Origin of the sequence: Gluconobacter sp. P5E10 (assembly GCF_018812145.1) — a bacterium.
Classification (GTDB): domain Bacteria; phylum Pseudomonadota; class Alphaproteobacteria; order Acetobacterales; family Acetobacteraceae; genus Gluconobacter; species Gluconobacter cerinus.
In genome coordinates this window covers 56,373-114,043 of the sequence record NZ_JACRVZ010000006.1, presented here as the reverse complement: position 1 = coordinate 114,043, position 57,671 = coordinate 56,373, and the positions used below count along the sequence as shown (strand labels likewise).

Below are 57,671 nucleotides of genomic sequence, written 5' to 3'. Positions count from 1 at the left end.
TGGAAGCGGACATGTTCTCCGCAAACCATCCACCCAGACGCGCCACTTTCAAGCCACCAACATCAACAGGTGAGTTTTCCGTCCGTACCAATGCCTCAAAACATGCTCTCAAGCCGCCCGCACTGTCCGCAAAAGGCCCAACTGTGTCGAGGCTGGCAACAAACGGATAGCTACCCTCAATTGGAAAACGCCCCTGCGTTCCCCGAAGCCCCCAAACGCCACACAAAGAGGCTGGAACACGGATGGACCCGTTGGTATCGGACCCCAGACCAAGCGAAAACAGGCGCGCCGCCACCCCAGCCGCCGATCCACCAGACGAACCACCCGCTAGATGAGCCGGCGCATGAGGGTTGCGTGTAACGCCATGGTGAGCATTGTCCGTCGCAAACCCGTAAGCGAACTCGTCCATGTTTGTCAGTGCGACAGGGATGGCTCCAGCGTCGATCAGACGTGCCACGAGTGCGGCATCCCGCGTCGCAGGTGGATCATTTGCCAGCACCTTCGAACCCGCTGTCGTAACCTGACCGGCCACATCAAACAGATCCTTGATCCCGAATGGAACACCCGCCAACGCGCCAGGATCACGGCCTTCCGCAACAGCAGAATCAACTGCAGCGGCAGCGGCAAATGCCCGATCCGTGAGGGCGCGCGTGACGCAATTCAATGCTCCATCCCGCTCGGCGATGTCTGCAAAAACAGCTTTGGTTACGTCTGTTGCAGATAACTCGCCGCTTCGAACACGCGCAGCAATGTCCAGCGTGCGAAATTCAAGCCCGCTCATGGTTCGTACTCAAACGCAGGCTCAAGCCTGTCTGACAGTTCCATTCCCTCGATCAGGGTCGCATAGGAACGCAGAAGGTCGAGGTTCATCCGAACCCCCTTATGAAATTCAGCGGGTATCACAAGGCCATTCGCCGTTGAGAGAACCTCGATTTCTTTATCTTCCGAAAGATTCATGCTGCTGCCGTCGCCTCTTCAGAGTCAGTCTTCAGGATATGTCGGCCATCAGGGAAACATGCGCAGCCAGAATCTTCCAGCCATTCTGTGTACGAAACCATGTCTGGCTCTGACGGCCGATTTTGGAGCCGCCCCGGCGTTGAAACTCCAGATCAACCACGGCAGCATCCTGACCAATCACCGTGATGACGCGTTTAAGCACATCCCGTGGCGGAGAGCCTCCTGGACGCTGCTTCCGGAATTCCCTGATTTCTTCGATGCCATAGAGATTTTCACCAACCCCGTATCGGACTGTCTCCGGTCCCGCATAAAAGAGGTCATCCAGGGTCTGGAGATCATTCTCACCCAACGCTTTTTCATAAAGATCAGCCAGGCCTGAAACCTCAGCCAGAATTTTGGGCTCGTTCAGCATCCTATATCTTTCCTTCTGCATGCCCCGCGAGCACGATGTCATGCCCCTCGTCTCGCAGAGACTGAACCTGTCGGGCATCAAGATCTGTGTCTGTAAAAATACAGGAAACCTGATCCAGGAACCCGACACTGTAAGTGGAGTGGCGCGCAAATTTTGTGCTATCCACAAGAAGAAAGCACGTCTCCGTCCGCTTCATCATAAGCGCGTTGAGCCTGGCTTCTTCCTCATCAGGCGTCGAAATCGTCGCATCTGGTTGCACAGCACTGGCGCCGAGAAATACCTGATCGAACCAGAGTTTCTCGAGTGCCTGCTCTGCCAAAAGTCCGACCAGACTGCGATTGGTATGCCTCACTCTGCCACCAAGAAGAATCGTCTCGACACCTTCAACACCGCTCAGCATTTCCGAGACCATAATGTTGTTGGAAAAGACCGTCAGTGGCATGGGCGAAATGCGCAGACGCCGCGCGAGCTGCAGAACGGTTGTCCCGGCATCAAAGAAAACCTTTGATCCTCGCTCGATCCGACAAAAAGCCTGATCTGCAATGGCGCGCTTGTGTTCGAGTGCGTGGTTTTCCCGCGCCTCAAACGCAACCTCTCGATCGATGGTAGCAGTCAGGGAAGCACAGCCGCGTGTCCGGATGACAATGCCCTGCTCTTCAAGCAACTGAAGATCCCGCCGGATCGTCGCAAGAGAGGCATCTACCTGTCTGGCCAGCTCGTGGACACCACTCATTCCGTTCAGGTAAAGGTAATGCCGGATCTGAGCCAGCCGGTCAGAAGCCAAAAGACGCTCTCCCCACTGAGCCATGACACGGTGCGCCGAAGCATACCCATATTTTTCAAAAAGCACGCATAAAATGATCGAAATCGGAACGTTTCGCTCAGAAAGATGACTTGACATGACTGGCCTCTGGCTAGTCAGATCGAGACAGGATCCTACTACCCGCAAGAAAGCCTGGCCGTGACTGAACCCTGTATCGCAGCGATTGATGGCGGGGGCAGCAAGACTCTCCTTGTTGTCCTTCGTCAGGATGGAACAGTCGCCGACAGCCGGCAGACAGGTGGAACGAACCCCTTTGACCAACCCCTCTGGCGCGAGAGACTGACAGGCCTTTTGCAGGCGCTCCCTGTCGAGACCCAGTCTGTCGGACTTGGGCTGGCCGGATATGGCGAAAGTGAAACGCTTTGCGCCCGGCAAAGAAACGCTGTCTCCGAAAACCTCCAAGACATTCCATACTCCCTCACAAATGACGTGGACATGGCCTGTTCAGCCGCATTTGGGGGGCAGCCCGGCATTCTCCTTCTGTCTGGCACAGGCTCCATGGCGTGGGCGTCCGATGCTGCGGGCAAGCATTGCCGGGTCGGCGGCTGGGGTAGCCTGTTTGGCGATGAAGGCAGCGCCTACCAGATCGGCCGAAACGCCCTGGCACTTCTGACGCACATTCTCGATGGTCGAAACACGCAGGATGCCAGCTTCCTGGCCCCTTTCACTGCGGCCATGGGCCTGCCATCCAGACCGGAACTCTGCACGCCTGCTCTTCTGGAGTGGTATGGCACCCTTGAGCATCCTCGCTCTGCCGTTGCAGCTCTCGCCCGCCATGTGTCTGCCCTTGCTGAAGACGGTTGTGTCCCGGCCATGGCTCTTCTGGATCAGGCCGCTTCCGATCTGGCCACGCATATCATTGCGGCGCGTAGAAAAATGCCGGGATTAGACCTTCCCTGGAGCTATGCGGGCGGTACGCTTCAAAGCGCATACCTGCGAGATGCCATCGCAAAACAATGCGGAGCACCTCGCCCGCCTCTTCTCCCTCCCATTGGCGGAGGCCTCATTTCTGCTGCCCGCCAGGCTGGATGGGCCGCAGATACACATTGGATTCAATCCCTCTCCCGTACCCTCGACACCGTAGGCTCAGGGGCCTGAAAGGTTTTCTTATGAACGCTACTGAGCGCGGTATTCGCGAACAGTTTCCCCTCTGGAACCAGGTAGACATGCAGGATGTCCATCCGGACCCGGAGACTTTCACGGTCGTCGTGGGATGTGGAACATCCGTTCATATTGCGGATTCAATCGCGGCAAGCCTGAACGCCAACGGTGTGTTTTCGCGTGCTGTTGCAGGCAATGAGTGGACACGCCGCCCGCAGGATTATGTGCCGCCCTCAATCCGCCCAAACATTCTAGCTCTTTCACGCAGCGGAGAGTCGACTGAGACGGTCGCCGCTGCCATCGAAAGCCGAAAGAACGGACTGCACGTCACAGCTTTCACCTGCGCGGAAGAGACCAGTCTCGAGAAGAACGCTGACGAAACCGTCTTGGCCGAAACCCATGCCGAAGAAGGCATTGTCATGACAGCGTCGGCCAGTCTGATGCTGCTGATGGGCCTGCGTTATGCGGGTATTTCCGTCACGCCGGAAACAACAAAGGCTGCCGAGGAACTCCTTGACGCCGCAGATCCGCAGCTCAAGGCTCTGATCGAAGGCCGTTCCCATTTCGTGTTCCTGGGCGCTGGTGCGCTTTATGGTGTTGCCCGCGAAGGCTCCCTGAAGCTTCAGGAAATGAGCCTGAGCCAGACGGAAGCGCATCATCCTCTGGAATACCGTCACGGTCCGATCAGCCTGATTGATGACAGCTCTCTCGTCGTCTTCCTGTACCACCCGGACACGCTGGAAGAAGAGAGCATTCTTGCCAAGGATCTGATCGGCAAGGGCGCACGCGTTCTCGGCATTGGTGGCCCCGGCACCGTCTCTCTTTCCGTTAAGGAAGGCGCAGATGTACGCCCGTTGGTCGTTCTGCCAGTGCTTCAGCTTTTCGGCGAATATGTCGCGCGCTCGAAGGAATTGGATACTCTGGCCCCGCGTCATCTGACCAAAGTTGTGACGATCGCCTGATTCATGAGCCTTTCTCCGTTCCTGAACCTCGTTCGCCAGACGCACGATCCAGACGTTCCGAAAGCCCAACGTCAAGGACTGACCTCTGTCTGTTCCGCACACCCATTGGTGCTGGAGGCAGCGCTTCAACGGGCTGCCCGGACCAAGCGACATGTTCTGATCGAGGCGACCTGCAATCAGGTCAATCAGGATGGGGGTTATACTGGCATGACCCCGGCAGATTTCCGGGATCTTGTGCTTGGAATTGCCGCTAAGGTCGGCTGCCCGGCGCATCTTGTTCTACTGGGCGGCGACCATCTTGGCCCCAATCCATGGAAATCCTTGCCCCCGCAGGAGGCCATGGACAAGGCCCTGACCATGATCGAAGCCTTTGCGAATGCAGGCTTCGTCAAACTGCATCTTGATGCCAGCATGGGCTGCGCGGGCGAGCCGGTTGCGCTTTCCGATGAAACCGTTGCCGAACGAGCCTGCGCCCTTGCACAGCGCGCCGAAAGCGCGGCTCCCGGTCAGGCCGTCTATATCATTGGAACGGAAGTGCCTGTTCCGGGCGGAGCGGCTGAGGCTCTGGACCATCTGGAGCCAACCTCTCCGAACGCTGCCACTGCAACACTTCAGGTTCACGAAACGCTGTTCCGCCGGGTTCTGGGCGATAACGTCTGGAGCCGTGTGATCGGGCTTGTCGTTCAGCCGGGCGTGGAATTTGGTGTGGAAGATGTCGTGATTTACGACCGGCCGCGCGCGCAATCTCTCTCAGCCACGCTGAACCAGATGCCGGGCCAGATCTTCGAGGCCCATTCGACCGATTATCAGCCCCTCCCCGCCCTGCGCGCGCTTGTGGAAGACGGCTTTCTGCTTCTGAAAGTCGGACCGGGCCTGACCTTTGCCCTGCGTGAAGGCCTGTATGGGCTGGACGGCATCCGCTCCGTCCTTCTGCCACAGCAGGAAAGCCTGCGGGCGCTTATGGAACGGATCATGACCCAGCAGCCTGCGCAGTGGCGTGGCCATTACGAAGGCACAGAGAGCAAGCTCGCCATTCTCCGTCACTATGCTTACAGCGACCGTATCCGCTATTACTGGCCTCAACCTGATGCGGAAGCCGCCGTTGAAACGCTTCTGCGCCAGCTTGAGGAAACAGGGCTGCCAGATCCTCTTCTGAGCCAATTCCTGCCTGTGCAGTACGAAAAAATCCGCGACGGGCTGCTTCCACGGCATCCGCGCGACATCATTCTTTCCGCAATCGACACAGTTCTTGGCCTGTACGATCAGGCCTGTGGAGCCGAAGTGACATGAACCGTTCTCCGGACAGCCTGACTGGCTCATACGGCCTTGGTCCACTTGGTGTTGCCGCCGCCATCTTCTTCATGATGGGTTTTGTGACCTGGCTGAACGGGCCGCTGATCTCGTTTATCCGGGTTGCATTCTCACTGGGGGACGTCAGTGCTTTTCTGGTGCCTCTGGTCTTCTACCTGTCGTATTTCCTGTTCTCCATTCCCGCATCATTTGTCGCCCGTTCACTGGGTCTGCGTCGCGGTCTGTCTGGAGCACTGGTTTTATGTGCGGCAGGCGTGGCCCTCTTCGGGCAATTTGTCTCCATGCGCATTTATGGCGGCGCACTGGCCGGGCTTCTGGTGCTGGGTTCTGGCCTTGCGCTGATGCAGGTCGTCATCAATCCGCTGGTCAGCCTGCTTGGTCCGTCCGAACGGGCCGCCCAGCGTATTGCCATCATGGGTGTCTGCAATAAATTTGCCGGCATTCTGGCGCCTATCGCCCTGGCCACAGTCGTCATGGGCGATATCGGAAATGTCGCGGAGAAAGCGCAGCTCGCTGCAACGCCAGAAGCACGAGCCGCCATTCTAAACAGCTTCGTCCATGCCATTTATGCGCCCTATATGAGCATGGCTGTCGTTCTTCTGGTCGCTGCCGTGGGCGTGATCTTTTTCCCCCTGCCGGAACTTCAGGCTCCGCCACTTCCAAGCGTGAGCGGAAGCAGTGAGAAGATCTTCCGGCCGCATCTCGTCTTCGGCATTGCGGCCATGTTCATCTATGTCGGCATCGAAGTCATGGCAGGCGATGCCATCGGCACGTATGGGCAGGGCTTTGGCCTTCCGCTAAGCGAGACCAAGTTCTTCACCTCCCTGACTCTTGCTGGAATGCTGGCTGGTTATGTCGCCGGGTTCGTCGTTGTTCCCCGCATCATCACGCAGGAGCGCTTTCTTGAGTTCTCCTGCATTGGCGGCTGCATCCTGACCATTGCGGCCTTCCTGACGCATGGTTACGCCTCGGTGCTCTGCGTTGCTCTGCTGGGCGCCACAAACGCCATGATCATGCCGACGATCTTCCCGATTGCCATTCGAGGCGCTGGCCCTTGGACCCCACTGGCTTCGGCCCTGATTGTTATGGCGTATAGCGGCGGTGCGATCATTCCGCAGATCTATGTCCTGCTAAAGCCTTATGTCGGGTTTCAGGCAATGTTCGCCCTCCTCGTCCTGCCATCCTATCTCGCAGTTCTTTTCTACGCTCGCCGCTACGGACAGACGGGCCTTCTCCCACTGGACCAGAAACAATGACGTCTCATCTCGATGGAAATCTCGTACTCCGGGACCGGATCGTCCCCGGTCGCATGACCTTCGGCACCCATATCCACGATCTTGAGCCGCTGAAAAACGCTGGCAACCGCTACATTCTTCCGGGCTTCATTGATGGACATGTTCATGGTGGCGGTGGGGCCGACACCATGGACGGTGTGGAGGCCATTGAAACACTGTCCCGGTTCCACATGTCTCACGGCACGACGACCATTCTCCCGACAACCATTACGGCACCTTGGAATGACGTAATGAATGCCCTGAGAGCTGTCGCGGAAGTCTGTGAACGCGGGGTGGAAAACGGTCCGCGCATTCATGGAGCCCATTTGGAAGGGCCGTTTGTGAGTCCCCACAAGCTGGGTGCGCAGCCTCCCTTTGCCATTCCTCCCTCCCCTAACCGGGTTCAGGAGGCTGTCGAAACCGGGTGTGTCCGCGTCGTCACGCTTGCTCCCGAACTGGACCATGCAGAAAGTGCCATGCGCAGTTTTGCAGCGGCTGGCGTAAGGGTCAGTCTTGGCCATACCACCACAGATTATGAAGGCGCAGAACGCGCCATGTGCCTCGTCTGTGGAGCTGGCGGAACCGTTGGTGCGACCCATCTTTTCAATGCCATGTCTGCAATCGAGGGGCGCAAGCCCGGCCCTGTAACGGCACTCATGTGCAGCGACACCGCGTATGCGGAGATGATCTTCGATACCTACCACGTGCACCCCGCCAGCTTTCGTCTGGCCTCACGCGTTATGGGAGACCGCCTCCTGTTCGTAACAGATGCCATGCGGGGAACAGGTGAACCGGAAGGCCCCAGCAGTCTGGGTGGACAGGACGTCCTGATCCAGGATGGCGTTGTCCGCCTTCCCGGCGGCTCTCTGGCAGGAAGTGTCCTGACCCTTGACCAGGCTGTGCGCAACGCCGTGCAGGCCGGGAAATCACTTCCGGAGGCTGCACGGCTCGTCAGCACCAATGCAGCGACTTATCTTGGCCTTCATGATCGGGGCACAATTACTCCCGACCTCCTGGCCGATTTCACCGTTCTGGATGACACGCTGCAAATCGCGGAGGTCTGGGTTGGTGGGCAAAGAACTTTTTGAGGCTGACTAATTGAGCAGACGTCTCTTCAGATATCCGCGGGTGGTGCCAGCCGATAAACGCCTGCCTGCCAAGGCTTCAGCTCAGGCAGCACGTCCGCTGCCTGAGCAAATGCGCTGTCGATCAGAACCTCAGATATTTTCAGACCATGCGGCAGAATATAGTGTTCTTTTTCCCCACACATATTGATCAGAACAAGAAACTGCTCGTCCTCTAGCGTACGCGTAAACGCAATGACCGAAGGATGGTCTGGATCAACATCTTCAAAGGTACCGTAAATCAGCGCCTGATGCGTAGCGCGAAGCTCAATCAACCGGCGATAATAGTTCAGAATGGACCCGGGGTCAGCTTCCTGCTGGGCCACATTGATGTCCGTATGATTTGGATTGATCCGAAACCACGGCACACCAGTCGTAAACCCGGCACGCGACGTTCCATCCCATTGCATGGGTGTTCGTGCATTATCCCGACTGATCTTTGACAGGCTGGACAACACCTCTTTTGCGGACATTTTTCCAATACCAACAGTATTATCCCAAATACCTCTGGCGTTGATGTCCTCGAAATCCTCGATCCCATCAAACCGGATATTCGTCATGCCAATTTCCTGCCCCTGATAGATATAGGGCGTCCCACGTCGCATCAGGAGCATTGTTGCCAGCGCCTTGGCTGACGGGCCGTGCCCTTTGGGCGACGGATCCCCAAACCATGAGACAGATCGTGGGTTATCATGGTTTTCCAGAAAAGATGTCAGCCAGCCCTCTGGGCCAGAAGATGTATCTTCCCCTCTTAAAACCGCTTTGAGATCCTTGATCGTCCAATCCTGAACCTGCCAGTCATGGCGACCAAGGCGAACAATTTCGAAGTGGAAAACCATCGTCATTTCCCCTCGGCTTTCCTCTACAAAAGCCGGGGTCTCATCGAAGGGCACACCAAAAGCTTCCCCAACTGTCAGAAGGTCCCGGCCTGCAAAAACCTCCCGATGCATGTCCTGTAGATAATCATGCACTTTGGGGCCGGTGACATAGACATGCTCAAGGCTCTCCATCTCAGCCAGCGTCAGGTCTCTGAGATCAGGTAGCTTGGACAGAAAGCAGATCGCATCCAGCCGGAAGCCTGCGACGCCCCGGTCCAGCCAGAAACGCATCATCTCGTACATTTCTTTCCGGACTGCCGGATTTTCCCAGTTCAGATCAGGCTGTTCACAAGCAAAATAGTGCAGATAATACTGCCCTGTTGTCTCATCTTTCTGCCATGCGCTTCCACCAAAAATGGACAGATAATTATTGGGCGGTCCGCCATCCCGGCCATCCCTCCAGATATAGAAATCGCGATAGGGGTTTTCCCTGCTGGCACGGCTTTGGCGAAACCAGACATGTTGATCACTCGTGTGGTTAGCCACGATATCCACAATGAGTTTCATCCCACGGGTATTTAAGCCTTCCACCAGCCGGTCAAAGTCTTCCATGGTGCCCTGAAGGGGATCGACTTTGCGGTAATCCCGGATGTCATACCCGTTATCAACATTCGGGCTGTCATAATGCGGGGCCAGCCAGATCACCTGTACTCCGAGCGATTGCAGATAATCCAACCGGCTGATGAGGCCTGGAAGATCACCAATTCCGTCTCCGTCGCTGTCACAGAATGAACGTGTGTAAACCTGATAGACCACGGCTTCCTTCCACCAGCGCCTCCTGTCAGGCGTATTGGCTTCACTGGCGCGAAGGGCAGTCAGGAAGGGTGCACTCGAATTGCTGGAGGATGGCTGTGACATCGGGTCTATCTCCTCACGGATACAGGCCTGCAACGAGCCACACACAAAAAGCGTTTCAATCTTTAGCGCACAAGTTAGCGAGACTGCTTTATTGGTCAGCGGCTTGACAGATGCGCCCTGAGCCAGTCTGTCTCTGTGTCATGCCGGTGAGCCTCAATAAGCATTACCGCCGCTTTTTATATCGTATTCCAGGAGCTGTTGACCCTGATGTCATCGATCCAGACATCCACCCTGCTGAATGACCTTCCTGCTTCCGAGCGGAATTATATGCAGGACTATCTTAACCAGTCAGCCGAAACGATGGTGGCGTTCTCAAAGGATGACGCCTGTTCCGAGATGATGGCAGGAATTGCTCTGACCATCATGTCAGCTCTGCAGGATGACCGAAAGCTTCTGGTGGCTGGCAATGGTGGAAGCGCCGCCGATGCCCAGCACATTGCCGGTGAATTCACGGCACGCCTGATGTATGACCGCCGACCACTAGCCGCTATTGCGCTGACAACGGATACATCCAGCTTAACCGCCATTGGGAACGACTACGGCTTCGATCACGTCTTTTCCCGGCAGGTTCTGGCTCTGGGGCGCAAGGGGGATGTTTTCCTCGGCATCACAACATCTGGACGTTCGCCGAATATCATAGAGGCGCTCAAGGCTGCGCGCGCACAGGGTGTTATAACCGTCGTCTTTACTGGCCAGACATCCGTGGACATTCCCGAAGCCGACTTCGTGCTCCGCGTTCCTTCCGCATGGACGCCCCTGATCCAGCAGATGCATATCACCGCCGCACATATTGTTTGCGCCTTGGTTGAACGGGCACTGTGCCCACAGTCCGCCAATCAGGGACAGCACTGAGCACAATCCAGCAGCCAGATTTCAGTCTCTGCCTGCTGGCTCAAAATTTTGAACGGTCAGGACCGTACACGCCAACGCCAGTCGTTCAGAACTTCCTCAAGGGTGTTTTTCCAGGAAATCTGAGCTGCCCATCCTAAAATGCGTTGGGCTTCAGAAGGGTTCCCCACCATATTCTGCAATCCTGACGGCGTCGGATGAGTAGAATCCAAACGGACTTCTGGGTGCACTCCCGCCATTTCCAGCAGATCATTTAGCATGGACTGTACGGTTCGGGTCTCACCACTACAGATGTTCAAAATCGTACCATCCGCGGGAGCATCCTCTAACGTCAGGGCATCGATATAGGCGTCACACGCATCCCGGACGTTTGTAATGTCATATCCGACATCCGGATGGTTGATCGTAATACTAGTCTGCTGATGTGCCTCAACCCGAGCGACCTGAGAGGCCAGAAAGGGTAGAATGGCATTCACATCCTGGCCGCTTCCAGCTTGCGTAAACGGCCGCATCCTTACAGCATGCAGGCCTTCTTTCGCCATCATTCCTACAGCCATGTCCGCGGCCGCCTTGCTGGCAGCGTAGGAATTCAACGGCGCTACGGTCGCTGCTTCGTTCAAGGGAACGCCCTCTGCGAAAGAAGCGCCGTAAATTTCAGCTGAGGAGACATGCACAAATCTGATGTGACGGGCGTGTTTTTGAAACGTCTCCGCCAGATTCATTGTGCCATCAAGATTGACCTGCCAGGCGCGCCGGGTGTCTTGACTGGCTTCCAGAACAGATGACACAGCCGCAAGATGAATGCAGGCGTCAGGGCGTGTATCCTGCACAACACGCTCTACGGCCTCACGATCCAGAAGATCCAGTTGCCCTTCAATCAGAACATGATCGGGCATCCGGTCTTTAAGGCGAGTTTTGAGATGGGTACCGACAAACCCAAGACCACCCGTCAGAAGAATTCGCATCGCCTGCACTCACACTGGCCGCCCTGAGGGACCACGGGAATTAGACAACGTCAGAAGCGAATTTTCCGAAACGGGCGGCATTGATCATTCTCCCATGCTGACGGATCTGAGGACCGAACAAAGGTACGGCCGTTCCGCCATCCCTTCGTTCTCGACCACATTCAGTCACGGGGCAAGAGAGCAACTCTTGTGCAGGGGTACCGGATCAGTTCCCGAGAGAACGATCAACAGAGCGGCCAGCGCGTTCAATCGGGCCCTTCGGCGGATCAACGGTGTCACGCACCTTTTCACCGAACGTCCGGTGGTGTTCGCAGGCCGTCAACGTCACGCAGGACACGGAAAGGGCCAGAAGAAGCAGTATCGATTTACGCACGTGGAGTAATCCTCCGAAAAGACGGTGAAGCCATCAGAAACGATCAGCGCCGTTTCCGGTTCCCTGCACGTAACGAATTCAGAAGATTTCGATATGACTCTTGAAGCCCATCATAACGGCATCCCGTAAGTTCACCTGCCCGTTCGGGTTATGGTAATATTGGAGATCAGGCTCAAACGTCATCGCACGGCCGATTGCGAACGTGTAGTTCAGCTCTGCAACTTCCTGATGCGTCTGCAAGCCCGTCGCCCTATAAGGCAGAGACTTGCCGGCAGCCAGAAGAATCCGTTCAGTTCTCTGCACACCTGACGCGATATGAACATACGAGACCGCCAGTCCGATCGAGTCTGACGGTCGGGCAGCCCAGAAGCCTTTCCAGGTTGCTCCCAGATAGATCTGCCGATCCCTGAGTGCCGTTCGAGGCTCGTTCAGTACAACGCCGCCCATAAGCGTGACACCGCCCTGCGGGTTAATTCTGGAGCCTTTGATCCGCTGGTCCACCATCAGCCAGGTGGACCACGAACCGCTATGGCGGGCAGCAGAATATCCGCTATCTGCATACGGGTTTCCCAACGTATCCAGAAAATTCTCAGACCGCCCCATCGTCTCCACGGCTATGCCAAGTTTGTAATGGCCCGGATACGCCAGCTCTCCGGAAGGGCGACGGAAGATGGGCTGCCATCCGATTTCTACGGGAAAGATTTCACCAACAATATTCGAGCCATTCAGCTTGAACCCTGTTCTGTGCTGCGCGACCGAATAAATGCCTTCTTCCGCAAAATAGACACCCGTCTCGACATAAACATCCCGCCGCCAGGGACGCCCTCTCACACGCAACGCCCAGACAGATGCCGGATAAGAGCTGTAATAGGCGCTGTCAGAAGCACCTTTGGGCCGACCGCAGAAGCTGTTGTTCACGAAGGAGCAAAACACAGTACCGGCGGCGAAATCCGAAAGCTGGGACATACGCCCCGCTGCGATTGCCAGTCGGTTCTGGAACAAATGCTGCTCCCCATATGCCATCACAAGATGCACGACGACGTTTCCGCCACCACCGTAGGTCTCCTGACTGTGAGCCAGCCAGTCTCCAAACATGCGGTTAGCCGTTGTGCCGTAGCGTCCTATGAAAATCACATGAGTCGCAAAGCCCTGAAGCTTCGCCAGACGGTTCCAATCCGTCACAATATTCAGAGCATACTGTCCGGCATTAGACGCGCCCTGCTTGTAACCATACCCTTTGGTCGGAGCCGTCACGGCGCCCATCATCTCGTTCATATTGTCGAACTGGGCAATCGTTCCATGGCGCCTCAACCAACCATGAGCATCATTCACAAAAGGAAAAAGCGAAGGCGGAGCAGACAGATTTCCAGCAAGGTCTTCATAAGCCGACGCTTTGGGCAAAAGCTCCGCAGCCCCTGCTGACAAGGGTGCAGCCTCTGTTTCCCCACTGGCCTGATCTGACGCAGTACGTCCTTCGGGCGAAGACGTTTCAGACGCCGGTTCGGCAGCCATTACGCCACCGGCCGAGGACAGCACACATACGGAAACAGCAACACGCATCATACGCCGCACAACGGCCATGCAGCTTTCTTCCGTATCGCTTTTTACGTGATCGCTTATCGAACTATCACCGCTCAAAAATGAATTTTCCTTGATGTCGCTTCAACCCACCCTGTTTATGCACACGACGACATCAGCTTCCATCCTGCAAATGCTGCCCCTTGCACGGCATGAACCCTAGACGTGGGATAATATGGATATTGTAACTTTCACAAACCGGAGAAAAGTGCGCTAAAGGGGCCGTCCAGGGGCAGAGTTAACCCGTTTTTTACGAAATATATGTTTGGCTCGTTTTGTTCATAACAAACGGAATTGCCCCACACATGCTGCTTCCATCTCGTCATGCTGTGCGTTGCCTGGGGCTATTGGGGCTGATTCCCGCCCTCTGCGCCTGTAACTCGCTGGCCCAGCTCTCCGAGGTAGGTCGCCCACCCCGCATGACGTCAATCACCGACCCCACATTGGCAGCCAGCTATCGTCCGGTCACAATGCCAATGCCGCCCCTGCGTCCGCCTCCGCAAGAAGCTTCCAGCCTGTGGCGAAGTGGCAGCCGTGCATTCTTCAAGGACCAGCGCGCCTCTCAGGTCGGAGATCTGGTCACGATCATTGTGGACATCACCGATAACGCTGCTTTCAATAACGGCACGACGGCCAATCGGGCAGCAGACGAAAAATTCGGGATTCCCAATCTGTTTGGCATCAAAGGACGGGTGATCAGCGCGGTCACAGGCGCTGACAGTCTGAACACAGCCAGCAGTAGCGATAGCAGCGCGACAGGAAAGATCATCCGGAATGAAACGGTGACGCTTCGTCTGGCAGGAACCATCACTCAGGTTCTTCCAAACGGCAATTTTGTCGTGATGGGAAAACAGGAAGTCCGGGTTAACAGCGAGCTACGCGAACTCGGGGTCAGTGGCATTGTCAGACCACAGGACATTACGGCCGACAATACTGTTACTCACGACAGAATGGCAGAAGCCCGCATTTCGTACGGTGGCAGAGGGACCATCACCCAGATCCAGACGCCGCGCTACGGGCAGCAGGTCATGGACTCGATCCTGCCTTTTTAAACAAAAAAACGCCGGGAATGACCCCGACGTTTTCCTTGAACTTGTAGCTCTTATCCAGCTCAGTGAGCGGCAGGACGAGACAACAAGAGAGCCCAGAGCTCAGCAACATCCTTTGCAGGACCATTACCGGTAATGGATTCAAAAGTCTTGATGGCATCAGCCTTATGGCCTGCATCCATCTGAGCCATGCCAAATTCGACCTGAGCCAGATCCGGATAGTGCGGATTTTTGCCTAGGCCCGTTTTCATCAGGGCAAGACCCTGATCAGCCTGACCGTTCAGAACGAGATTATAACCCGTTGTCAGAGCAGGACCGGCAGAAGGATCTGTGGCAGCAGAAGCAGTAGCCTGCGCAAGCTGTGCACGATCGGCAGCAGCACGCTGTGCAACAAAAGCATGGAACTTTGCATCGCCAGCGGCCGTCGGACCGTTACCCAGAGACTTGTTTGCGTAGCCCTGATTGAGCAGGTTCAGCGCAAGCTGGGGAAGACCCAACTGCACAGCGCGCTCGCCCATATCCTGATAGTCAGACGGATCCTTCAGGACACCCGTCGCCAGACGCAGACGCTCAACATAGAAAACCAGCGGCGGTGCCAGATTAGGATTTGCGACCAGATCATGGATCAGCATCGCCCAATAATCAGGCTTGGAATAATACTTGGCCAGCAGGACGTAAGCGTGCGTTTTGGCGTCCGCATCCTTCAGGTTCGTATAAGCCGTGGCAAGCATCTGAAGCTGATTTTCGGCAGGGATCTTACCTGCCTTGATCGTCTCGTCCACCTGCTCCTGAGCAGCCGTGGCCGTTCCCTTCCAGTCACCCTGAAGATAGTAGCACTGGATTAGCATGGTCTGCATGCGCGGATCGGGCCCGTGCTCATGCAGATAGCGCTCGGTCGGTGGAATGGCAGCCGCATAGTTTTTGGCGCCATAAGCCATGGTGGCCTGAGCCATCAACATTTGACCCTTGGCAGCCTTCGGCGTGCGAGAGCTGTTGATGAGCACATCATACGCCTTCGTTGCAGCAGCCACGTTACCGGACTGAGCGGCAACCGCTGCACGCATCTGGGCAATGGTATAGGATTCGTAATCCGTCTTGCCCTTGACCGCATCTGCGGCATCAACCGCAGCCATGGCTTTTTCATAGCTCTTCGCGGCAAGAGCACTCTGCGCCTGCTGAAGATCCTTGCCGACAGCTTGGCCCAGCACATCATCAGCATGGGCAGCAGGCCCAGCAACAAGAGCTGCACCAATAGCGCCAGCCAGCAGAAGGGAGCGGGCGCTCAGACGGCGGTTAAGGGACAAAGACACGAATTACTGTCCTTCCATGAACTGATCCAGACCGACGATACCCAGCTTGGTCACGCCGAGACGCTGAGCGTCAGCCATGACGTGGGCAACCGTTTTATAATCGGCAAGACGGTCAGGATGAATGTGGACTTCAGGCTGATCACCTTCAGCAGCAGCGGCCTGGAAATGGGCCTGGAGTGCTGCTTCCGAACTGACCGGCTCGCTGTTCCACGAAATACTGTTGTCGTAGTTGATGCTAACAGTCACCAGCTTGGGCTGTTCGGTAGACGGCGGAGGATTGCCCTGAGGCAGATCGATCGCCACCGAATGTGTCTGCAGCGGGATGGTGATGATCAGCATGATCAGCAGCACCAGCATCACGTCGATCAACGGCGTGGTGTTGATATCGACGATACCTTCGTCTTCGTGCGTGCTGTCCGATCCGACGCTCATGCCCATGACGGCGGTTCTCCAAAAGGGTGACTTGAAAGAGGTTGCCGGACCGTTTTTCTATAACGGCCCGGTAGACCTTCAGTTCGTGTGGGGCTGCTCGGTGATGAAGTCCACGTGAGCGATACCAGCTTCCTGAGCTGTAGCGACCACCTGGCCAACTGCCAGATACTTGGCAGCACCGTCACCACGGATCTGGACCTGTGGCTGAGGCTTCTGCTTGGCCACCTCTACGAGGCGGTTCAGCAGATCCTGATGCGTAGGGACCAGGGTGGTGTTCCAGAAAACCTGGCCATTCGCAGTCACTGCCAGAACAACATTGTTTGGCTTAGTCTGGGTCGGCTGATTTGCATCAACCGGCAGCTTCAGCTTCACAGTATGCGTGGCGACTGGGATGGTGATCAAAAAGATGATCAGCAGCACCAGCATGACGTCGACGAGGGGGGTGGTGTTGATTGCCGACACCACCTCGTCGTCACCGCCGCCTCCTCCGACGTTCATTCCCATAGTATCAGACCCGCTGGCTGGTGGTGATGGTGGTCGGAGCTGACATGCCGCCGTCTTCCGGAGACACGCCGTGACGGAAGCCACCGATCAGGACAGACTGGACGTCTGCAGCGAAGTTGCGAACGCGATCCATAGCGCCCTTGTTACGGCGAACGAGCAGGTTGTAACCCAGAACGGCCGGAACAGCGGTTGCAAGACCAATTGCCGTCATGATGAGGGATTCACCCACCGGACCAGCAACCTTGTCGATGGAGGCTTGACCTGCAATGCCGATGGCGGTCAGAGCGTGGTAAATACCCCAAACCGTACCGAACAGACCGACGAACGGAGAGGTGGAACCCACCGTACCGAGGAACGCAAGGCCGCCCTGAAGACGCGTGTTGATGGTGTCGACGGAGCGCCCGATGGACATTTCCGTCCAGGAGTGCAGGTCGATCGCATCACGCATGGAACCTTCGTGGTGCTCTGCAGCAACGATACCGGTTTCAGCGATGTAACGGAACGGAGAAGAAGCCTTCAGGGACGCAGCGCCAGCCTGAACGGACGGCTTCGTCCAGAATTCACGGGAAGCTTCCTTGGAGGCAGCGAACACACGGCCCTGCTCCAGGAACTTCATGACCATGATGATCCAGGTACCAGCGGACATGATAACCATGATGATCAGAACGCCACGAGCGATCACGTCACCATTGGCCCACAGAGCGCCAAGACCGTACGGGTTGCCCTGCGGAGCCGGAGCTTCAGGAGCGGCCGTTGCGCTTTCACCAGGGGTGGCAGCAGCAGCAGGCGTCTGGTCAGCAGAAGCAGCTGCATCACCGGCGGCAGGTGCCGGAGCGCCAGCATCATTTGGTGCAGAAGCAGCAGGTGCAGCAGACGGGTCCGAGGACGGAGCCGGCGGCACTGCCGACGGGTCGGCCGGAGCGGCAGCCGGAGCACTCTGATCAGCCGGTGCAGGCTGAGCGAAAGCGACGGCCGGTGCGATTGCACCCGAAGCCAGGGCCAGCGTCAGAGCCATGGCGCTGGCCCGGACGGCGCGCGCCTTCGTCGGAACGTCAAGAGCAGGAAGGCGGAACAGTCTGGTCATGAACTCCATATCCTCGTTAGAGATGCCCGTTTTAGGAGCTGTCTGGGGTGCCGGCCATATGGGGACCGGCCCTTTTCCTGAACCTCTCCGAACCACCTGATCCGGAGAGGCAATCTTATTGGACTACTGGCTGACGGACACTTAGTCGCCCATCGTGAAGTCAACGTGCAGAATGTGGTGATGCTCGGTAACCGGAGCGCCGTTAACGACGGCGGGCTGGTACCGGGCTCGACGAAGGAAGTCGAGCGCACTTTCCACAAACTCGTGACCACCGGTGGAGCTGACAATCGCGCAGTTTGCCGTGTGACCGTTCGGAAGAATGTCGCAGGAAGCCGTAACTTTACCTTCACGGTTCTCTTCCTGGGCTTCCTCCGGATACTCCGGCTTGGCGCCGTTGATCGGAGACGCGCCAGCTGTGTGATCAGGCACTGCCGGAGCTGGCGGACCCTGCGGAGGAGCCGGAACAGGCTCAGGTGCAGGCGTCGGGCTCGGCGGAACCGGATGCGGCGGCTTGGCGTGTGTGACCCGCTGGATCGCCTTGGGTGGCGGCGGAACACTGATCTTCGGCGGCGGAATATACGGCGGCGGCGGCTGTTCCATCTGCGGCGGCGGCGGAGGTGGTGGTGGCGGAGGCGGCTTAGGCTGCTCCTTGATCACTTCCGTCTTGATGGGCGGCTTTTCGTGGACGAGTTTGCCCACAGCACCGCTCATGAGCGCATAGATTACCGCGCCCATAGCCAGCACGGCCACGACGATCGCGACAATATAGTCCGTCGGCTTGCGCTGCTGTGCGGCGTAGCTCTTCATGTCGAAACCTTCTTACCCCTCACTGACACCGACAATGGATCCACACCTGTACGGTGCGAGATCTCGACCTTGTGTTTGCATCGAGTTCCCTCACCTCACGGACGTGTGATTCGTCTCATGTCGTGAGAACATACCCGATATGCTGATTGGGCAGCCTTCGGGCCATGGTGTCAAGCTGATTATTGCCTGTCCCGAAACGAAAAATTCTCATCTTTCGATCGTCTGGCGCCAATATTCGCAGGAGAGCGGGCGAAAAAGTACACTTTTCCGCTTTTTTTCTGCCTTCAGAAAATCAAATTTCCAAAAACTGTAACAGAATTATAACAAGAAGGCCGGGACAGCGTATTAATTACGCCGCCCCGGCCTTCCGGTTTCGTTTTAATGCGCCAGAGTACTCTTACTGAGCAGAAGCGCTGGCTTCCGATCGTGTTGCCCCGACGCGCTGAGCAAGAGAAGCCGACATGAAGTCGTCCAGGGCGCCGTCCAGAACAGCGTCCGGATTTCCCTTTTCCACGCCTGTCCGCAGATCCTTGACCAACTGATAGGGTGCCAGGACGTAAGAGCGGATCTGGTGGCCCCATCCGATATCCGTCTTGGCGGCTTCCGTCTGGGCGGCCGCAGCTTCACGCTTCTGCAGTTCCGCTTCGTACATCCGAGCCTTCAGCATTTCCATCGCCTTGGCACGGTTGCGGTGCTGTGAGCGGTCCGTCTGGCAGGCGACAACGATGCCTGTCGGGATATGGGTAATACGAATGGCCGAATCGGTCTTGTTAACGTGCTGACCGCCTGCGCCTGAAGCACGGAAGGTATCCACACGCAGATCCGAATCGTTGATCTCCACTTCAATAGAATCATCGACCACCGGATACACCCAGACAGACGCGAAGGACGTTTGACGACGGGCAGCTGCATCGAAGGGCGAGATGCGGACGAGACGATGCACGCCAGCTTCCGTTTTCATCCAGCCATAAGCGTTGAGGCCACTGATCTGGATGGTGGCAGACTTGATGCCCGCCTGCTCACCTTCACTGCTTTCAATGAAGGTCACCTTGTAGCCGTGCTGTTCTGCCCAACGGGTGTACATGCGCAGGATCATCTCAGCCCAATCCTGGGCTTCCGTTCCACCTGCACCGGCATTCACTTCGACGTAGCAGTCATTGCTGTCTGCTTCGCCGGACAACAGGCTTTCGATTTCGCGCTTGTGCACGTCGGCTGCCAGCCCACGCAACGTCGCGATGGCTTCTTGCACCAGGTCCGTGTCGTTCTCCATTTCTGCGAGCTCGACAAGTTCCAGCGTGCCTTCAACGTCTTGTTCGATCTGTTCAACGCCCTCGATCTGATTGGCGAGCATGGTTCGCTCGCGCATCAGCTTCTGGGCAGCGTCAGAATCATTCCAAAGGTCTGGGTCTTCCGCGCGGTGGTTCAGTTCCGCGAGGCGTGTTGTGGCGACATCCCAGTTAAAGATGCCTCCTCAGCAGTGCCACCGACTGCTTGATCTGTTCGGAGAGGGCTTCGGTCTCAGCCGACATTATAAATACTCCACTTATATATAAGGTGGTTTGGCTGCCCTCAGTACAGGCCGCCTACACCAATGTCACCATCCGATGCAGCAGGTTTCTGGGCCTGAGGCTTGGCATTCGAGGAAGACCCAACACTCGGCGCGCTGGTGTCTGTCATATCGCTCTCGGAATCCGAAATAACGGCATCCGCCCCGGTATCTGCCGCTGTCAGGGCCTCCGTACCAGCACCGAAGCCATGCAGAGCCACCGACGCACCCGGAACCTGATCAGCCTTGAAGCCGTCAGTCGCAGTGATACGGCCGGTGTTGTAGGACGCCAGCGTGATATCGGCCGGAACACGGAAATCCAGCTTTGGCCGGTTGGCGAGCGCCACCTTCATGATCTTGTTCCAGATCGGGCCGGCAATGCGGGCACCATCAGCGTTCCGCCCGAGCGTTTGTGGCGTATCGAATCCGACCCAGACGATCGTGACGATATCCGGCGAAAAGCCAGCAAACCAGGCATCATGGAAATCCTGACTGGTGCCGGTCTTCCCCGCGATGGGACGGTCGATCCCAGCCCCCGCCATGCGACCTGTGCCGTTCGCAATGACGTCTTTCAGCATGGCCACGATCTGATAGGAGCTGGCTTCGCTGGCGAGCACGGGACGGCTGTCTGTAATGGAGGGAACCGAGATGCTTCCTGCAACCGGAGCCGCTGGCGGCGTGGGCGTTGCACCAACTTCAGGCGTAACCGGAGCAATCGTGGGGGATGAAGGATCGGCCGCCGGTGGAGCTGGGGGAGCCTGCAACGTTGTTCCCAACGCCAGACCTGGCGCACGCCAGATGATATTGCCCAGACGATCCTGAACGTCATCCACCAGAGTCGGCGACACTACATGACCACCGTTTGCAATGGTTGCGTAGGCTGCTGTTTCCTTGAGAACCGTTGTCTCGACGGCACCAAGAGCCGCGGGCAACACATGCGGCATTTCATCCACAAGCCCCGCCTTGATGGCAGTATCTGCAACAGCCTTCATGCCCAGATGGGCGGCCACCCGGATCGTCACGAGGTTCCGGCTTTCACGCAGGGCATCGTGCAGAGTGGTCGGGCCCCAATTGTCGTGTTCGTAGTTCTTGGGATGCCAGTCGCCATATGAGACAGGGGAGTCATCAAACTTCTCGGACGGAGAAATACCCTGTTCCATGGCCGCCAGATACACAAACGGCTTGAAGGAAGAACCTGGCTGACGCAGAGCCTGCGTTGCGCGGTTGAACTGACTTTCGTGGAACGACCATCCACCAACCATCGCCAGAACACGGCCTGTATGGACGTCCATCGTCACGACAGCGCCTTCAACCTGCGGAATCTGACGCAGGGCAACGGAGCCACTTTCCTGCGGTTCAATCATGATGACATCCCCGGCACGAAGCGGGTGCATCCGACGTGCCCATGCGATGTCTGTTGCCAGAAGAGGACCAGTCTTCGCTTGGCCTTCCTCATTCCAGCCCACGTGAGTTCCGCCAGGAAGAATGACGCCCAGACGCCACTCCCTTAGCATTCCGGCTGGACCGGAGACCTTATCGAGATTTTCTTCCCAGCCTTCTGCGTCAATGCCATCAAGATGGATGACCGGACCACGCCAACCGCCGCGGCTTCGATCGTAATCCATCAGACCTTCATGCAGCAGCTTCGTCGCTGATACCTGAAGGGGCTGATCCAGACTGGTATGAACTTCAAGGCCACCTTGAAGAGCGCGATCCTGACCATAGAGGCTGATGAGCTGACGACGGACCTCGGCCCCAAACCATTCTGAATCCGGCAAAGGTCCAAACCGCTGCTTCTTCTGCGGGACCAGTGGCTCCTTCTTGTCTTCCTGAGCCTGCTCGCGGGAAATGACACCGTTATCGGCCATCAGATCCAGAACAAGATTCCGGCGCATCAAGGCTGCGTCAGGATGAAGGAACGGATTGTAGTGTGTCGGTGACTTCGGAAGGGCCGCCAGTGACGCGGCTTCTGCATCATTCAGCTGGTCGAGAGGCTTGTTGAAATAGGTCTGGGCTGCGGCGGCGACACCGAAAGAGCCATTCCCCAGATCCGCCCAGTTCAGATAGATCTCAAGAATCTTGTCCTTGGACAGCACCTGCTCCATTTTGACGGCAAGCAGGGCTTCCTTGATCTTACGATCAAGTGTGCGGGCATTGCTGTTAAGCAGCATCCCACGCGCAACCTGCTGCGTAATGGTGGACGCACCGACAGCACGGCGCCCATGACGGGCAAAAACATCTGTTACGCCTGCACGGGCAATGGCCATCACATCCACACCACCATGGGTGTAGAAATTGTGATCTTCCGTTGCGAGGAAGGCGCGCTTTACCCGATCCGGAATCGCTTCCAGCGGAACGAAAATACGTCGCTCATTGGCAAGCTGAGCCATCAGGCGATCATCAGACGCATAGATGCGGCTAACGGTCGGGGGCTGATAGGCCCTCAGGCTGTCCACACTTGGCAGATCAGCCACGAGTTTGGCGTAGGTGGTCCAACCCAAGATACCCGCACCCGCAACACCGACCAGCCCGACACCGGCGACGATGGCAAGAGACTGACGGAAACGGCGGAAACGGGGCCCGCGGGGCACACTGGCCCTGGGGTCCTGCGGATTACGGGAGCGAATGGAACGGCGCGTCATACAAACTGCATAGCACTGAAACGAGCCGTTCGTCGCCCCCACTGAAAAGGGTCATTTTGTGACAGTTTACGGCGGCTCGTGATCGTTATGATCCGGCGGCGGATTTCTTCCACACCTCTTCACCCTGCCGATTCAGAGTAGCAAACTCTTCATCGTTGAGATTCAGGGATGCTGCCCGAACATTAGAGGCCAGATGGGCTCTGCTTCCGGTCCCCGGAATGGGCAACATGACCGGCGATCTTTTCAGGAGCCACGCCAGAGCAATCTGCCCTGCATCTGCATGATGCCGATGCGCGATCTTGTCCATGTCCGTACCGGGCTTGGCCAGTTCTCCGGCAGCCAGAGGCGCCCAGGGAATGAAACCGATGTTTTCCTTTGTACAGAAGTCCAGAACATCTTCAGACTTGCGGTCCACAAGATTGAATCGGTTCTGAACCGTCGAGACCGGGAAGTATTTCTGCGCGAGCTTGATGTCCTTCACGCTCACTTCCGACAGACCTACGTGTCGGATCAGACCTTCTTCGCGGAACTTCGCAATTGCCTCGAACTGCTTCTCTGCCGGGCAGTCTGGTCCAATCCGATGCAGCTGCCAGAGATCAATGTGCTCCACGCCCAGCCGTCGCATGGACATCAACACGCACTGCCTCAGATAGTCCGGGTTTCCAACTGGCTTCCAGATGTCTGGACCATGCCGTGTCAGGCCGCCCTTCGTCGCAATGACCATCTTTTTGTAAGGATAAAGCACTTCACGGATCAGGTTTTCCGAGACGAACGGACCGTAGGAATCCGCTGTATCAATAAAATCCACCCCGAACTTTGGGAGGCTTTCAAGGGTTTGGACCACTTCTTCGTGGTCTGGAGGTTCATCCCAGATGCCCTTGCCGGTAATGCGCATCGCCCCAAACCCGAGGCGGTGGACCTTGAGATCACCACCAATGAGGAATGTACCGGATTTCTTTGCGTCAATCGTAGCCATGGACTCTTTCCTTTCCGATGGACGCAGGATTCAACAGCGCAAAGGCGGAAGGGTTGCAGTCACTATCCCAGCAGGCGTCCGACCATCCGGGCCGTGTAATCCACGACGGGTACAATTCGCCCGTAATTCAGGCGCGTTGGCCCGATGACGCCAATGGCCCCCACGATTTTCTGGGCTTCATTACGGGCTGGCGCGACGATCATGGACACCCCCGACATTCCAAACATTCCGCTCTCACTGCCGATATAGATTCGCACACCTTCCGAAGCGTCTGCCAGTTGCAGGAGCTGAAGCATGGTCTCCTGCGTTTCGAGGTGATCGAACAGCATACGGATCGTTGTGAGTCGTTCGATCTCGGTGATATCCGCCAGCAGCTTGCCCTGCCCCCGAACGAACAGCGTTCCACCATCAGCGTCCCACGTGGCCAGACCACTTTCGATGACGCTGGCCGTCAGAGCGTCAAGTTCATGGCGGTTGACGTCCATTTCCTTGCTGACACGCTCTTTCAGAGTGCCAAGTGTCAGATCCCCTAGGTGGGCGTTAAGATAGTTGCCAGCCTCGACAAGGGCAGAATGCGGCAGTCCTGCCGGGGTTTCGATGATGCGATTTTCCACCTGGCCGTCTGAACTGACGAGCACCACAAGAACACGTCCCGGACCGAGCGCAACAAACTCAATATGTTTGAGCGTCGCGTCAGATTTGGGGGCCAGCACCAGACCTGCTGCGGATGACAGACCCGACAGCATGGACGATGCTTCCGCCAGGGTCTCCTGATAGGACCGGCCATGAATTTCCAGCCTACTGTCGATACTGGCTCGGTCTTCGTCAGTCAGGGCACCGAATTGAAGAAGACCTTCCACGAAGAGTTTAACGCCTTTCTCGGTCGGCAGACGCCCGGCAGACACATGAGGGCTGAACAGCAGCCCGGCCCGGCCAAGATCTGCCATGACGTTGCGGATCGTCGCGGGAGACAGAGACAGATTCAAGCGCTGCGCCAGAGTGCGACTGCCGATTGGCTCCCCTGTTTCAACGTATTCTTCAACGATTTCCCGCAGGATCGCAGCTTCCCGCTCTCCCAATCCGGAAGCAAAGGAGTTCGGCATACGGAAGAAGGAAGGGTCAGGTCTGATCATGGTAAAACTGTATGTCGGGGCTGGAAGGCTTCTCGTCAAACGCGGTAGAGGCAGGGCTCGGTTCTGAGAGAGGATTTTTTCGCATGACAAAGCGCCCATCCGGACGCGCCTGTGACGAAGGTCGCGCCATTTCCATTGAAACAGGCTTTGCCCGACATGCGGAAGGTTCAGCGCTTATCCGGGTGGGTGGAACGGAAGTTCTGTGCACGGCGTCTCTCGAAAATCGTGTCCCGCCATTTTTGCGCAACAAGGGTCAGGGCTGGATTACGGCCGAGTATGGCATGCTTCCACGCGCAACCCATCAGCGTAGCAACCGTGAAGCATCCAAGGGCAAGCAGTCTGGCCGGACGCAGGAAATCCAGCGCCTGATTGCAAGATCCCTGCGGGCCTGTGTGAATTTGAAGAAGCTGGGAGAACGGACCATTACGCTGGACTGTGATGTCCTGAACGCTGATGGCGGGACACGCTGCGCTTCCATTACCGGCGCCTGGGTTGCTCTCTCCATGGCTCTGAAAAAAGCCAATCTGTCCTCAGTCATGACCGCACAAATTGCGGCAGTCTCCTGCGGCCTGACCTCTGCTGGCGCCGTGCTGGACCTGGATTACGTTGAGGACAGTGCTGCTCAGGCTGACACGAACTTTGTTCTTACCGCAGAGGGTGGCATCGTCGAAATTCAGGGGACGGCGGAAACGTCCCCCTTTCAGGAAACCGAGTTTTTTGAACTGCTGCGTCTGGCCAAGCTGGGCACAGCCCCCCTCTTTAAAGCTCAGACTTCCGCACTGGAGACATTGTAATGCGCCGCCTGTCCCGTGGGTCAAAAATTGTTCTGGCAAGCCACAATGCCGGGAAACTGCGTGAATTCTCCAGCCTGCTTGCAGAAAGCGGCATCACTGTTGTGTCTGCAGGGGAGCTGAATCTGCCAGAACCGGATGAAACGGCAGACACATTTACGGGCAATGCTGAAATCAAGGCTTTGGCGGCGGCCCGTGCATCTGGTTTACCAGCCCTAGCGGATGATTCCGGCTTTTGCGTCTCGGCACTTGGTGGCCAGCCCGGCGTTTATTCGGCGCGATGGGGCGGCCCTGCAAAAGACATGACCGTTGCCATGGAGCGTGTGCATCGCGAAATGGGTGAAACGTCAGACCACGCAGCATCGTTTGTGGCGGCGCTCTGCCTGGCATGGCCAGACGGCGAAACACATTGCGTGGTTGGGGAATGCCATGGCCAGACAGTCTGGCCTCCGCGTGGGGATCATGGTCACGGCTATGACCCGATGTTTGCACCCGAAGGCGAAAGCCGGACCTTCGCAGAAATGGGCGAGCACGAGAAAAACGCGATCAGTCACCGTGGCCGCGCGCTCACCCTTTTCCTTACTGAATGTGTGGAAGGCTGAACTCTACGTTGGGCGAACAGGAGAGCTGCGGACTCTCCTGTTCCAAGTGATAAGGCCCTTTTGAACACACCTCCACGGACAGCATGCCCGTTTCCTTGCCCAGAACATTTTCGAGTTCCAGGTGAGCACGCCCCTCTGTCCAGCGGGCATCATCGCCTTCGCTCGACGCCCATCCCATACTTTCAGGAAATGTAAGATGTGATGTGAGGCGGTGAGCCCCTCTGACGGCGTAAAGAGTGATGTCCCGGATCAGGACCCCACGCTCTTCGCTGGGGCAAGACTGACTGTGCCTGCGAGAGAGCAGCCAGAGTGATTTTATCGGGGTGGAAAGAATAAATAGGGCATGGCTTCCCTGCCAGCGGGCTGGATGGATGAGATATCCATCATCACAAGCAAGGTGGAGGCCGGGATCATTTGTAAGGTAGTCAAAAGAGGACATGCGTTTTCCTGCCGTATGCAGTGATTTTATTGTCCACCGTCGAGCACGCACTTTCCCGACTATGGACAGCTCCATGAAGCAGACTGCAGTCTCTCATCCACACTACATTCCCGCCCGCTTCATGGAAATATTATGTCATAAACAGATCTGGTAACAGTATAAAATCAGGTCTCTGTAGAGAAAAACGGTTCGATAGATACTCTGTCGAAATGATAAATGTCAGGATGCACTCCCGTCAGAGCCCCTGATGCCTAACAACAGGCCCGTGACTGACGAGAATACCCCGCTGCCACACCTGATCTACCTGATCGATATCCGCGATGCTTTGGTCTGGGGCGCCACGAACGATCAGAAGATCTGCCCGCTTCCCTGTTTTCAGAACACCGCGATCTTCAAGCTCAAGCAGTTCAGCGGCATTTCCAGTCGCCAGATGAATGGCTTCAAGCGGTGTCAGGCCAGCTTCCACGGTCAAGGCAAGTTCGCGATGTTCCGCAAACCCCGGCAAACGCGTCGGAGCAGCGCCTGAGTCTGTTCCAAAACCCACTTTCACACCTGCCCGATAAAGCGTCAGAAGGTTCTTCTGATTAATCGCAAGCGCGGTGTGCGAAGCCGCGACAAGCGGCTTGGAAAGTGTCTGTTTACGCCAGTCTGCATCTGAGAGCTGAGCCATCAGGGCAGGATCGATGGCCGCCGCAACGAAAGGAACATTCAGAAGCTCCGGATGCTCTGCAAAAAGGTAATTCGCCTCGTCCAAACCCAGAGTAGCGATATACCAAACACCATGGGCCTTCACGGCGTCGATCAAAGCCTGATCAACCGGCTGATCCCGCACACCATGCGCGAGGATATTGGCCCCTGCATCCACGACAGCTTTGGCAATATCCAGATCATGAATATGGACCGCCACGCGCGTATTGTGCTGATGGGCTTCGTCTATGACCGCCCGGTAAATGTCAGGAGACATCTTCGGAAGCGTCTTGCCATTCGGCACACCGTTCCGGAAATCATCCACCCAGAGTTTCACGAGATCCGTGTGTTCCGCAACCATACGGTCTACGTCCTGACGCGCCTCCTGCGGCGTGGTCGGACGATAAACTTGATCCGGGCCTAACCCTTTGACCATGGCCGATGGCGGTGCACCATTGGGAGCACCAATGCCCTGATCGACGCCAAACAGATCCGCGCCTGGATTTTTACCCGCATGCTGCTCCCGCCGCAGATCATCAAAGAGCGGCGATCGGTTCAGGCCCAGCGCTGTTACGGTGAGGACGCCGTAATCACTGTACTGTTTCAGAGCCGCCAGAATATTGGCTCGGGTATAGTTCTCGTTGCTGCCAGACGTTCCCTTGATGATACCGACATGGCTGTGGTCGCTGATCAGAGCGGGCAACAGAGTTTTGCCACTGAGATCGACATGTTCGGCTCCTGATGGGGCCGAATCACCGATAGAGACAATTCGTCCATCGTTAATAACGACTGTGACGTTTTCACGAACCGGGTCCCCTGTTCCGTCGATCAGACGGGCATGATCGAATGCTACAGGTTCTGCCTGCGCGGTGCAGGCCATCAACGTCGCCGGAGCGGCCAGCAAAAGCCCAGCGAAAGCAGAACGAAGTGTCATGATGGAATTTCCCCTCAGCAGCATTCAGGCTGAGGGGAAACGTTCTGTCATGCAGAAAAGACCAATACAGTCTCGCGATTGTGAAAAGACCCTTGGAACTTTTAGCCTTCGAGAGACTGAAGCTCAAACAGGCGGCGGTAAATACCGCCCTCCTGAGCCACCAGCTCGGCATGAGTGCCATCTTCCTTCAACTCACCCCGACTGAAGACAAGAATCCGATCCAGCTCCATCACCGTGGAAAGGCGATGGGCCACCACGATGACGGTGCGGTTCTGCATCAGGCGGCGCATTGCCTCCTGCACCAGGGCTTCAGATTCTGAATCCAGACTGGATGTTGCTTCATCGAAAATAAGGATGGGGGCATCTGCAAGGAACGCCCGGGCAATCGCGACACGCTGACGCTCACCGCCCGAGAGCTTGACCCCACGTTCACCGACCATCGTGTTGTAGCCTTCCGGCAGACGCTCAATAAAGGCTGCTGCGTTGGCCTGACGCGCTGCTTCCTTGATGTCTTCGATGGATGCCGAAGGCCGGGCATAGGCGATATTCTCAGCCAGCGTCCGGTGAAACAGCACGGGTTCCTGTGGAACAATGGCAATATGCGACCGCAGGGAATCCTGCGTGACATGCGCGATGTCCTGCCCATCAACCGTGATGCGTCCACTGTTCACATCATACAGGCGTTGCAGAAGCTTCGTGAGGGTCGTCTTTCCAGATCCACTCGGCCCCACGAGGGCCACACGTGATCCCGGCGCAATATCGATTGTGAGGTCCTGATAGAGAGGTTTGTCCTGGCCCGGGTACTGGAACGTCACGTGATCGAAGTGGACTTCGCCCTTCGTAAAGCGTGCAGGCTGGGCGTCTGGTGCATCCTGAATAGCCGAATCCCGGCGGAAGATGGCGATCAGCTCTTCCATCTCATTGACGGAACGCTGCACCTGACTGACCTGCTGGCCCAGGTCTCGAAGATATCCCTGCACAAGAAACATCATTGTTAGAACGTATGCGACGTCACCCGGACCGGCCTTGCCCTGCCACCACAGCAGGACGGCAAGCCCAATCATGAGCATCCGCATCACGAGAGAGGCCAGCGCCTGAATATTTGCGCTATTGGTGCCGCGCAGCCATGTCCTCAGGGTACGTCCGCGCCAGCCTTCGACGATGGTGTCCAGCCGCTGCTCTTCCCGCTTTTCAGAGCCGAACGCTTTGACAACCGGATTGCAGGTAACGGAATCCGCGATGGCTGCACCCATTTTCGTGTCCCATTCATTGGACGAACGGGCACTGGGCGCAACGTAACGAAGCGTCAGGATAATTGAGAGCCAGGCAAACAGCACCACCGAAACCGCAAGGACCGATCCCATAAGGGGAGAACGGAACATGAGGACGGCCGTAGTGCCACCGAGCACCAGAACCTCTGGCCCAATCATCAGCAGCAGGGTGTCGTCCAGTGTGTCGATAGCCCACATACCTCGGGTCAGGCGGCGAACCGTCGACCCGGCAAAGGTATTGGCATGCCAGTCCGTTGAGAATCGCTGCACGCGGGCAAAGGCCTGATTGAGGACCTTGTGCATGATTGCCAGCGTCAGATGTGAAATCCCGACAAAAGAGGACCGACGACCGAACAGCCCAATCAAACCAAGCGCAATCAATCCTCCCACCATGAGGAATGCATCGTTACGCAGGCTCAGAAGCTCATCGGTTTTCGGGATGGTTGGTCCGGCAGCATGTTTGGAAATATCCGAGACGAGGCGACCAGCCAGAATCGGTGTGACGACGTCTGCCAGTGTGGCGAGCGCTACACCAGAGAGTGTCCAGGCCAGCAGCGCTGGATGTGCCAGCCAGCGGCGGCAGACAAAGGACAGGACTTCTGTAAAGGAAACGTCGATTTTCCGGCCTTCCTGTTTCTGGCCGGTGAGTTGCGTAGAAGTATCGGACACGAAGAGCTCCGCCGTCTTGTCCCTCAAGGACAACGGCCTGATGGCATGAAATTTTCAGATGTTTCGCGTATCTTGCCGGACAGTCCGGATCAGACGCAACAGCCCGCGCGGAGTTTCAGCCATGACAGACGCCCCCAGACCCATGAGCAAGGCCGCGGCCAAGGCTTTCATTACCGCTCTGGCCGAAGCCAACCCGGATGCGGAAAGCGAGCTGATCTTCCGCAATACGTTCGAGCTTCTGGTAAGCGTGGTTCTGTCGGCTCAGGCCACGGACAAGTCCGTCAACAAAGCCACCAAGGGGCTGTTTGAACACGCGCCCGATCCGAAAAGCATGGCGAAACTCGGAGAGGCCGGGATCGCACAGTACATCAAGACGATCGGCTTATGGCGCGCGAAGGCGCATAACGTGGCCCTGCTGTGCGAGCAGCTTTTGGAGCGACATGGTGGGGAAGTCCCCGCTGACCGCAAGTCTCTTGAGGCGCTGGCGGGCGTCGGACGGAAGACGGCCAATGTGGTGATGAATGTTGCGTTTGGGGCCGATACCATGGCGGTTGATACGCATATTTTTCGCATCGGGAACCGGACCGGGCTAGCTCCGGGGAAAACAACCCGGCAGGTTGAGGATGGTCTGGTGGCGCGCATTCCCAAGGATATGCTGCGGCCAGCGCATCACTGGCTGATCCTGCATGGGCGTTATGTCTGTAAAGCCCGGGCGCCTGAATGCTGGCGCTGCCCGGCGACACAATGGTGTCTGTATCCGGACAAGCGTCTCACCCCGCCCGGCACGAAAGAAGCTGCCTGATCGAAGCTACTCTGCCTCAGCCAAGGGCAGATTGGGCATTCCGTGTGAGCCTATGGCAGGAACCCAGGGACGGCTCCCACGCCAGCTCCGATCCGAGACAAGCTCTGGACCGCCTCGATGGAGAAAGACCGCATAGGCGCCATTTCTCCAGACCGAAAAGCGATCAATAAACGGAACTCCGGGGCAGGCATTACGGGCCGGAGATGCACTCACAAACAGGCTAATTCCCTGACAGTTCTGCTCAGACGGCAAACGAACACCATCCAGACTATCTTTGGCCCGCAGCAGCACCGTCTGGCCTTTGAGTGAGACACGGCAGAGACCGGTCATGCAGTCAGGTGGCAGGGAGCCTGTTGGCAGAGCCAGCGCCCGTTCCCAGTCCTGAAGCGCCAGGTTTTCGAGACTGCCATGAGGACCAACCATCAGAACGCCGTCGCCCCTCAAGGCAAGCAACCCTGCATCAGCGGAAACCAGAAGGTCCGGATGAGGCGCCAGCCAGATGGAGAGAATTCCCACACCAATAGGCCCTAATCCAACGAGACGAGGCCAGCCCTTCCAGAGGCACAACCAGCACAGCCCAAGAAGCAAGGCAGCAAGTCCCCAGCCTGGCGTGGCTGGAACAGGTTCGTAAGCAAACGGGAACATCGCAACTGTGTGCGCGATGATCTGAATAATCCGGATGCCCCACCCCATGACGATGAGCGGAAGACCCGCGGCATGCAGTGGCATCAGGAGCAGGGACAAGAGACCTGCGGGCATGATCCAGACGGCGGCCAAAGGAACGGCCAGCATGTTGGCGAGCACAAACCATGGCTGGAAGACGCCAAAATGCGCCATGCTGACCGGCAGGGTCGCTATCCCGGCCAGAAGGCTGGTGAGGGACAAGGCAGCCAGATGGGACAGGACGACGCGCCCTGCCCCCCCTTCGCCTCGAAGTCGTGCAAGCGGTTCACGCAGAACTTCATACCCGGCGATCAGCCCCATCACGGCGGCAAAAGACATCTGAAAAGAAACGTCCAGAACGGAAACCGGAGAAACAAGCAGGATAACGAGCGCAATCAGGGCAAGTGAGCGTATGGACAGTGCGCGCCGTCCTGTAACAAGAGCCAGCGTGACCAGTGTCGCCATACCGAGTGCACGGACGCTGGGCAGATGAGCACCGGTCAACAGGACATATCCGATACCAGCAAAAAATCCTGAAACTGCTGCGATTTCTCGACAGGGCCAATACAGTGCCAGACGCTCGAAGGCGGTCAGCAACGCGCGAACAGAAACCGTGACGACAGCCATGACCAACCCAAGATGCAGTCCGGCGACCGCCAGAAGATGCGCCAGCCCGGAGGCAGCGAATTCCTGACGGGTAGAGGCATCAATCCCGCCCGCCTCTCCTGCGAGCAGCGTCGCGGCGATGGCGCCGGTCTGGCCGGGGAGCACGCTTTCGATGCGCGCTTCTATGGCTTCTCTCAGTCCCTCCAGGCCTGCCGTCGCGTTTGCATTATCCACGTGCTGGAGTGTGCCCAAAGCATACCCATTCCCTGCTGAGCCAGAGAACCAGGCTTCCCGCTGCAGATCGCGGCCGCCCGGCCATGACGGAGCCGAAGGAGACCGCAACATTGCCCTGATCTGGACGGTACTGCCCGGTAATGGGGATGCGGAATCATCATCCCGGAGTTTCAAACGCAACGTACGTTTGAGAGGCGCCATTCCTGCGTCGACAGGCGTATCGAACGTCGCGTGCGCCAGAACAATCCGTCTCCCGCCTTCATCGCTACCTGGCCTGGGAGGCAGTGTCTCTAGCGCGATAACCTGCCCTGTGATGACAGAGGCTCGCGTTGGCAGAGATGGCATGGGCGGTTGTCGGCGTGTCTGCCATGAGGCGTCCAGAAAGCCGATCAAAAACCCTGAAAGTACCATGAATAGAGACAGTAAGGTTGGACGCTTTCGCCAGAACCAGACGGCCACCGCTACGCAGCCCGAAATACCGGATGCAGGCCAAAGAGGAGGTTCGGAGCGGAGTGTCAGATACGTGAGGGCCCCCAACGCAACCGCGACAGGGAGCCAGCAGAACAGCCGCCGCCCCTGCTCTGCCAAGATCCTCTCAATCAGCGACGGACGGAAGCCACCACTGGCTGGCGCGTCCAGAGAAGTGTCAAACTCATCAAGCAACAGAGTATCGGCAGGAGATATCGGACGGGTCACGGGCAGAGCGTAACGGATTTTAGTCCATCACGCTCTGCCGTAATTTCGGTGCCCGTCAGTTATGAAGGTGCAGCGCGCTTCTGAGACCCGCAGCGTCCCGTTCCAGCTCAAAACCCGCGCTTCCTGGCTGGAAGAGCCGAGCACTGGCGAGCCCTCCCGTCACGACAGGGTCGAAACCCGCGGCCTCAACCAGATCCTTGACCTTGAGCACCGCCGCCGTGTCATCGCCCGCGATTGGTACGGCGAGACGTGGGTCTGGCCGATGTGCTTCGGCACGCAGGCTGGTCATGTCGATGGAATTGAAAACCCGTACGACATGCGCAGAGGGAAAATATCGCTGCGTGGTGATGCCTGCGCCATCTCTGAGAGCAACATCAGCAATCCATCCGTCGCGGCCCACATAGGGATTGGCAGGATCAATTATGACCTTGTCGGTCAATGTCCGGTTCAGATCGCGCCCGAGAGCAGGTATCGCGCCATACGGCACGGCAAGCACCACGACTTTGCCGAAAGCCGCTGCCTGAAGGGGCGTGCCGGCAGATGCCAGTGGCCCGAGCGTCTGCGCCAGAGCTTGGGCGTCCGCTATATTACGGGCGGAAAGCATGACACAGTAACCTGCCTGTACCCACAGGGCTGCCAACGTTCTGCCAACCTGCCCGGAACCAATAATACCGATTCTTGGGAGTTCACGCTTTGATTCGGCCATTGCTGCGCTGCCAACGGCAGCCAGCCCGGCAACAGCGGCAAGGAAAGGGCGTCTGCGGAGAGGAAAATTCTTCATGAAGGGTGCCATTCTCGGGACAGAGAACCGCCCTTACCCTGGACGGGGTCGATCGAAGGGAAAGTCAGCGCGTTGATCCGAGCCAGTTGCTCCGCAGATGGCGCGCTCCGCAGAATGTCGAAAGACTGGCTCGGCGGATAAGCACCGATGACTGTGAAATCATCTGTAGAGCCCACGTTACAGTGACCGGTTCCTGCCGGGAGCAGTGCAACATCGCCACCGCGAACTTCGACTTCCCGCCCTTCAGGGCCACCAAGAATCAATCGGGCAGAACCGTTAGAGAACCCCAGAACCTCATGGCCCATACTGTGATAGTGATGGAAGGAATAAACCCCGTTCCGCCACCGCGCAGGCCACCCGTTCTGACCGAACAGGTGTTCATAGACATCTTCACGGCCCACACCGCTCTCGAGCACATTCCGATAGAGAATGACGGGTAGATGCTGGTTGTTGGGCACCCATCCATTGGAGCGGAGCATGAAGGTCTCAACCCGTGCGGAAGACGCAGCGGCCTTCCGGATGCGGCCACTCCCCAGAGTCAGTCCGACCCCCGTCAGCATGGCGTTGAAATCTCGCCTGTCCATGATCACCCCCAGTGGAAATACTGAAGACAGGATAGGGAACGCATCGTTGGTGCAGGAAATCACACACGCTTGAAAAACCGGGTTTTTCTTCATGTAACGGCCTTGTGACACTTAAAGGCAACACATTGCAAAAGAGTGACACAATTTATGGTCGAACGATGCGGATGGCCCGTGCCGCATGACCATGATATGAGAGCCGCATGACCATCCGTACGCGCTTTGCACCCTCCCCTACGGGCCTGCTGCATGTTGGTAATGCCAGGGCTGCTCTGTTCAATTTCCTCTTCGCACGCCATCACGGTGGCGAATTCCTGTTGCGGATTGAGGACACTGACAAGGAACGTTCCACGCAACGTGCCGTGGACGTCATCTTTGACGGCCTTGCCTGGATGGGAATTACGGCCGATGCCGAACCCGTTTTCCAGTCAGCCCGTCAGGACCGCCATACGGAAGTCGCTCTTGAGCTTCTGGCCAAAGGCGAAGCCTACAAGTGCTATTGCACGTCAGAAGAACTGACGGCCATGCGCGAGAAGGCCATGGCCGAGAAGCGTCCGCCCCGTTACGACGGCACCTGGCGTGACCGTGATCCGTCCGAAGCGCCGGAAGGTGCGCCTTATGTGATCCGCCTGAAGGCACCACGTGAGGGCGAGACCGTCATCAAGGATCTGGTGCAGGGCGAAGTCCGCGTTGCGAACGTGGAAATGGATGATCTGATCATCCTGCGTTCCGACGGTACGCCGACCTACCTGCACGCCGTGGTCTGTGATGACCATGACATGGAGATCACCCATGTCATGCGCGGTGATGACCATCTGACGAACACCTTCCGTCAAGCCATGATCTATCGCGCAATGGGCTGGGATCTCCCGCACTTCGCCCATCTGCCGCTCATTCACGGTCCGGATGGCGCCAAGCTGTCCAAGCGTCACGGCGCGCAGTCCGTCGTAGATTTCCGCGAGGAAGGGTATCTGCCGGAAGCCCTGTGCAACTACCTGCTCCGTCTGGGCTGGGGTCATGGTGATGCTGAGGTTCTGTCCCGTGAAGAGCAGATCAAGCTGTTCGATCTGGATGGCGTCGGTCGTTCCCCGTCCCGTATGGATTATGTGAAGCTGGCACACCTCAATGGTGTCTGGATGCGTCAGGCTGACGATGAGCGTCTCACAAACGATGTTCTGGAGCGTCTGCAAGGTCGTGAAGGCGTTGTTGCTGATGACCGCACGCGTGCCCGTGTTCTGGCCATGATGTCCGGCCTTAAGGAACGCGCCAAGACGCTGGTCGAACTGACGGAGAACGCAGCCTTCGCAGGCTTCACACTTCCGCTGACCTTTACGCCCAAGGCTGAGAAGCTGCTGGACGAGAACGGTCGCAAGGTTCTTGAAGGCGTCGGGCATGATCTGGCAGCTCTGCCGGATTTCACAGCGGAAGCCATCGATGGTGCCCTTCGCGCTTATGCCGAGAAGAACGAGTTGAAGCTTGGGTCCGTAGCTCAGCCGCTCCGGGCAGCAATGACAGGATCCACCACCTCCCCAGGCATTGACCTGACGCTGGCGGCTCTTGGCCGTGACGAGGTTCTGGCCCGCATTGCGAGTGTGCTCAGTGCCTGAGCGGCCATCCGTCCCCCGGCATCTGCTGGGAATCGAGGGGCTAACAGCGGGGCAAATTGCTCCGTTCCTCGATCTGGCGGAGAGCTATGCACTCCTGAGCCGTTCCCGTTCCGCACCACGGGATGCGTTACGGGGCCGGACAGTCATCAATCTGTTCTTCGAAGACAGCACCCGGACCCGCACCAGTTTCGAACTGGCAGGCAAACGCCTTGGCGCAGACGTCATCAACATGACGGTCGCGACCAGCTCGGTGAACAAGGGCGAGACGCTGCTAGATACGGCATCCACGCTGAATGCCATGCGCTGCGATCTTCTGGTCGTGCGTCATGGCCAGTCCGGTGCACCGGCCTTGCTGTCCCAGAAGGTCGAAGCCAGCGTAGTAAATGCTGGGGATGGCACGCATGAACATCCAACTCAGGCTTTATTGGATGCTCTGACCATTCGTCGTCATTTCGGGCGACTGGAAGGTCTGACCATTGCGATCTGCGGAGATGTGGGTCACAGCCGGGTCGCGCGATCCAATATCCATCTCCTGACCGCAATGGGAAATACGATCCGCCTGGTTGGGCCGCCAACGCTTTTACCGTCCGCCATGGCAGAGCTTGGGAACGTCACGCTGTATTCGGACATGGACGAGGCCCTGAAGGGCGCAGACGTCGTCATGTCCCTACGGCTTCAGAAAGAACGCATGGGCGCTGGTCTTGTACCAAGTTCGCGCGAATATTTCCGCTTTTTCGGTCTGGATAGCCGCCGTCTGGCACTGGCTAACCCGGGCGCGCTGGTCATGCATCCCGGCCCCATGAACCGAGGTATCGAGATTGCCTCAGATGTAGCAGATTCGGACCAGAGCGTGATTGCCGAACAGGTAGAAATGGGTGTGGCGGTGCGTATGGCCGTTCTTGATCGCCTGTCACGCGCACGGATGCCCTCATGACGATTACTGTTTTTGAAAATGTCCGTCTGGTCGATCCAGCCTCTGGCCGAGATGGCATCGGACGCCTGACGGTTGAAGACGGCCGCATCGCCGCTATTGACAGCCCCGAGACGCCAGAAGGCGCGCGCGTGATTGATGGTCAGGGTGCAGTTCTGTGCCCTGGGCTTGTGGATATGCGTGTTGCCTTGGGTGAACCGGGCTTTGAGTATCGTGAAAGCGTCAAGTCAGGTGCGCGGGCTGCCGTGGCGGGTGGGATTACCACCATGGCCGTTCTGCCCAACACGTCTCCAGCAATCGACAATCCGGCTCTGGTGCATCTTCTGAAGGTGCGCGGCGAAGAGACGGGCATGGTCTCTATTCACCCTTATGGCGCGCTGACGCGTGGCTGCGAGGGCGGAGACATGGCGGAGCTGGGTCTGTTGCAGGACGCAGGCGCCGTGGCGTTCACGGATGGCACGCGTGCCATCACAGACGCCAAGCAGATGCGAAATCTGCTGTCCTATTCCCGCTTCCTTGACGCGCTGGTTGTGCAGCACCCGGAAGAACCTTCGCTGGCAAAAGGCGCCTGCGCTACCGCCAGTGCACTGGCGGTCCGTTTGGGTCTACCGCAGGTTCCGGCCGCGGCTGAGGCGATCATGATTGCCCGCGATCTTCGTTTGGCCGAGATGACTGGAGCGAGACTGCATTTCGCGCACGTCTCTACGGCCGAAGGGCTGGATCTGATCCGAACAGCCAAAACACGTGGCATTAAAGTAACATGTGACACAGCGCCCCCTTATTTCGCCATGACGGAAGAAGACATTGGGGACTTCCGTACCTACGCGAAATTCTCCCCACCGCTCCGTGCAGAGTCGGACCGGGCAGCTGTATGTGCTGCCCTTGCTGATGGCACGATTGATGCCGTGGCATCTGATCACGCCCCGGCAGATGCGGACGACAAACGTCTTCCGTTCGCACAGGCGCGTGCAGGTGGGACAGGTCTTGTCACGCTCCTGGGTGTGACACTGGGCGCAGGGCTGCCTCTGATGGATGCCCTGCGTCTTGTCACCTGTGCTCCTGCCGCTCTTCTGGGGATTTCGGCTGGAACACTGGCAATTGGTCAGGATGCCGATCTCTGCCTGTTCGACCCTGATGCCGTTTGGGAAGTAACGGCTGGCGAACTGCCGGGCCGGGCCCAAAATACGCCATTTGATGGTCAGAAGCTGACAGGACGGGTCCTGCGGACCTTCCGACGAGGCCGCGAGGTCTTCACGGCTGAGGGCTTGGCATGACGCTGTCACATCCCAACCTGCTGCTTGTCGCCACAGTCGCGTATGTTATCGGGAGCATCCCGTTCGGGCTGATTTTAACGGCTCTCGGCGGCGGCGGAGACATTCGCCAGATTGGTTCCGGTAATATCGGCGCCACCAATGTCCTGCGGACTGGTCGCAAGGGCTTGGCCGCGGCCACCCTTCTTCTGGATGCTCTCAAAGGGGCGCTGGCAGTCTTTCTGGCGCTTCGGTTCGGTGGTGGCCCGCCGTCACTCGCCATGGCCGTAGCGGCAGTCTCGGTGGTGGTCGGACACTGTTTCCCTGTCTGGCTTGGATTCAGGGGCGGAAAGGGCGTTGCCACGGGACTCGGGACAATCTGGGTTTTGTGTTGGCCTGTTGGTGTGGCGTGCTGCGTGGTCTGGCTCGCCGTAGCGCGGATAAGCCGGATCTCGTCAGCTGGAGCGCTTTCAGCATTTCTTGTTGCGCCGATTTTGATGGTTGTCGTGCTGGGCCGGGGGGCCAGTTCTCCCATTCCTGTCGCGACTTTTCTCATCGCCCTCCTGATTTGGGTGCGACACTATAGCAATATAGTCCGTCTGCTGACGGGCAACGAACCTCGGGTGAACGCCAAGACAAAATCATCCTGATTTTAAGCAACCGTTAATGAAATTCGGATAGGAGCGAAAACATGACGACGTTTTCTGCTCCACCGTTCCGGTTGTCTGATCAAGAGCGACTCGACGCGATGCGTCTTGCTCGCACGCCGGGCGTGGGTCCGATCAATTTTTCAAGGCTGCTCTGCCAATATGGCAGCCCGACTGCGGCTCTTTCCGCACTTCCGGAACGGATGCGTCAGGCTGGCCGTCTGGATCTTCCGGTTATTCCATCGGCTAACCAGATGGCCGATGAAGTTGAAACCCTCCGGAAAATGGGTGGAAACGTTTTGATCCGGGGAGACGCCAATTATCCCCTGATGCTGTCCTTCATCAAAGACGCTCCACCTGTGCTCTTTGTTCAGGGAGATCCAGCTAAACTCTCTCTGCGCTCTGTCGGCATTGTGGGAGCACGCAATGCTTCAGCTGCGGGCATTCGCATGGCCGAAAGCCTCTCTGCCGAGCTGGCAGACTCGAAAATCTGTGTTGTTTCAGGTCTGGCTCGTGGGATCGATTCGGCTGCTCATGAGGCAGCCCTTTATCCCGGCCTGACGGCGGCGGCTGTCGCTGGAGGACTGGATCATGTGTACCCACCAGAAAATGCAAAGTTGCAGGCCAGTATTGCCGAACGCGGGTGCCTAGTGACAGAGGCGCCATTGGGTACCGTTCCCCAGGCGCGACACTTTCCTCGCCGCAATCGGCTGATTGCCGGGATCTCTCTGGGATGCGTTGTTGTGGAAGCCGCACTGCATTCCGGAACGCTGATTACGGCCAGTCTGGCGATCTCATACGACAGAGAAGTCTATGCCGTTCCCGGCTCGCCACTCGATCCCCGGTCTCGCGGCGGCAATGAGCTTTTAAGGCGAGGAGCGACGCTCACGGAAAATGTGCAGGATATTCTTTCTTGCCTCCCTTTTGAGCTCCCGGTTCCCCTTTCACCTCCATGGGTAAAGCAGCCGCACCAACCTGGTATTTTGCAAGGCTTTTCAGAACCTTACACAGCATGGAATGTGAGTACGGAGAATCACTGGGAAGACCCCGATCTTGTACTGTCTGAGGTGCTTCCGCTTCTCTCCATGACACCGGTAACAGTTGACGAGGTGATGCGCCGCTGCCAGTTCTCCGTTTCGGCAGTACTGTCGACACTGACCGAGCTTGAGCTTGGGGGTGTCGTGGAGTTCGTGCCCGGCGGGCGCGTGGCGTTACAGCCGAACAGGAAGTGACGCGGAAGACCGGAGTGGCAATGACAGACGTTGTGGTAGTCGAGAGCCCATCAAAGGCCAAGACGATCAACAAGTATCTGGGAAGCGGGTTTACCGTTCTTGCTTCCTTCGGCCATGTGCGGGATCTGCCGCCCAAGGACGGGAGCGTACGCCCGGACGAGAACTTTGCCATGAGCTGGCAGACGGACGACCGGGGCGCCAAACAGATTGCGGCCATTGCCAAGGCTCTCAAGGGAGCAAAGAACCTCTATCTGGCCACTGACCCGGATCGCGAAGGTGAAGCAATCTCGTGGCATGTGCGCAGTGTCCTTGAAGAAAAGAAGCTCCTGAAGGGAATCGACGTTCATCGCGTCACCTTCAACGAAATTACGAAATCTGCTGTCACTGCCGCGATGGCTGGCCCACGTGAGCTGGATCAGCCCCTGATTGACGCTTATCTGGCCCGTCGTGCGCTGGACTATCTGGTGGGCTTTACGCTGTCGCCCGTGCTTTGGCGTAAGCTGCCGGGCAGCAAGAGTGCCGGCCGCGTGCAGTCCGTAGCGCTCCGCCTCATTTGTGAGCGTGAAGCCGAGATCGAGGTTTTCAAGCCGAAGGAATACTGGACCGTTACTGGTGGGTTCAATACTCCGGCGAAAGCAGCTTTTCAGGCGCGCCTCACCCATCTGCGTGGTGACAAACTCGACCAGTTCGATCTCAATAACGAGCAGCTGGCCTTTGAAGCTCGTGACATCGTACAGGCCGGTCAGTTCACCGTTCGCTCTGTCGAGCGCAAACGGACGAAGCGCAACCCACCACCGCCATTCACGACCTCTACGCTTCAGCAGGAAGCCTCCCGCAAGCTTGGCATGAGCGCGCAGACAACGATGCGCACGGCCCAGCAGCTTTATGAGGGCGTGGATCTTGGTGGTGAGACGATCGGTCTGATCACCTACATGCGAACCGATGGCGTCACGATGGCCAAAGAAGCAATCGGTGCGATTCGCGGGCATATCGGCAAGGCGTTTGGGGACGAGTACGTGCCGGATTATCCGCGTGCCTATTCGACAAAAGCCAAGAACGCGCAGGAAGCGCATGAAGCCGTGCGCCCCACGGATGTGTTCCGCACACCTCAACAGGTCGCTCATGCGCTGTCTCCTGAACAGCGGCGGCTATATGAACTGGTCTGGAAGCGCGCGGTTGCGTCACAGATGCAGTCTGCCGAACTGGATCAGGTTGCAGTCACCTTGGCTGATGCCAGCGGGCAAACACTGCTTCGGGCGACAGGTTCGACGATTGCGTTCGACGGCTTCCTGAAGCTTTACATCGAAGGCAAAGACGATTCGAAGGCGGAAGACGACGACGGCAAACTGCTTCCTGCCATGAAGGAAGGGGACCGCGTCGCGACGACGGCTGTTGACGCTGAGCAGCACTTCACCCAGCCGCCGCCGCGCTATTCCGAAGCGTCTCTGGTCAAGAAAATGGAAGAGATCGGCATCGGTCGTCCTTCCACCTATGCCTCTGTTCTGGGCGTTCTGCGGGACCGTAACTACGTTCGACTGGAAGCCAAGCGCTTCCTGCCGGAGGACCGCGGACGACTGGTCACAGCGTTCCTGACGTCCTTTTTCGAACGTTATGTCGATACCGGCTTCACGGCGTCTCTCGAAGAACAGTTGGATGACATTTCCGGTGGCCGGGCTGACTGGCACGATGTCATGGCAGCCTTCTGGCATGACTTCTCGGCAGCCGTGGATCAGACAAAAGATCTGAAAATCTCGGACGTCATTGACGCTCTGGATGAAGATCTGGGCGACCACTTTTTCCCGCCCAAGGACGACGGTACTGATCCTCGGGTCTGCACATCCTGCGGAACAGGCCGTCTGGGGCTGCGTCTTGGCAAGTTTGGCGCCTTCATCGGCTGCTCCAACTATCCGACCTGCCAATTTACGCGACGTCTGGTCGCTGATGACGGTGCGGATGAGGGCCTCAAGGACGGCATCAAGGTTCTGGGCCAGCATCCGGACACCAGTGAGGATATCACCATTCGTCGTGGGCCCTATGGACTATACGTCCAGCAGGGGGAACCCAACCCGGAAGACAAGAAGGCCAAGCCCAAGCGTACAACCATCCCCAAGGGTCTGGACGGCAATACCATGACCATGGAACAGGCTCTGGGACTTCTGTCCCTACCCCGCCTGGTTGGGATGCATCCGGAAACTGGGGAAAAGATCGAAGCCGGCCTTGGACGGTTTGGGCCCTATGTGAAGATGGGTGCGATCTACGGCACGCTGGACAAGGACGATGACGTCCTGACGGTTGGGCTGAACCGGGCAGTCGACAGCCTGGCGAAGAAGCTTGCCTCCATCCGTAACCTGGGAGCACATCCCAAGGACGGTGAGCCGGTCATGATCCGCAAGGGTCGTTTTGGTCCGTATGCGCAGCATGGCCAGTTGATTGCCAATCTGCCCAAAGATCAGGACATGAACGACATCACGCTCGATGCTGCGGTGGCGCTCCTGGCTGAGAAGGGCAAACCTCTGAAGGGTGCAGCCAAGAAGACCCCTGCGAAGAAGGCCCCAGCCAAAACGGCAAAAAGCAAAAAAACTTCGGATGTGGATGCAACTTCTGGCGAAGAAGCTCCAAAGAAAAAGACGACCCGCGCCACAACAAAAACTTCGACGGCGCGGAAAACAGCCGGATCCGCAACGAAAAAGCGGAAAACGGCAGCAGACTCTTCCTCGGAAGCCTGAAGCGTTACTCTGGAGGGGGTGTGACCTGGTTGCACTCCTTCCAACAATGTCATTGGTGTGTCTTTACCGGGGCCGAAGTTTGTGGCGTGGTCCAAAGATGGATGGGGTAACCACTTCCTTCTTTCCGCCTCTCCTCAAGGACCCCTCTTTGCGCCATGCCGCACGTCCCATGATCCTGTTTCTGTCGCATATTCGCGAGACGGCGTGCCGCCCGGTTCTTATCCTCAGCCTTCTCACACTGGCGCTGGGAGGGGGTATCCAGCCTGCTCTTGCCCAGACGCAGGCCACGCCATCAAGCAGCACACCTACAGCACCTGAAGCCGCTCCGGCCTTTGCTGGTGGCATGACCAGGGACGTTCTTGTCGCCGCCCTTGGGTTTCTGGCGCCACGAACCCTTGATGCCCATTCCGCGAGGGAATTCTGTATCTGGGGACTGGATGGGCTAACGGCGATTGATCCCACGATTATCGTGACAACGAACCCTGCTGAGGATCGTGACGGTCAGCATATTCCTGAAACCGTGACAATCACGCGGGGGCAGAAGGCTTTCTTCAAGCATCCCCTCCCCGCTGATACCAGCCGAACCGGATGGGCCGATCTTGTAACTGCCGCCATGGACGCTGCCTGGTCCCACTCATCCACGATCCGGGATGCGGGTGATGATGCCCTGCTTCAAGGGTTCTTTGATGAACTGTTCAACCACATGGACCCGTATTCACGGTATCTGGGACCGACCCCGGCGGTTGCGGACCGAACACGCCGTACCGGCCAGAGCGGCACTGTAGGCCTGACACTGGGACAAAAAGGTCATTCGATTGTTGTGACGGCTGTTAATGCCAATGGACCGGCCTGGGAGGCTGGGGTGGATATGGGACAGCGTCTGGTCTCGGTAAATGGAAAATCTACGCACGGACAGTCTCCTGATACCGTCCAGAGCTGGCTGGACGGAGATGAGCGCACAGCCGTATCTCTGGCCCTGGCTTCCAAGGGCAAACGTCCGGCGACCTTGAAGCTGATGAGAGCGCAGGTCCCGCCCGAGACTGTTTTTGCATCTACGATGGATGCCTACACGCTTCTGAGGATCACTTCCTTTTCGACCCAGACGGCTGAGGAAATCAGCCAGTATCTCGATCAGGTGGTGGAAGATGACACACCTGATGGCTCTGGTGCCACGCAGGCAGCAGGCAAAGCAAAGCGCCCTGCCGGGATCATTATTGATCTGCGCGGGGACCGTGGCGGCGTTCTTCAACAGGCTGTTACGGCTGCCGCCTTGTTCCTCGATCATGGCGTAGCAGTCACGACGCATGGCCGCGATCCTCAAGCCAACCACATCTGGGCCGTTCAAGGCGGCGACATGACAAGTGGAGCGCCAATTGTCATTCTCGTGGATGGTCGCACAGCAAGTGCAGCAGAAATTCTTGCCGCAGCCTTGGCCGATCATCGCCGCGCCGTCGTCATTGGCAGCGAGACCTTGGGCAAGGGTCTTGTGCAGGTGATTGGCCAGATGCCCAATGGCGGCGAACTGTTCGTGACATGGAGCCGCAATCAGGCCCCGCTGGGCTGGCCCATTCAAGGTCTGGGCGTCATGCCTCAGGTTTGCACCTCCCGGGGGAGCGATGACCTGCATGCGCAGCTTGACGCTCTGAAAAACGGAAACGCCCCGCAGGCAGGCGCCGTTCAGATGGCTCGGGCAGCGCGCTACCCTGTTCCTGTCGCCCGAATTCTGGACATCCGACGTCATTGCCCGGCAGCGATCGGGACAGACGCAGACATGGACACGGCAAGATTCATGCTGTCTTCTGCTTCGGCCTACAAGGCAGCGCTTGAAGCTGTCCCTGACGAAAATACCGCACCTCTGCACTAACTTTTCAGGATATGGACGGAACTTTCATGGGTGCACGTTTAAAAACAGGTCTCTGGGTGCGCGCCGTGATGCGACGGATTTCTTCCGACGGCACGTCCGCCATGGTTCTGAAAAAGGGTGATGAGGATGCTGGAGCCGTTCTGATCGTTCTCAGGGACCGCGACGACAATGTTGCCCTTCTTCGTGAAAATGGTTCGGACTGGATTCGGGCAGACGTTGAAGGCGCTGCAGGACTGGAAGACTATCTGGAACGCCAGCGTCGTTATGATCCGGACCTCTGGGTCATTGAACTGGAAGTTCGGAATGTGGCCACGCCGCTGGAACGAACACTCGGTTCGCGTCGCGCAGATCTGGACGTGATGCACTGAACTGTGGGAGGGAGGACACACTGGGCGACGAACATGCCCATTGTGAAACTTTCGCATCACCCATTAAAGGGTTCGGCGCGTTGCCATCGCCTGTAGTTTCGGCAAGAAGACTTTCAAATTGGGTTGGTTGGAGAGAAATGACATGATGCAGCGATCCGTTTTCAGGACCTGGCTTGCCCGGGCCGGGCTCACTGCAGGCGTTTCGATGCTGGTCATGGGGGCCGCAGAGGCGCAGCCGGTCAGGGGACTGTACGTTTCCGGGTCTGGCGGCGCGAGCTTCAACCAGGATCAGACAGTCCGTCTTTCTCCTGTCTTCCCGAGCGGCCGTGACCATTATCAGGCAGGCGTCACGGGACTCGGCAGCGTTGGCTGGGGCCTCGGAAACGGGTTCCGGGTCGAGGTTGAGGGAAATTACCGCAACAATCGTCTCCAGCAGTTCAAGAGCAGCCTATTCCCGTCGTCTGTTGGTGGTCGCCAGGAGAGCTACGGCGTGATGGCAAATGCCCTGTTCGACATGGATATCGGCCAGTCCTGGGTTTATCCGTATTTCGGCGCAGGCGTAGGCTACGGCTGGCAGTCCATGAACACCTATGTTCATGCGCCTAGCGGTGCATTCGACCAGCACGTCACGGGTACGGCAGGAAACTTCGCCTATCAGGGCATCTTCGGTCTGTCCTTCCCTGTTCCCTGGGTGGTTGGTCTCTCTGCCACGACAGAATACCGTTTCTACTCCCTGCTTGGGCCTAACGGTCATCACGCTACGGCGACAGGCGTTTACGGCGGCTGGGATCAGAAGCAGGCTTATGGCTCTTCCACGGGCAACCGCGATACCCGCACGAACTTCAATCACTCGCTGCTCCTAGGCCTGCGTTACGAGTTCAACCCGGCTCCGCCGCCTGCACCACCGGCTCCAGCAGTGATTGCTGCGCCCGCACCAGCCCCGACACGCACGTATCTGGTTTTCTTTGACTGGGATTCGGCTGCTCTAAGCGAACGTGCGAAGTCTGTGGTGGCTGAAGCTGCCAAGAACTCCACTTCGACCCAGGTCACGCATATTGAAGTCAGCGGATATACGGACACGTCCGCTGCCCAGCCAGGGGCACGCGGTCAGGCTTACAATCTTGGCCTCTCCAACCGTCGCGCCGAAAGTGTGAAGGCTGAGCTGATCCGTGACGGTGTGGCAGCTGGCCTCATTTCAACACAGGGCTTTGGCGAGGCTCACCCCCTCGTCCCGACAGGCCCGAATGCTCGTGAGCCTCAGAACCGCCGCGTTGAAATCGATTTCAAGTAAGGTTTAGCCTTACGTTTTAAACGGCCTTGAAAGCCGGCGCCCTGAACTGGGTGCCGGCTTTTTTTCATGTCTGATCTGGTAAAAACGATACAAAAAAAGCGGGGATAAACCCCGCCTTTTTCGTCACGAAGCTAAAGAGCTTCAGTGCTTGCGACGTGTCGTCTGACGCGTAGCTGTCTTCTTTTTCGTGGTGGTTGTAGCAGCCTTCGGCGTCGGTGCCGTAACAGCAGGCTTGGCAACAACAACGCCGGTCGCGTCCACAGTGATGTGTACAACGAGGTGTTCGCGCTTCTTGCCACCACCTGGGATCAGCTCCGCCGTGAACGTGTCTGCGCCAGCATAGGCCGTTGCAGGGGTATAGTTCACGTAGGTGTGGCCATCGTAGTTGTAGAGGAAAGCCTTGCCGTGTGACGGCGCAGGATTCACACCGAAGGAGGAATAGCTGCTGCCGAAGGATTTCTGCACGGAGATCGCGCAGAGGCCATCGTCACTGCGAACGGTCATGTCCACGTTCATCGTGCCATCAGCGGCGGTTGTGACCGGCGAGACGTGGCAGACTGCAGAAACCTTCTGGTAGCCGAAGGGGTTCGGCGTCACAGAGCGTTGAACGATCGCCTGCTGTGCGCAGCCGGAAAGAAGCAGGGAAAAGGCAAAGGCCGATCCCAGGGTAATGACGGAACCTCGCAGGCGCACGGTCAACTCCAACGCTCGTGACAGACTTAATGCCGCGCTTCCCGCGACAAGATAGACGTTCGCATGTAGAACAGGACGCGGCGGGGTGAAAGCCTGTCCGTCTCCCTTAAGCGCACTTTCAGGGCTTTTTCTGCGGTCGGCGCGATAAATTACAATTGAGAACGCGAACGCCCATTTTCCGCCACGAAATTATGTTGCAGGTAAAGAGCTTGCCGCACGTTTCTCACATGCGGATTCATCTTTCCGCGGGCCGCAAGCCCGGATTATGCTGTCTGTCTGTTTACCGGCCATCAGTCCCGGCCTTGTGGAGTTTGTCGATGCCTTCGTTTTTCCGTCGTTCCTTCGTCCGTCTGGCTGGTGCTGGCCTGGCGTGCACAACACTGTTTGCCGCTCATGCTACGCCAGCTTTCGCAGCTGAGTGCGGCAACTCCCCGGCTCATGAAGCTTTTGACGTCGCGGGCCTGAAGTCCGAACTGATGGTAACGGCTCTCTCCTGCAAGTCGCAGGATCGCTACAACGCGTTCGTTGCCAAGTTCCGCCCGTCCCTTCTGGACGCGGAAAAGCGCCTTGATGGCTATTTCCGCACCACATACGGCCGCCGCGCTCAGGCGGCTCACGATGATTACATCACGCAGCTGGCTGATGTGCAGTCCCTTGGCGGTCTGAAGTCCGGCACGGTCTTCTGTGAACAGCGCACAGCCATGTTCGATGAGATCGATGCCCTGGAAACAGGATCTGATCTGGCTCACTACGCCGAAGCCAAAGATGTCGCCCAGCCTGCGTCCTATGAGAGCTGTGCAGCACCTGCCACGGTTGACCGTCGCCCGCGCCATGGCACAACCAAAAGCACCACGACGCGTCGCACGCACCGCGCCTGATTTGCTGCCAAAAGTCCGTCGTTCTGTTCCATCCGGAAGCGTTCTCTTGACGTTCCGGACTGGGACGGCGACAACGCAGACATGAGCGATCTGTTCGAGTCAGGCAAAGCAGGAAATACCAAGGCGACTGGCGGCCGCAAAGGCGCCGTCAACACGGATTATGGCGCACAGGATATCGAGGTCCTTGAAGGACTGGAGCCTGTTCGTCGTCGCCCTGGAATGTATATCGGTGGCACGGATGATAACGCCTATCATCACCTTGCCTCCGAAATTCTCGATAACGCCATGGATGAAGCCGTAGCCGGCCATGCCAGTAGCATCGAAATGCGACTGGAAGGCCCGCGGACCCTCATGGTGCGCGATAACGGTCGCGGCATTCCAACGGACCCTCATCCCAAATTCCCGGATAAATCCGCGATGGAAGTGATCTTCACGACGCTTCATGCGGGCGGAAAATTCTCTGGCAAGGCGTATGATACGTCTGGCGGCCTGCATGGCGTCGGCAGTTCGGTTGTCAACGCGCTCTCCGACAAGCTTGAAGTGGAAGTCGCCCGGGACCGGGTACTTTATCGGCAGGATTTCTCCCGTGGTGTGCCGCTTGGTCCTTTGGCCGAAGTCGGCAAGGCTCCCAATCGCCGAGGCACCACGGTTCGATTTTCGCCTGATCCGGAAATCTTCGGGAATCTTCATTTCTCCGCATCCCGCCTGTACCGGCTCTGCTGCTCCAAGGCCGCTCTGTTCCGTGGCGTCATCATTCAGTGGAAATGTGATCCGGAGCTGATCAAGGCTGGCGACGAAACACCAGTCGAAGCCACGATCCAGTTTCCGAACGGCCTCGAAGATGCCTTGACGGCAGAACTCGGTGCCAACCCTGATCTGTTGACGCCACTTTGGGCTGGAGAAGCCGAGCTTCCTCTGGCAGCCGACGGCCGGACAGGTGGCAAGGTAGAGTGGGCTGTCGCGTTTCTGGAAGCTGGCACATCCACACTCACCTCCTACTGCAACACGATTCCCACGCCGCAGGGCGGCACGCATGAAGCGGGCTTCCGGGCTGCTCTGGTCAAGGGTTTCCGTTCCTGGGGGGACCAGCGCAAGGTCAAACGAGCAGCAGCGATTACGGCTGAAGATGTTCTTGGCGCCGTTGCCGCCAAGCTTTCTGTTTTTATTCGTGACCCGCAGTTTCAGGGCCAGACCAAGGACAAACTGACCAATCAGGAAGCCTCGCGTCTTGTAGAAGGCGCCCTGCGTGACCGAATCGATCATTGGCTCGGCGGGAACCCGCAGCAGGCCGATAATCTTCTGGCGTTCATGGTGGAGCGCGCTGAAGAGCGTTTGCGCCGCCGTGAAGTCAAGGAAACAGCGCGAAAAAGCGCGACCCGCAAACTGCGCCTTCCCGGCAAGCTGACAGACTGCACCCGCGAGAACGCCTCCGAGACCGAACTGTTTCTGGTCGAGGGCGAATCGGCCGGTGGCTCTGCGCGCCAGGCACGTGACCGGGAAACGCAGGCGGTTCTGCCACTGCGTGGCAAGATTCTGAACGTCGCCTCCGCCACCGCCGACAAGCTCCGCGGAAATCAGGAACTCCGTGACCTAACAGAAGCTCTTGGCTGCGGTCTGGGGTCGTCTTTCGACATCAGCCGCCTTCGCTACGGCCGCGTCATCATTATGACAGACGCAGACGTCGACGGGGCGCATATCGCCTCCCTTCTGATGACGTTCTTCTATCGCGAAATGCCGGAACTGATCCGTCATGGTCATCTGCATCTGGCTCAGCCGCCGCTGTATCGCCTGACGCATGGGGCAAAGACGGTCTATGCGATGAACGATCAGGACCGTGACAAGCGCATCAAGGCGGACTTCAAGTCCAATGCGAAGGTTGAGGTGTCCCGATTCAAGGGTCTGGGCGAGATGCCTGTGAAGGACCTCAAGCAGACGACGATGGACCCTGCACGCCGGACGCTTCTGCGGGTTGTTGCTCTTCCTGAAGATCGCGCGCTGACAAGCGAACGCGTGGAAAGCCTCATGGGGCGCAAGCCGGAACTCCGCTTCCGCTTCATTCAGGAGCATGCCCGTTCCGTCGAAGATCTTGACGTCTGAACGTGACCACTGGTGTGCAGCCTGTTGAAAAATACGGACAACTTAAGGCGGTAGGGCTACTGATCGGGGGGATATCCTCCTTCCAGATCGGCGCCACTCTGGCGAAGGGGCTTTTTCCGCTCTTTGGTCCAACCGGGATGGTGGGGCTGCGTGTCTGCATGGCCGCACTCATTCTGCTGGCCATCTGGCGCCCGACTCGCATGACCCTGACACCAGCAGCCCTGAAGCTGCTGCTGCCTTATGGCGCGTCTGTCGCGGTCATGAACTTCTGCTTCTATGTGGCGCTGGTTCGCCTGCCACTGGGAATCGTGGTTGCACTTGAATTCACAGGCCCGCTAACGCTCGCACTTGCTGGATCACGTCGCTGGCTCGACCTGTGCTGGGTACTCTTTGTGATTTCCGGACTGTATCTGCTGCTACGCCCAGAGACGGCAGCCGTGGCCGGATCTGCCCATGCCCTGGATATATTCGGAGTCTGTGCAGCACTCCTGAGTGGCTGCGGGTGGATCGTGTACATCCTCACAGGCACACGCATGGGGAAGATCCTGGATGCGGGGCAAGCGACAACACTGGGTATGGCCACGGCGGGGATTTTTCTTCTCCCCTGCCTGATTCCCACAATTCCCACCGTCATCACGCATCCCTGGCAAGGTGGAGCGGCCCTCAGCGTAGCCGTTCTCTCCTCGGCCGTGCCTTATATCCTCGACATGATGGCCATGCGTCGCCTTCGGCCGAAAGATCTTGGAATTCTGCTGAGCATGGAGCCCATGCTCGGCGCCGTTTCAGGCTGGATCTTTCTGGGCGAAGCGCTGTCGATCACGCGATGGGCAGGCGTTCTGTGCATCGTTGTTGCGTCTCTCGGCAACGTTCTCACAGCCCGGAAAGCCACTCTGCACTGACTTTCCGGGCAAAGGATAATCAGACGCTTTCAGCAACCCAGTTCCGGCGTTTGGTGGCTTTACCAATACCCGGATTGAAGCAGTTGCATGGGTCCAGACTGCGATAGTGTTCGATCATCTCTTCCGGCGCATCGTAAAGATGACCAACGTTATGCTCGGCAGGATAACGGGCGCCCCGGGCTTCCAAACCTGGCAGCATGGAGTGCTCCACGGCCATGGCGTTGTAGCCCTTTTTCACCACGTAATCCTGATGCATCACGTGGCAGAAGAAGTGGCCGTAGTAGAGTTTGACGATCAGCTTATCTTCAATCTCTTTCGGCAGGGTTTCAAACCACTCCCGGTCATTGCGGCGCAGCGCCACATCAAGAGCAACAATGTCTTCTGCCGTCTTTGAATGAACGGCACGGTAACGGATGGCCGCTCCGGCGGCGGCAAAGCGATGGAGGAAGGCCAGCTTGCCTTCTTCCGAGGTGCAGGCAAAGAAATCGCCAGACGTTTTTGAGTGCCATTCTTCAAGATACGCTTTGACGGGCGCTGCGAGCTCCGCCGATACCTTGAGCATGAGATGATGCTCGAAACGATCCCGGAAATCACACATGCGTGCCGGGAGTTGCTTGGGAATGATCTTGCTGAACGCCTGAAGCAACAGGTCACTCAGGTGGCCTGAAATGCCGGGGATGCGCTGTACGGCAATATCGAACCGGGATTTCAGACCGAAGAACGTGGGCAGGAACCGTGTGCCCATGTAGCGAATGATGGCCGTCGTGTCCTTGCCATACACCTCGGCAATATTGAACGCGTCGCGGTGGATATATTCCCCGGCGATTGGCAGCTCGTCGAAGCTTGTCAGGATATGACGACGCAGGTCTTCCAGATCCTGCGTGCTGTTGGTCCCGATGTAGAACACCGCTGGATTCTTATTGGCCTTGAAGGTGTCGAGGCGAACGGCAAACACAACCAGCTTCCCCGCGCATCCAGCGGCTTCGTGCCAGCGGTTGGGGTCCGCATTAAAGCGTGCAGGCGTTTCAGCATCCACGTCCCGCACATGCTGGGCGTAACCAGCGTCATGGCCGCGGCCTGCGTTCCAGTCGATAGCGCTATCCGGAAGCTGCCCAGCCTGAACGGCAGAAAGAATCTGCTCCGGATCACCTGCAAGGCGGATACCCAGATGGTTGACGAGATGCAGTTTCCCATCTGCCCCCATCTGACCGAAGAGGGCCATTTCCGTGAAAGCAGGGCCGCGCTGCACCAGAGCGCCGCCGGAATTGTTACTCACACCACCCAGAACGGAGGCACCGATACAGGATGAGCCAATAACCGAGTGGGGCTCGCGGCCAATCTTGGCGAGCTTTTCTTCCAGATCATGCAGGGTCGAGCCAGGAAGACAAACAACCTGACGCCCCTCACCGATCAGGTGGATGCCATCAAGCCGGTTCGTGCTGATGATGACGATCTCGCGGTCATAATCGTTGCCGTCCGGTGTAGAGCCACCGGTCAAGCCGGTGTTAGCAGCCTGCATGATGATAATCTTGCCGCTTTCAGCACAGAGCTTGGCAGCTTTCCACAGTTCAACAAGGTTTCCCGGCTGCAGAACGGCCAGCACATCGCCGAGCCCAAACCGATATCCTTTACGGAAGCGATAAGTCGCGTTGGGCTTGGTCAGAACATGACGGCGGCCAACGACCGAACGAAGGGCATCAAGGAAAACCGTGTTCCCGCTGGAGCTGGCCGGCATGTCTGTATTCTTCCTTCAACGTTTCTGGCGTTGCTACCTTCAAAGCGCAGCCAGCGGACTCCATGGTTCCAAAATTTACGCCTGTTCAGCGACAGGCTTACAGACACACCCGCAAGAGCGCGCCGTCCATGCCTCAGATCAAGCAATAGGATCACAATTGGGCGACTATTTAATACGCCCGAAAAGACGCTCGATCTCGCTACGCGTCAGTTTTAACCAGGTTGGACGGCCGTGCGAACAGGTATTGGCGCGCGGAGTACGCTCCATTTCCCGCAAAAGGGCATCCATTTCTTCCGGTTTCAGGCGTCGGCCCGCGCGAATGCTTCCATGACAGGCCATCCGGGCCAGAATGGCATCCAGACGATTGGAAAAACTATCCGTATTGCCAGCATCAAGATCCGGATCATTGGCGAGTTCATCCGCCACATCCCGCAGAAGGCCCTGAACGTCCTTTGTGCCGAGAAGGGCGGGGACTGATCGGAGCAGCACGCTCCCTGCACCAAAGGATTCGAGGTCTATCCCCAGCCTGGACAGATCTTCAGACCGTGCCAGCAGAGCCTCAGCGTCCCGTCGGGGAAGGTCCACGACTTCAGGCAGAAGGAGAGCCTGAGACCGTAGAGTCCCGCTGGCATATTGCTCTCTTAGACGTTCATGGGTCAGACGCTCATGAGCCGCATGCTGATCCACGAGAACCAGATCCCCATCAGGGGCAACGGCAATAATGTATGTGTCAAAGACCTGAGCCACCGAAGCGCCGAGCGGAAAAGAGGCGTCAAGATGCTCTGGGACAGGTTGGGGCGCACGCGCAGCCGGCGCAAAACCGGCCTCCTGCTCAGCAAAACCCGATCGATCGGGAGCGAATGGCGCTGCCTTTGGCACACTTAAGGGCAACGATGCTGCTGGCTCTGTGCGGAACTCCTTGAAAGAAGGCAGTTCAACAGGAACGTCTGGCCGCGACGGGTAGGAAATTGAGGGACGCGCTGGACGTGACCCGAAGCTGGCGTGGATTCCGCCTCCGCCACTGGACCCATGGCCGAGTGCCCGACCCAAACCGCCAATGACGAGTGCCCGGACTTCAGCTTCATCGGCAAAGCGCAGTTCTGTCTTGGCAGGATGTACGTTCACATCCAGTCGCTCCAGAGGCACCTTGAGATGAAGAGCCATCACCGGAAAACGCCCACGTTCAATGACGGGACGATACGCCACACGGATGGCGGTCCGCAGCATGGGATCTGTAACCGGGCGGTGATTGACCATGATGAACTGGCCCGAACCGGTAGCCTTGGTTTTGGCAGGGCCACATGCAAAGCCGGACAGGCGTATATGGCCGCGCTGTTCATCAAGCGGGATCAGCGTGTCGGGTGTTGTCTCCAGAACCGTTGCCGTCCGGGCGATGGGGCTCTGTTCGGGCAGGTCAAACAGGACCTTGTCGTCCAGTGTGACGCGCATGGAGCAATGCGGCGTGCTCAGAGCCAGCCGCCGCATGACCGATTCGGCATGACTGTTTTCCACACGCGGGCTTTTAAGAAATTTGCGTCGCGCAGGGGTGGCGAAGAACAGATCCGTAACCACAATCCGCGTGCCCACCGGACCTGAGGATGGGTGCGGCGGCGTAATGACGCCTCCATCGACACGAATGCACCAGGCCGTGTCAGATTCGGCTGTTCGGGATGTAATGGAAAGGCGTGCGCTTGCCCCAATGGATGGCAGGGCTTCCCCACGGAAACCAAGCGTGCGGATCTGAACGAGACGTTCGTCCTGCAATTTGGATGTGCAATGGCGCTGGACAGCCATGTCCAGCTCTTCCGGCGTCATGCCGCAACCATTGTCCGTGACATCAATACGATCTGTGCCGCCAGCGCGAAGGGCGACCACAAGACGCGTGGCGCCAGCATCAATCGCGTTCTCGACAAGCTCTTTCAGAGCCGCAGCCGGGCGCTCAATCMCCTCACCCGCCGCAATCAGATCAACAACATGACCTGAAAGCCGACGGATGACCGGGCGTACAAGGGAAGTTTTCTCAGACAGGATGGTGACTCACAATCCTGAAGGTAGGAAGAGTGCTGTTTACAGCACGCCCAGAAAGTGACCGCTCTTTTTCTTGACGGTCGGGGTCGCGCCTGTTGCAGGGTTACGCCCCAGAGCCGAGTTCTCACGAATACGGCGGTTTTCAGCGTCCCCGTCGACCACGGAGCCAGCCTGGCCGCCCTTCCAGAACATCAGGTTGTCAACAAAGCCCGCATCGGCAGCACCGAGTTCGGCATTGTTGGGAGCACCCGAAGCCTTGTCCACCTGGCCAACTAGCGCGGACTGGCCGCTGCTGTTTTCGCCGTTGAACGGGTGAAGGGCTGCATCCGGAGACAGCGTTTCAAGAGCCTGCATCCGCGGGCTCTCGTCCGGACGGTGCGCGTCGGCAGCGCCAGGAAGCTGCATCTTCTCTGTAGGCGGCATAGACAGCGGAGCACGCGTCGTGACGGTGTATTCGTCTGGCATGTAGCGTTCCATGCCAAAGGCCCGCTCCAGATCGCTGCCTGAGCAACCAGACAGCATCAGGCCGAATGAAGCAATTGCACCCATCTGTACGCTGAGACGGGCAACTGGAAGACGGTTACGGCGCATTGAGGGACCCTGGGACGCGATCATGATGGGATAGTCCTACAGTCCACGCAGCGTGGGGGCAAGCTCCCCTTGCTCACTGCGGCTGGCTGTTACGTTCAGCAAGAAGAGAGTCGATCAGCCAGACGGCCACTCCGCACACAATACCGGCATCGGCAATGTTGAAGACATACCATGACCAGCCGAAGGCATGAGCATGAAGAAAGTCTACAACAGCGCCGTATCGCAGGCGGTCAATGACGTTACCGATGGCTCCGCCTGCGATGGCCCCGCAGGCGCCGGCAACCAGTGTTCGGCGCGTCTTTGTCATGGTCCAGACCAGCAGGCAGACAGCCAACAGCGAGACCGTGCAGAAAACCAGAGGCCCTTTGCTGCCCAGACCACCAAACATTCCAAACGTCACGGCATGGTTCCAGACCATAGTGAAGTTCAGGAATGGGAGGATCTGGACGGACCCTTTCTCCGGCAGATTATAACCGTAGAGAATCCAGTCCTTGCTGGCCTGATCCAGAACGAGGACCAGAACCAGCAGGGCAAGCCCGAGAACCAGCCGCCCCATACGGCTCATACCTTCCTGCCAAAGGGACATCAGGCACTCACCACACTGACGCAGCGACGGCACAGAGCCGGATGCTCGGCGTTTTCACCCACATCCGGAAGCACCTTCCAGCAACGGGCACATTTATGACCCGGCGCACGCTCGACTTCCGGGCCACCGTGAACTGTTTCGCCCGGAAGAAGTTCGATCTCCGCGTGGGACGTGATGAGCAGCTCTGCCCAGTCAATTCCGGTAAGAGACACTGCCTCTTCCTGTGAGATCGGAAGCGTCACACTGGCTTCCAGAGAGGCGCCGATGACGCCATCACGGCGGGCTGTTTCCAGCTCGGTCGTGACAAGGCGGCGGTAGGCGCGGATCTCGTCCCAGTTGGCGCCCAGTTCCGGGTTGTTCCACTCGGCATCAGGCTCAAAGAACTGCTCCAGATGGATGCTGCTCTCTTCACCGAAACGGGCGCTCCAAGCTTCTTCTGCTGTGAAGACCAGAACGGGTGCCAGCCAGGTGCAGAGCGCACGGTGCAGTGCATCCAGAACCGTGCGGGAGGCACGGCGCATCAGATCAGAAGGAGCGTCGCAGTAGATCGCGTCCTTACGGATGTCGAAATAGAATGCAGACAGATCCGTCGTGCAGAAACCATGCAGGGCCGGATAGACACCCACCCACTGGTGCGTCTCGACGGCCGTGCTGATTAGGCCACGCAGTTCCGAGAGACGGTGCAGGATATACTGCTCCAGCGGGGGCATTTCAGCGTAGGGGACAGCCTCTTCTTCCGTGAAGCCGTCCAGCGCGCCCAGCAGCCAGCGCAGGGTGTTGCGCAGGCGACGGTACAGTTCGCCCTGCTGCTTCAGGATCTCGTTGCCGATGCGCAGATCTTCATTCGTGTCGGAGTTCAGCACCCACAGGCGCAGAATGTCGGCGCCCAGTGAGTCCGTGACGTCTGCCGGGGCAATGACGTTCCCGAGCGACTTGGACATCTTGCGGCCCTGCTCGTCCAGCACGAAGCCGTTCGTCACAAGGGCTTTGTAGGGGGCAACGCCGCGTGTGCCAACGCTTTCCAGCAGGGACGACTGGAACCAGCCGCGATGCTGATCAGAGCCTTCCAGATAGACGTCTGCCGGGAAGTTCAGGCCTTCCTGCCCCAGAACAAACTGATGCGTGGAGCCCGATTCAAACCACACGTCCACAATATCGAAGACCTGTTCGTAATCCGCCGGGTCACGGTTTGGACCAAGGAAAACAGCCGGGTCTGTGTCGTACCAGACGTCCGCACCCTTTTCGTGGAAAGCCTTGACGATCCGGTCCATGACGTCTGCGTCACGCAGAACTTCACCGCTTCGCTTCTCGACGAAGACGGCAATCGGCACGCCCCAGGCGCGCTGACGGGAGATGCACCAGTCCGGACGCTGCTCGACCATGGACGTCAGGCGGCGACGGGCAGCCTCAGGCACGAAGGTGACAGGATCAAGCGCCTTGAGAGCCTTCTCACGCAGCTTCGTTTCCCCATCCATCGCGATGAACCATTGAGGTGTGGCGCGGAAGATGATCGGGGCTTTGGAACGCCAGGAATGCGGATACGA

General features: G+C 57.8%; 51 protein-coding genes (2 of these 51 cut by a window edge). 22 read left to right on the top strand and 29 right to left on the bottom strand.

Going from position 1 to position 57,671, the window contains the following annotated elements:
• The 4 genes in view from KP707_RS13480 to KP707_RS13465 are tightly spaced (at most 31 nt apart) and all read right to left on the bottom strand, a layout consistent with a single transcriptional unit that may run on beyond the window.
• Positions 1 to 781, bottom strand: the 5' portion of a protein-coding gene (locus KP707_RS13480; RefSeq protein WP_211503428.1) for an AtzE family amidohydrolase. Its footprint begins 554 nt before the window's first position; 781 of the gene's 1,335 nt are visible here — the first part of the coding sequence; its start codon is at positions 779 to 781; its stop codon lies off the left edge, out of view.
• On the bottom strand, positions 778 to 957 hold the full coding sequence (locus tag KP707_RS13475) for a DUF4089 domain-containing protein (RefSeq protein WP_211503427.1): 180 nt from the start codon (positions 955 to 957) through the stop codon (positions 778 to 780). The genes KP707_RS13480 and KP707_RS13475 overlap by 4 nt, the downstream gene beginning before the upstream one ends.
• A 31-nt stretch (positions 958 to 988) precedes the next feature.
• Positions 989 to 1,369 (bottom strand): oxalurate catabolism protein HpxZ, encoded by a 381-nt coding sequence (gene hpxZ, locus KP707_RS13470; RefSeq protein WP_064274221.1) that lies wholly within the window; start codon positions 1,367 to 1,369, stop codon positions 989 to 991.
• Position 1,370: 1 nt separating this feature from the next.
• Positions 1,371 to 2,270 carry a DeoR/GlpR family DNA-binding transcription regulator gene (locus KP707_RS13465; protein ID WP_249203014.1) on the bottom strand — a complete coding sequence of 300 codons (900 nt, stop codon included), beginning with the start codon at positions 2,268 to 2,270 and terminating at the stop codon, positions 1,371 to 1,373.
• 60 nt (positions 2,271 to 2,330) lie between these two features.
• Here KP707_RS13465 and KP707_RS13460 point away from each other — a divergent pair, with 60 nt between their 5' ends.
• The 5 genes from KP707_RS13460 to nagA are packed head-to-tail and all read left to right on the top strand — an operon-like array spanning position 2,331 to position 7,928.
• Positions 2,331 to 3,290 (top strand): BadF/BadG/BcrA/BcrD ATPase family protein, encoded by a 960-nt coding sequence (locus KP707_RS13460; protein ID WP_338085338.1) that lies wholly within the window; start codon positions 2,331 to 2,333, stop codon positions 3,288 to 3,290.
• Positions 3,291 to 3,301: 11 nt separating this feature from the next.
• The gene (locus KP707_RS13455) at positions 3,302 to 4,255 is read left to right on the top strand and encodes an SIS domain-containing protein (RefSeq protein WP_211503426.1); all 954 of its coding nucleotides are present in this window, start codon (positions 3,302 to 3,304) and stop codon (positions 4,253 to 4,255) included.
• 3 nt (positions 4,256 to 4,258) lie between these two features.
• Complete coding sequence (locus KP707_RS13450; protein WP_211503425.1) at positions 4,259 to 5,545, top strand: D-tagatose-bisphosphate aldolase, class II, non-catalytic subunit; 1,287 nt, start codon at positions 4,259 to 4,261, stop codon at positions 5,543 to 5,545.
• On the top strand, positions 5,542 to 6,822 hold the full coding sequence (gene gluP, locus KP707_RS13445; protein WP_215751862.1) for a glucose/galactose MFS transporter: 1,281 nt from the start codon (positions 5,542 to 5,544) through the stop codon (positions 6,820 to 6,822). The genes KP707_RS13450 and gluP overlap by 4 nt, the downstream gene beginning before the upstream one ends.
• Positions 6,819 to 7,928: an N-acetylglucosamine-6-phosphate deacetylase gene (gene nagA, locus KP707_RS13440; protein ID WP_211503423.1), complete on the top strand. Its 1,110-nt coding sequence runs from the start codon at positions 6,819 to 6,821 to the stop codon at positions 7,926 to 7,928. Before gluP ends, nagA begins: the two co-directional genes overlap by 4 nt.
• A gap of 26 nt (positions 7,929 to 7,954) precedes the next feature.
• Here the strand turns inward: nagA and KP707_RS13435 are convergent, their stop codons facing one another.
• Complete coding sequence (locus KP707_RS13435; protein ID WP_211503422.1) at positions 7,955 to 9,700, bottom strand: alpha-glucosidase; 1,746 nt, start codon at positions 9,698 to 9,700, stop codon at positions 7,955 to 7,957.
• A 207-nt stretch (positions 9,701 to 9,907) separates the two neighbouring features.
• Here KP707_RS13435 and KP707_RS13430 point away from each other — a divergent pair, with 207 nt between their 5' ends.
• Positions 9,908 to 10,552: a D-sedoheptulose 7-phosphate isomerase gene (locus KP707_RS13430; RefSeq protein WP_211503421.1), complete on the top strand. Its 645-nt coding sequence runs from the start codon at positions 9,908 to 9,910 to the stop codon at positions 10,550 to 10,552.
• A 56-nt stretch (positions 10,553 to 10,608) separates the two neighbouring features.
• Here the strand turns inward: KP707_RS13430 and KP707_RS13425 are convergent, their stop codons facing one another.
• The 3 genes from KP707_RS13425 to KP707_RS13415 all read right to left on the bottom strand — a co-directional run bounded on the left by KP707_RS13425 (position 10,609) and on the right by KP707_RS13415 (position 13,525).
• A complete protein-coding gene (locus KP707_RS13425; protein WP_211503420.1) occupies positions 10,609 to 11,514 on the bottom strand; it encodes an NAD(P)-dependent oxidoreductase in 906 nt (301 codons plus the stop codon).
• A 205-nt stretch (positions 11,515 to 11,719) separates the two neighbouring features.
• A complete protein-coding gene (locus KP707_RS13420) occupies positions 11,720 to 11,887 on the bottom strand; it encodes a hypothetical protein (protein ID WP_167386170.1) in 168 nt (55 codons plus the stop codon).
• A gap of 78 nt (positions 11,888 to 11,965) precedes the next feature.
• Positions 11,966 to 13,525 carry a carbohydrate porin gene (locus KP707_RS13415; protein ID WP_249210303.1) on the bottom strand — a complete coding sequence of 520 codons (1,560 nt, stop codon included), beginning with the start codon at positions 13,523 to 13,525 and terminating at the stop codon, positions 11,966 to 11,968.
• Positions 13,526 to 13,770: 245 nt separating this feature from the next.
• On the opposite strand from KP707_RS13415, the gene flgH reads away from it, so the two are divergent.
• Positions 13,771 to 14,517, top strand: a complete 747-nt coding sequence (flgH, locus tag KP707_RS13410; RefSeq protein WP_211503419.1) for a flagellar basal body L-ring protein FlgH — start codon at positions 13,771 to 13,773, stop codon at positions 14,515 to 14,517.
• A gap of 59 nt (positions 14,518 to 14,576) precedes the next feature.
• Here flgH and KP707_RS13405 read toward each other — a convergent pair whose 3' ends face one another.
• From KP707_RS13405 to hrcA, 9 genes are all read right to left on the bottom strand, one after another.
• Positions 14,577 to 15,824 (bottom strand): hypothetical protein, encoded by a 1,248-nt coding sequence (locus KP707_RS13405; RefSeq protein ID WP_211503418.1) that lies wholly within the window; start codon positions 15,822 to 15,824, stop codon positions 14,577 to 14,579.
• Positions 15,825 to 15,827: 3 nt separating this feature from the next.
• Positions 15,828 to 16,262 carry a biopolymer transporter ExbD gene (locus tag KP707_RS13400; RefSeq protein ID WP_046900240.1) on the bottom strand — a complete coding sequence of 145 codons (435 nt, stop codon included), beginning with the start codon at positions 16,260 to 16,262 and terminating at the stop codon, positions 15,828 to 15,830.
• 72 nt (positions 16,263 to 16,334) lie between these two features.
• Entirely contained in the window at positions 16,335 to 16,760 is a 426-nt protein-coding gene (locus KP707_RS13395; protein ID WP_086633118.1) for a biopolymer transporter ExbD, read from the bottom strand.
• Between the two features lie 4 nt (positions 16,761 to 16,764).
• On the bottom strand, positions 16,765 to 17,844 hold the full coding sequence (locus KP707_RS13390) for a MotA/TolQ/ExbB proton channel family protein (protein ID WP_211503417.1): 1,080 nt from the start codon (positions 17,842 to 17,844) through the stop codon (positions 16,765 to 16,767).
• Between the two features lie 141 nt (positions 17,845 to 17,985).
• Complete coding sequence (locus KP707_RS13385) at positions 17,986 to 18,651, bottom strand: energy transducer TonB (RefSeq protein ID WP_046900242.1); 666 nt, start codon at positions 18,649 to 18,651, stop codon at positions 17,986 to 17,988.
• A 397-nt stretch (positions 18,652 to 19,048) separates the two neighbouring features.
• Positions 19,049 to 20,180 (bottom strand): peptide chain release factor 2 gene (prfB, locus tag KP707_RS13380; RefSeq protein ID WP_099213300.1). Its coding sequence is split into 2 segments (ribosomal slippage): positions 19,049 to 20,110 and positions 20,112 to 20,180, totalling 1,131 coding nucleotides; the frame shifts between segments, so codons are not numbered across the junction.
• A 40-nt stretch (positions 20,181 to 20,220) separates the two neighbouring features.
• Complete coding sequence (locus tag KP707_RS13375) at positions 20,221 to 22,839, bottom strand: penicillin-binding protein 1A (RefSeq protein ID WP_211503416.1); 2,619 nt, start codon at positions 22,837 to 22,839, stop codon at positions 20,221 to 20,223.
• An 85-nt stretch (positions 22,840 to 22,924) separates the two neighbouring features.
• Positions 22,925 to 23,815 carry an aldo/keto reductase gene (locus KP707_RS13370; protein ID WP_086633116.1) on the bottom strand — a complete coding sequence of 297 codons (891 nt, stop codon included), beginning with the start codon at positions 23,813 to 23,815 and terminating at the stop codon, positions 22,925 to 22,927.
• A gap of 62 nt (positions 23,816 to 23,877) precedes the next feature.
• Positions 23,878 to 24,948 (bottom strand): heat-inducible transcriptional repressor HrcA, encoded by a 1,071-nt coding sequence (gene hrcA / locus KP707_RS13365; protein WP_046900246.1) that lies wholly within the window; start codon positions 24,946 to 24,948, stop codon positions 23,878 to 23,880.
• 83 nt (positions 24,949 to 25,031) lie between these two features.
• On the opposite strand from hrcA, the gene rph reads away from it, so the two are divergent.
• Entirely contained in the window at positions 25,032 to 25,742 is a 711-nt protein-coding gene (rph, locus tag KP707_RS13360; RefSeq protein ID WP_211503415.1) for a ribonuclease PH, read from the top strand.
• The gene (gene rdgB, locus KP707_RS13355) at positions 25,742 to 26,341 is read left to right on the top strand and encodes an RdgB/HAM1 family non-canonical purine NTP pyrophosphatase (RefSeq protein ID WP_099213303.1); all 600 of its coding nucleotides are present in this window, start codon (positions 25,742 to 25,744) and stop codon (positions 26,339 to 26,341) included. Before rph ends, rdgB begins: the two co-directional genes overlap by 1 nt.
• Here rdgB and KP707_RS13350 read toward each other — a convergent pair.
• The 3 genes from KP707_RS13350 to KP707_RS13340 form a co-directional block, all read right to left on the bottom strand.
• Positions 26,319 to 26,780 (bottom strand): hypothetical protein, encoded by a 462-nt coding sequence (locus KP707_RS13350; protein ID WP_211503414.1) that lies wholly within the window; start codon positions 26,778 to 26,780, stop codon positions 26,319 to 26,321. The two genes, rdgB and KP707_RS13350, sit on opposite strands and share 23 nt — an antisense overlap.
• Positions 26,781 to 27,015: 235 nt before the next feature.
• Positions 27,016 to 28,401, bottom strand: a complete 1,386-nt coding sequence (locus tag KP707_RS13345; RefSeq protein WP_211503413.1) for an amidohydrolase family protein — start codon at positions 28,399 to 28,401, stop codon at positions 27,016 to 27,018.
• A 101-nt stretch (positions 28,402 to 28,502) separates the two neighbouring features.
• Complete coding sequence (locus KP707_RS13340) at positions 28,503 to 30,341, bottom strand: ABC transporter ATP-binding protein (RefSeq protein ID WP_211503412.1); 1,839 nt, start codon at positions 30,339 to 30,341, stop codon at positions 28,503 to 28,505.
• A gap of 121 nt (positions 30,342 to 30,462) precedes the next feature.
• Here KP707_RS13340 and nth point away from each other — a divergent pair, with 121 nt between their 5' ends.
• Positions 30,463 to 31,143, top strand: coding sequence for an endonuclease III (gene nth, locus KP707_RS13335; protein WP_211503411.1), 681 nt, complete (start codon positions 30,463 to 30,465; stop codon positions 31,141 to 31,143).
• 6 nt (positions 31,144 to 31,149) lie between these two features.
• Here nth and KP707_RS13330 read toward each other — a convergent pair whose 3' ends face one another.
• The 3 genes from KP707_RS13330 to KP707_RS13320 all read right to left on the bottom strand — a co-directional run bounded on the left by KP707_RS13330 (position 31,150) and on the right by KP707_RS13320 (position 34,707).
• The gene (locus KP707_RS13330; protein WP_211503442.1) at positions 31,150 to 33,234 is read right to left on the bottom strand and encodes a ComEC/Rec2 family competence protein; all 2,085 of its coding nucleotides are present in this window, start codon (positions 33,232 to 33,234) and stop codon (positions 31,150 to 31,152) included.
• Positions 33,235 to 33,397: 163 nt separating this feature from the next.
• The gene (locus KP707_RS13325; protein ID WP_211501481.1) at positions 33,398 to 34,123 is read right to left on the bottom strand and encodes an NADPH-dependent F420 reductase; all 726 of its coding nucleotides are present in this window, start codon (positions 34,121 to 34,123) and stop codon (positions 33,398 to 33,400) included.
• Positions 34,120 to 34,707, bottom strand: a complete 588-nt coding sequence (locus tag KP707_RS13320; RefSeq protein ID WP_215751700.1) for a cupin — start codon at positions 34,705 to 34,707, stop codon at positions 34,120 to 34,122. Before KP707_RS13320 ends, KP707_RS13325 begins: the two co-directional genes overlap by 4 nt.
• A 200-nt stretch (positions 34,708 to 34,907) precedes the next feature.
• On the opposite strand from KP707_RS13320, the gene gltX reads away from it, so the two are divergent.
• The 9 genes from gltX (at position 34,908) to KP707_RS13275 (ending at position 46,620) form a co-directional block, all read left to right on the top strand.
• Complete coding sequence (gene gltX, locus KP707_RS13315) at positions 34,908 to 36,311, top strand: glutamate--tRNA ligase (protein ID WP_211507037.1); 1,404 nt, start codon at positions 34,908 to 34,910, stop codon at positions 36,309 to 36,311.
• Positions 36,304 to 37,245 (top strand): aspartate carbamoyltransferase catalytic subunit, encoded by a 942-nt coding sequence (locus tag KP707_RS13310; RefSeq protein WP_211503409.1) that lies wholly within the window; start codon positions 36,304 to 36,306, stop codon positions 37,243 to 37,245. The genes gltX and KP707_RS13310 overlap by 8 nt, the downstream gene beginning before the upstream one ends.
• The gene (locus KP707_RS13305) at positions 37,242 to 38,516 is read left to right on the top strand and encodes a dihydroorotase family protein (RefSeq protein ID WP_211503408.1); all 1,275 of its coding nucleotides are present in this window, start codon (positions 37,242 to 37,244) and stop codon (positions 38,514 to 38,516) included. Before KP707_RS13310 ends, KP707_RS13305 begins: the two co-directional genes overlap by 4 nt.
• Positions 38,513 to 39,142, top strand: coding sequence for a glycerol-3-phosphate 1-O-acyltransferase PlsY (gene plsY / locus KP707_RS13300; protein WP_046900253.1), 630 nt, complete (start codon positions 38,513 to 38,515; stop codon positions 39,140 to 39,142). The genes KP707_RS13305 and plsY overlap by 4 nt, the downstream gene beginning before the upstream one ends.
• 41 nt (positions 39,143 to 39,183) lie before the next feature.
• A complete protein-coding gene (dprA, locus tag KP707_RS13295; RefSeq protein WP_211503406.1) occupies positions 39,184 to 40,371 on the top strand; it encodes a DNA-processing protein DprA in 1,188 nt (395 codons plus the stop codon).
• A gap of 20 nt (positions 40,372 to 40,391) precedes the next feature.
• The gene (gene topA, locus KP707_RS13290) at positions 40,392 to 43,097 is read left to right on the top strand and encodes a type I DNA topoisomerase (RefSeq protein WP_211503405.1); all 2,706 of its coding nucleotides are present in this window, start codon (positions 40,392 to 40,394) and stop codon (positions 43,095 to 43,097) included.
• Between the two features lie 169 nt (positions 43,098 to 43,266).
• Entirely contained in the window at positions 43,267 to 44,961 is a 1,695-nt protein-coding gene (locus tag KP707_RS13285; RefSeq protein WP_408871102.1) for a S41 family peptidase, read from the top strand.
• A 26-nt stretch (positions 44,962 to 44,987) separates the two neighbouring features.
• On the top strand, positions 44,988 to 45,329 hold the full coding sequence (locus KP707_RS13280; protein WP_046900928.1) for a DUF1491 family protein: 342 nt from the start codon (positions 44,988 to 44,990) through the stop codon (positions 45,327 to 45,329).
• Positions 45,330 to 45,471: 142 nt separating this feature from the next.
• A complete protein-coding gene (locus KP707_RS13275; RefSeq protein ID WP_211503403.1) occupies positions 45,472 to 46,620 on the top strand; it encodes an OmpA family protein in 1,149 nt (382 codons plus the stop codon).
• A gap of 141 nt (positions 46,621 to 46,761) precedes the next feature.
• Here the strand turns inward: KP707_RS13275 and KP707_RS13270 are convergent, their stop codons facing one another.
• Positions 46,762 to 47,313 (bottom strand): hypothetical protein, encoded by a 552-nt coding sequence (locus KP707_RS13270; RefSeq protein WP_046900929.1) that lies wholly within the window; start codon positions 47,311 to 47,313, stop codon positions 46,762 to 46,764.
• Positions 47,314 to 47,630: 317 nt separating this feature from the next.
• Between KP707_RS13270 and KP707_RS13265 the strand changes: the two genes are divergently transcribed.
• The 3 genes from KP707_RS13265 to KP707_RS13255 all read left to right on the top strand — a co-directional run bounded on the left by KP707_RS13265 (position 47,631) and on the right by KP707_RS13255 (position 51,187).
• Positions 47,631 to 48,191 (top strand): hypothetical protein, encoded by a 561-nt coding sequence (locus KP707_RS13265; RefSeq protein ID WP_249203008.1) that lies wholly within the window; start codon positions 47,631 to 47,633, stop codon positions 48,189 to 48,191.
• A gap of 81 nt (positions 48,192 to 48,272) precedes the next feature.
• Positions 48,273 to 50,288: a DNA topoisomerase IV subunit B gene (parE, locus tag KP707_RS13260; RefSeq protein ID WP_211503402.1), complete on the top strand. Its 2,016-nt coding sequence runs from the start codon at positions 48,273 to 48,275 to the stop codon at positions 50,286 to 50,288.
• 2 nt (positions 50,289 to 50,290) lie between these two features.
• Positions 50,291 to 51,187: a DMT family transporter gene (locus KP707_RS13255; protein WP_046900260.1), complete on the top strand. Its 897-nt coding sequence runs from the start codon at positions 50,291 to 50,293 to the stop codon at positions 51,185 to 51,187.
• Between the two features lie 19 nt (positions 51,188 to 51,206).
• Here KP707_RS13255 and dld read toward each other — a convergent pair whose 3' ends face one another.
• The 5 genes from dld to ileS all read right to left on the bottom strand — a co-directional run.
• Positions 51,207 to 52,922, bottom strand: a complete 1,716-nt coding sequence (dld, locus tag KP707_RS13250) for a D-lactate dehydrogenase (RefSeq protein WP_211503401.1) — start codon at positions 52,920 to 52,922, stop codon at positions 51,207 to 51,209.
• A 165-nt stretch (positions 52,923 to 53,087) separates the two neighbouring features.
• On the bottom strand, positions 53,088 to 54,950 hold the full coding sequence (gene mutL / locus KP707_RS13245) for a DNA mismatch repair endonuclease MutL (RefSeq protein ID WP_215769421.1): 1,863 nt from the start codon (positions 54,948 to 54,950) through the stop codon (positions 53,088 to 53,090).
• 39 nt (positions 54,951 to 54,989) lie between these two features.
• Positions 54,990 to 55,565: a DUF3035 domain-containing protein gene (locus tag KP707_RS13240; RefSeq protein ID WP_064274244.1), complete on the bottom strand. Its 576-nt coding sequence runs from the start codon at positions 55,563 to 55,565 to the stop codon at positions 54,990 to 54,992.
• 49 nt (positions 55,566 to 55,614) lie between these two features.
• Positions 55,615 to 56,127 (bottom strand): signal peptidase II, encoded by a 513-nt coding sequence (gene lspA / locus KP707_RS13235; RefSeq protein ID WP_080951423.1) that lies wholly within the window; start codon positions 56,125 to 56,127, stop codon positions 55,615 to 55,617.
• On the bottom strand, positions 56,127 to 57,671 hold the 3' portion of the coding sequence (gene ileS, locus KP707_RS13230) for an isoleucine--tRNA ligase (protein WP_211503400.1). The gene runs 1,302 nt beyond the window's last position; the window shows 1,545 of its 2,847 coding nt (coding positions 1,303-2,847); its start codon lies beyond the right edge, outside the window; its stop codon occupies positions 56,127 to 56,129. The genes lspA and ileS overlap by 1 nt, the downstream gene beginning before the upstream one ends.

Coding starts and splice junctions, on each gene's coding strand:
- KP707_RS13475 (WP_211503427.1), bottom strand. CDS start 957: ATGAATCTTTCGGAAGATAAAGAAATCGAGGTTCTCTCAACGGCGAAT.
- hpxZ (WP_064274221.1), bottom strand. CDS start 1,369: ATGCTGAACGAGCCCAAAATTCTGGCTGAGGTTTCAGGCCTGGCTGAT.
- KP707_RS13465 (WP_249203014.1), bottom strand. CDS start 2,270: ATGTCAAGTCATCTTTCTGAGCGAAACGTTCCGATTTCGATCATTTTA.
- KP707_RS13455 (WP_211503426.1), top strand. CDS start 3,302: ATGAACGCTACTGAGCGCGGTATTCGCGAACAGTTTCCCCTCTGGAAC.
- KP707_RS13450 (WP_211503425.1), top strand. CDS start 4,259: ATGAGCCTTTCTCCGTTCCTGAACCTCGTTCGCCAGACGCACGATCCA.
- gluP (WP_215751862.1), top strand. CDS start 5,542: ATGAACCGTTCTCCGGACAGCCTGACTGGCTCATACGGCCTTGGTCCA.
- nagA (WP_211503423.1), top strand. CDS start 6,819: ATGACGTCTCATCTCGATGGAAATCTCGTACTCCGGGACCGGATCGTC.
- KP707_RS13435 (WP_211503422.1), bottom strand. CDS start 9,700: ATGTCACAGCCATCCTCCAGCAATTCGAGTGCACCCTTCCTGACTGCC.
- KP707_RS13430 (WP_211503421.1), top strand. CDS start 9,908: ATGTCATCGATCCAGACATCCACCCTGCTGAATGACCTTCCTGCTTCC.
- KP707_RS13425 (WP_211503420.1), bottom strand. CDS start 11,514: ATGCGAATTCTTCTGACGGGTGGTCTTGGGTTTGTCGGTACCCATCTC.
- flgH (WP_211503419.1), top strand. CDS start 13,771: ATGCTGCTTCCATCTCGTCATGCTGTGCGTTGCCTGGGGCTATTGGGG.
- KP707_RS13400 (WP_046900240.1), bottom strand. CDS start 16,262: ATGGGCATGAGCGTCGGATCGGACAGCACGCACGAAGACGAAGGTATC.
- KP707_RS13395 (WP_086633118.1), bottom strand. CDS start 16,760: ATGGGAATGAACGTCGGAGGAGGCGGCGGTGACGACGAGGTGGTGTCG.
- KP707_RS13390 (WP_211503417.1), bottom strand. CDS start 17,844: ATGACCAGACTGTTCCGCCTTCCTGCTCTTGACGTTCCGACGAAGGCG.
- KP707_RS13385 (WP_046900242.1), bottom strand. CDS start 18,651: ATGAAGAGCTACGCCGCACAGCAGCGCAAGCCGACGGACTATATTGTC.
- KP707_RS13375 (WP_211503416.1), bottom strand. CDS start 22,839: ATGACGCGCCGTTCCATTCGCTCCCGTAATCCGCAGGACCCCAGGGCC.
- KP707_RS13370 (WP_086633116.1), bottom strand. CDS start 23,815: ATGGCTACGATTGACGCAAAGAAATCCGGTACATTCCTCATTGGTGGT.
- hrcA (WP_046900246.1), bottom strand. CDS start 24,948: ATGATCAGACCTGACCCTTCCTTCTTCCGTATGCCGAACTCCTTTGCT.
- rph (WP_211503415.1), top strand. CDS start 25,032: ATGACAAAGCGCCCATCCGGACGCGCCTGTGACGAAGGTCGCGCCATT.
- rdgB (WP_099213303.1), top strand. CDS start 25,742: ATGCGCCGCCTGTCCCGTGGGTCAAAAATTGTTCTGGCAAGCCACAAT.
- KP707_RS13350 (WP_211503414.1), bottom strand. CDS start 26,780: ATGTCCTCTTTTGACTACCTTACAAATGATCCCGGCCTCCACCTTGCT.
- KP707_RS13345 (WP_211503413.1), bottom strand. CDS start 28,401: ATGACACTTCGTTCTGCTTTCGCTGGGCTTTTGCTGGCCGCTCCGGCG.
- nth (WP_211503411.1), top strand. CDS start 30,463: ATGACAGACGCCCCCAGACCCATGAGCAAGGCCGCGGCCAAGGCTTTC.
- KP707_RS13325 (WP_211501481.1), bottom strand. CDS start 34,123: ATGAAGAATTTTCCTCTCCGCAGACGCCCTTTCCTTGCCGCTGTTGCC.
- KP707_RS13320 (WP_215751700.1), bottom strand. CDS start 34,707: ATGGACAGGCGAGATTTCAACGCCATGCTGACGGGGGTCGGACTGACT.
- gltX (WP_211507037.1), top strand. CDS start 34,908: ATGACCATCCGTACGCGCTTTGCACCCTCCCCTACGGGCCTGCTGCAT.
- KP707_RS13305 (WP_211503408.1), top strand. CDS start 37,242: ATGACGATTACTGTTTTTGAAAATGTCCGTCTGGTCGATCCAGCCTCT.
- plsY (WP_046900253.1), top strand. CDS start 38,513: ATGACGCTGTCACATCCCAACCTGCTGCTTGTCGCCACAGTCGCGTAT.
- dprA (WP_211503406.1), top strand. CDS start 39,184: ATGACGACGTTTTCTGCTCCACCGTTCCGGTTGTCTGATCAAGAGCGA.
- topA (WP_211503405.1), top strand. CDS start 40,392: ATGACAGACGTTGTGGTAGTCGAGAGCCCATCAAAGGCCAAGACGATC.
- KP707_RS13285 (WP_408871102.1), top strand. CDS start 43,267: ATGATCCTGTTTCTGTCGCATATTCGCGAGACGGCGTGCCGCCCGGTT.
- KP707_RS13280 (WP_046900928.1), top strand. CDS start 44,988: ATGGGTGCACGTTTAAAAACAGGTCTCTGGGTGCGCGCCGTGATGCGA.
- KP707_RS13275 (WP_211503403.1), top strand. CDS start 45,472: ATGATGCAGCGATCCGTTTTCAGGACCTGGCTTGCCCGGGCCGGGCTC.
- KP707_RS13265 (WP_249203008.1), top strand. CDS start 47,631: ATGCCTTCGTTTTTCCGTCGTTCCTTCGTCCGTCTGGCTGGTGCTGGC.
- parE (WP_211503402.1), top strand. CDS start 48,273: ATGAGCGATCTGTTCGAGTCAGGCAAAGCAGGAAATACCAAGGCGACT.
- dld (WP_211503401.1), bottom strand. CDS start 52,922: ATGCCGGCCAGCTCCAGCGGGAACACGGTTTTCCTTGATGCCCTTCGT.
- KP707_RS13240 (WP_064274244.1), bottom strand. CDS start 55,565: ATGATCGCGTCCCAGGGTCCCTCAATGCGCCGTAACCGTCTTCCAGTT.
- lspA (WP_080951423.1), bottom strand. CDS start 56,127: ATGTCCCTTTGGCAGGAAGGTATGAGCCGTATGGGGCGGCTGGTTCTC.